We start from the raw sequence: 57,671 nt of genomic DNA, 5'->3' as shown, positions 1-57,671 counted from the left end.
TGCAGGAGAAAATGGCGGATGCCGCTGGAAATGAATTTGTTTATTCCAGATTTAGAAACCGTACCAATCCATATTGGGCAACCTATGAAAAGTTTGATAATGTAAGGAGGGACAGAATGTTCGGCAATATCACCGCCAGGTACAATATAGCTGATTGGTTGTTTATACAAGGTAGACTTGGCCAAGATTTTTACGCCAGGGACCAGGATTACAATTTCCCAACCGGGACTGCATCCCTGCCAAATGCCCCCGTCGGGTTTGTGAACGGAGATTATGTACAGGACAACCGGAGGTTTAGGGAAGTCAATACGGACTTTCTAATAGGCGCCAATAAAAAATTCGGGGATTTCGGAACGAGCCTCACTCTGGGAGGTAATCAGATGTATCGAAGAATGGACAGAAATAATGTGCTGGTAAATGACTTCGTCGTCCGGGATTTGTACACGGTCATGAACGGTAGGATTAAGGACCCCATCTATGAGATCTCTGAGCGACAGGTAAATTCCCTTTACGGGATGTTGGAGCTTTCGTACCGGGACTTTTTATTCCTGAACGGAACAGTAAGAAACGATTGGTTTTCCACGCTTTCTCCGGCCAACAGAAGTATTTTGTATCCGGCTGTGACGGGTAGTTTTGTGTTTTCGCAACCTTGGGAAAATTTTCCTGAATGGATTTCTTTTGGTAAAATACGTGCTGGTTATGCCGAAGTGGGAAGCGACACAGACGTAAGTCCTTATGCTGATAACTTGTTTTACAGGGTAGAAAATAACCAGTTCCCTAATCCAGCCGGTCAGTTACAGCCTGTTGGTGTAATAAATGCTTCTACCGTACCCAATGCCAATTTAAGACCCATGAGGGTATCGGAATGGGAAACTGGATTGGAAATGAAATTCTTTGACAACCGCATAGGATTGGATCTTACCTATTACAATAAAGTCACAAGTGACCAAATATTGGGAGCTCAGGTGTCTGATGCATCCGGCTACCTGACTCAATTGATAAACGTAGGAGAAAGCAGCAATCAAGGCGTAGAGGTGCTTTTGTCAGGGGTACCTATTCAAACAGAAAAATTCATGTGGGAAACCAGTATTAATGCCGCATGGAACCAAACAAGGACTTTGAAACTGGGATTGACAGAGGGCGATAGTGTCATTACAGTGGGAGCAGCTGTATATGGCGGAGAACTTAGGCAGGTTGTAGGTATGCCTATGGGACAAATTTACGGATTCGGATATCGGAGAGATCCACAGGGTAATATTGTATATGATGCCAATAACGGTAGACCTCTTCGGACAAATTTACAGATTCCTTTTGGGTCCGCCATACCTATTTGGGTAGGTGGGTTTATGAATACATTCCATTATAACAATCTGTCGTTTTCTACACTAATTGATTTCAAACTGGGTCACAAAATGTTGTCCGGAACGAATTTCAATGCGTGGCGACATGGGCTCCATAAAGGTACGCTAGAAGGAAGGGAGCAGGGGTTTGTCATCGGAGAAGGGGTCAAAAACATCGGCACCAATGAAAACCCCAATTATGTTCTCAATGATGTGCAAACCGAAGTGCAGACATTCTACGAAACGGTGAGATCTGCCAATATGGTGGAGGAGTTTGTATACAATGCCGGATTTTGGAATTTGAGACAAGTAACCATTGGATACAATTTCACTCCCCATTTGCCTGCTAATTTCTTCATAAAAGGATTGAGAGCCAATATAGTAGGTAATAATGTATTGGTAATTAAAAAATGGGTGCCCAATATCCATCCTGAGGAATTTGGATTCACTTCTGACAATTTAATGGGGTTGGAAGCGCACGGTTTACCCGTTACAAGAAGTATTGGTTTTAACCTAAACTTTAAATTTTAAAGAAAATGAAAAATTTAGGTAAAAAGTTATCGAATAAAAACCCAGAACCGATGAAAAGGATTTTCTTATATGTCTGCTTATGCTGTTCGTTGTTAGTTCCCATGACAAGCTGTGACGAAGGCTTTGATGAAATGAATATCAACCCCGTCCAGCCTACGGCGTTGGACCCCGTTTACCTGATGAATAGGGCGGCCTTATTTTCCACGATTTCAAGTACCACGCTGAATTATGAATCTGCTATTGTACAGCAAATTGTGTCTCCAAACGGCGGAGTACTCGCAGGTGGCAATTTCAATCAACTGAACAGGGCATTTTCTATAGGCACCTGGAACAAATATTACCGTGATGTACTCAAGCATACTACCGATGTAAAGCGGTTTACCCGGGACAATCCTGATAGGAATAATTTGTACCAAATGGCTCGGATTCTACATTCCATGGCGGCTATGATCCTGACAGATACCTTTGGGGATGTCCCTTATTTTGAGGCCAGTTTGGGTTATTTGGAGGGAAAGATTGATCCGGTATACGATCGGCAGGAGGATATTTATCTGGATATATTGAATGAGTTACAGCAGGCGACTGCGGCATTGAGTACTGCTGCAAGGGCAGAAAATGGTGACATATTTTATGGAGGGAATGTTGACAAATGGAAGAAATTAGGGTATTCATTAATGCTTCGGGCAGGAATGAGGCACAGCAAGGTGAATCCAACCCGAGCAAGAGAATGGGTTGAACGTGCGGTGGCCGGAGGAGTCATGACATCAAATGAGGACAACATGGCAATTCATCATGACTTTAATTACACCAATGAGATAGGAAACACCTTAAATGCCACCGAGGCAAACAATTATTATCTCGCAGCACCTTTCGAAGAGTTTCTAAAAAGCAATAATGATCCCAGATTAGGTTCAATAGCCGTTCGATTTATCGGAGCAGGAAGTGGACCGGATCAAAATAATGCCTTGGCAGGAAATCCTGCCGCAGGAGTAACCTTATCCAGAAACCCATCAGATCAAATGGGTTTCCCCATGGGTTTTGACAATCAGACCATTGGAGCGGTTGTTACTCAACGTGGACTTCGCAGTTTTTATGAGTTTTCCCAAGTCGACAGAACACGTATGACGGCAAGAGACGCACCCATTTTCCACGTGACTTTTGCCCAGACCTCTTTACTTCTGGCGGAAGCTGCCTTAAGGGGATGGACCACCGGAAATGCTGCCAACTTATATGCCCAGGGCATCCGTGCCCATATGGAACAGATGGAAGAGTATGGGCCCACTACTGCAATTTCGGAAAATGCGATAACAACCTATATCAATGCAAATCCACTGGATATGGGTAATGCTTTGGAGGAGATCGGAGAACAATATTGGGTGGCTTCTTTCCTGAATGCTTATGAAGGATTTGCCAATTTCCGTAGGACCGGCTACCCTGCACTGACACCAAACCCATACCCGGGTAAGGATATTAGCGGAGATTTTATTCGAAGATTATCCTATCCGGATGCTGAATTTTCAGTAAATAATGCCAATATTCAGGCTGCGGTTCAACGGCAGGGTCCCGACAACTTGGATACACCTGTTTGGTGGGATGCTGTTGGAAGTTCGACTGCATCGGCAAATTAATTCGTAAGTAGGGAAGTCTGGTTTTCAGATTTCCCTTATTTCAGTTTTTGTTAACCTTAAAATTATTGCTATGCAATTAAAATTATCAAGCCTATTTCTATTTTGCTTTTTGTTTTGTACAGCCTTTCAAAACGCATTTACCCAGCAGATTTCCCGGGAGGAGATGCTCTTTCTTACCCAGGAATGGGAAGGGGAAAGATTTGAGGATGGAAGACCTAAGGTCTCTGATGATCTGCTTAAAAGAATGGTGTTAGTCACCCATGATGAAGCCTGGGCCGTAATGAGAAATGCCGGATATCGGTATCAGTATGCTGATGGTTGGCAGATTATTAACCCTGACAGTATCTTGATTGGAAGGGCTGTTACCGCCACATTTATGCCGGGGCGACCGGACATTCACGATGCCATAGATGAGCGGGGAAAGAAAGAAGGCAAACGCGGACAGAACTCCTGGCCTGTGGATCTGTTGGTTCAGGGGGATGTGTATGTAGTGGATCAATTCGGGATTCATGTAGACGGACCGACTATCGGTGACAATGTCGCCAATGCCATCTTTGCCAAATCGGGAAATGGTATTATCTATGATGGAGCTATCAGGGACGTTACGGGCTTAAAGGAAATCGGTGGTTTTACTTCCTATTACACCAGCTATCATCCTTCCCACCATAACCAACAGGGAAACCTCAATACCATGTTGATTGGCATTAACAAGCCAACCAGAATCCGTCAAGCGACTGTGATGGCAGGTGATGTTGTCCTAGGACGGGATGGTGGAGTTTCATTTATACCGGCCCATCTTGCTGAAAAAGTGGTAATCACCTCCGAAGTTGTTCGATTAAGGGATATGTTTGGCCATGAAAGGTTGAGGTCAGGGGTGTATACAGCGGGTCAAATTGATACAAGATGGTCAGACGATATCGAAAGGGATTTTTCAGGTTGGCTCAATGAACATATTGACGAACTACCCATACAAAGGGAACAGATTCAGGAAATACTAAAAAACAGAACCTGGTAATTATCAATTACGAATTACAAATTAAAAATTACGAACCCAATAACCCAATAACTTAGTAACCCAATAACCAATAACCCAGTTATTAATTACGAATTACGAATTAAAAATTACGAAACGAGTTATCAATTACGAATTACGAATTAAAAATTACGTCCAAATAATCCATCAACCTATAGACCTATACACGTATCATCGTCAACCCATAACCCATAACTCATAACTCATAACCTATAAACTTATCAACCTATCAACCAATAAACCAAATCATGACACATAAAAAAGACAGCAGAAGAACATTTTTACAAAAAGGACTAGTAGCAGGACTAACTGGAGGAGCAGTTCTAAGTACATTTGGTCAGGGATTAAGTGCGGCAGTCGAAAGGCAATCCCCTTTTTCCAATCCTTCAGACCTGAAGATTACAGATATAAAATGCGGCTATGTGCGAGGGGCACTTTATGTTAAGATATATACCAATCAGGATGTATGGGGCTGTGGAGAGGCAGTAGACGCCATACATGGCACTTACCACCTTGTCCAGAGACTGGGTAACCAAATTAAAGGTCAAAGTCCTTTGAATCCAAACCGTCTAGCGGAGCAGATTAGAAAAGGAGCGTTTTTTGGAGGCGCTCAGTCAGGCGTTTTTGTGGCCGTTCTAACGGCTATTGAGACAGCCCTTTGGGATATTACCGGCAAGGTGTTTGGCGTTCCGGTTTATCAATTGTTGGGTGGAAAATTCAGGGATAAAATTAGGGTTTACTGTGATACTGCACTTTATACTTCCACCAACCCATCACCTGCGGATTATGCCGCAGCAGCCCGAGGTGCAGTAGGTAGGGGATACAATGCGGTAAAGTTTGATGTGGATGATGGCAGAGACCCCAACAAATACGACCGTTTCAACTGGACGGCGAACAATGCGGAAATTGATCGAATGTACAACGCAATCGCCGCTGTACGGGAGGAAGTTGGGCCAAATATAGATATCTGTGTGGACATGCATGGGAGATACGATGCGGTGACCGGATTGAAGATGGCTAGAATGTATGAAGATTTGAACCTAATGTGGTTGGAGGAACCGATTCCTGCCGACAATCCGGAGGTTTATAAGTCCATCACTTCGCAGACATCTACGCCTATTTGTACCGGAGAAAATGTTTATTTAGCTTATGGCTTTACCAGATTATTATCTGAAGCCGCTGTGGATATTATCATGCCTGATATCCAAAAAGCAGGCGGATTGGGTGAAGCCCAGCGAATTGCCAATTTGGCTAATCTGTATTATGTTCCGTTTTCACCGCATATGGTAGCCTCATTCTTGGGTGCCATGGCTGCTTGTCACGTTTGTGCCTCAGTACCCAACTTCCAGGTTATGGAATGGCAGATTTACATGGATACCGATCCGCTTTGGCAGGATATCGTCACCTACGATGGACCTAGAACGGAGAATAGCTTTATTACACTATCGGAAAAACCGGGTATCGGAGTTGAAATCAACGAAGAAGGCATGAAAAAATATGCCGTTCCGGGCGTTCCTTTTTTTGAATAAAATAATTAAAAACCCAAAAATAATCCACCGATGAAATCGAGCATGACGAAAATCGTCACACACTGGGATGATTATAATACATGCGAGATTCCATCTGACCTCTAAAAAACAATTATAATCAGATGAAACCTTATAATAACCCAAAATTCAACGAGCTTTTCAAACTCCCAAAAGAAAAGTTAACCAAAAATGATTCTCCAACAGAGGATCTGAAGTCCAAAACCCCTCCTAGGCGGGAGTTTTTGCAAAAAGCAACCTTGGGAGGTCTAAGTCTTGGAGCGTTTATGTTCCAGCCTATAGAGGAAACAATGGCTTACACTACTCAACATGTCAACAGAAACTCCAGCCCATCTGATCTGCGCATCACCGATATTCGGGTAGCGGAAGTTGCCGGAGCACCCATGCGTTGCCCCATTATTCGGATAGATACCAATCAGGGAATTTATGGACTTGGAGAAGTGAGAGACGGTGCCAGCCACAAATATGCCTTGGTTTTAAAAAGCCGTATACTTGGGGAAAATCCCTGTCAAATAGAGCGGATTTTCAAAAAAATAAAGTTGTTCGGCAATCATGCTAGACAGGCGGGAGGGGTTTGTGCTGTTGAAATGGCCCTATGGGATTTGGCTGGTAAGGCATATAATATTCCAGTCTACCAAATGCTGGGAGGGAAATACAGGGATTCTATTCGCTTATATTCCGATACGACTCAATCCAATGATCCGGAGGTTTTTGCCGACAGGCTAAAAGCTCGAATGGATTTGGGATATACCTTTCTGAAAATGGATTTTGGGGTGCAGATGATCAAGGACAATGAAGGTTCGGTAGTAAATTCCAGAGCTTTTGACAAAGGCAACAAATGGAGCTCAGAATACGGTAGCTATGGACGGACTGCCCATCCATTTACAGGGGTGCAAATGACGGATAAAGGTGTGAGTGAAATGGTGGAATACGTCGCCGCGGTCCGCTCAAAAGTAGGATACGATATTCCGTTGGCGGCAGACCATTTCGGACATTTTGATTATAAAGAATGTATCCGGCTGGGCGAGGCGTTGGAACCTTACCGACTTGCATGGTTGGAGGATATGGTTCCTTGGTTTTATACAGAAAAGTGGAAGCAAATCACAGATGCAATTAAAACCCCAACCTTGACGGGTGAGGATATCTTTCTAAAAGAAGAATTTATTAAATTGATTGATGCCCGTGCCATCGATATGATTCAGCCGGATTTGGCTTCCTCCGGCGGTATCCTCGAAACCAAAAAAATCGGAGACTATGCCGAGGAAAAAGGCATTCCCATGGCCATGCACTTTGCGGGAACTCCGGTATCCTTTATGGCCAATATACACTGTGCCGCTGCTACGGAAAATTTCATTTCACTCGAGCACCATTCTGTGGATATTCCTTGGTGGGAAGATATGGTAAAGAACATTCCGAAACCGCTGGTAATCGATGGTTTTGCCAAAGTACCGGAAGGACCGGGATTGGGCGTAGAACTTAATGACGAAGTAATCAAACAACACTTGGTCGAAGGAACAGAATACTTTGCTCCCACAGATGATTGGAACACAGACAGGTCCAATGACCGATGGTGGAGTTAAGTAAGAAAGAGCCTTAGACAACCCTTTGCCGTTCTTATAATTTTTACGGCAAAGGGTTGCTTTATCTTGTTCTTTTGATCAAATTGTTAGTTCATTCACGAAATAAATCTAATAATAATGAAAAAAATATCACTTGTTTATTTAACCCTGATGCTATCATGGGTAAATTTTACCTTTGCACAACAAATATCCCCGACTCCCGATCAAGTAAAAAAATTAACCTCCGAATGGACCGGTGAACGATTTCCAGACGGAAGGCCGAAGGTTTCTGATGAATTGTTGGAGCGCCTTAGAAATATATCGATGGAAGAGGCTTGGGGTTTACTTAGAAACAAAGGATATAACAACCAGTTTGAAAATGACTGGATCATACTTCGGGACGACCAAGTGATGACGGGTAGAGCGGTAACAGCCCAATATATGCCGATGAGACCAGACGTCAGCGATATGGTGAAAGAAATCGGGAAATCCGAAGGAAGAAGCCAGGCTGGAGGCACAAACTCATGGCCAATAGACGGCCTAACCGATGGTGATGTTTATGTGGCCGATAGCTATGGTAAAATTGTGGACGGAACCCTTATTGGAGATAATTTGGGCACGGCGATTTATACCAAATCCAAACGGGGAGTAATCTTTAACGGTTCAGTGAGGGACATGGCAGGATTACTTCGTGTGGAAGGTTTCAATGGCTGGGTAAAAGGGCACGATCCTTCTTACATCCAGGAAATGATGCTAACCACCGTCAATTACCCCATACGAATGGGCAGGGCTACAGTACTTCCCGGAGATGCGGTTTTGGCAAATAAGTGGGGAGTAGTTTTTATACCAGCGCATCTATTGGCCGACTTGGTGATCAATGCGGAGTTTATCATGCTCAGGGATCAATTTGGTATTGAGCGGCTTAAAGAGCAAAAGTATACTGCTGGGGAGATTGACAGCCGCTGGAGCGAAACCATTCAGAATGATTTTCTGGGTTGGATCAAAGAAAAGCAAGACCTGCCTATGAGCAGGGAAGAGTTAGATGCCTTTCTCAAGGACAGGAACTGGTAAGCCACTTAGAAGTTTGATCACTCGGAAAAACTATTTTCAGGTAGAAGTAATTAATGAATTTTCAGTTGACAGATGTTCGGTTTGGTCTATCATAAACCTATCAACTTATAAACTTATAAACCCATCAATATAATCATTCTCAATTAAACCTATAAACTCATAGACCCATATACCTATCGACCCATCAACCTATCAACCCAAAAACCAAATAAACCTATGAAACACCACCTAAAACAACTAATTGAAAACTGCAAACTCGCAGATCAACAGGCCGCAATCGAAAGGCAGGCGGAAATTGATCATGCGGAAACCAAAAACGAAAGAAGAAATTTCCTCAAAAAAACAATGCTTGGTGGACTCAGCTTAGGCGCTTTGATGGGTGCTTCCATCGAAGATACCATGGCCCATACCACATCCAAGGTCAACCGCTATTCTTCTCCGGCTGACCTTAAAATAACAGATATGCGGGTGGCGGTGTTGCGAAATGTTGGTCGGACACCCATTATCCGTATAGACACAAACCAAGGAATATACGGACTCGGTGAAGTCCGGGATGGCGGTGATGAACGCTATGCGCTGATGCTGAAAAGCAGAATCCTCGGTCTCAACCCCTGCAATGTGGAGCAGCTTTGGAAAATTATCAATCCTTTCGGTGGACATGGCCGATTGGGTGGGGGAGTTTGTGCGGTGGAAATGGCTCTTTGGGACCTATGTGGCAAAGCATACAACGTCCCTGCTTGGCAGCTTCTTGGTGGAAGATACCGGGACAAGGTCAGATTGTATGCTGATACCCCCGGCATGAACGACCCAGCGGAGTTTGCCAAGGTGATGAAGCAAAGAACAGTAGAACAAGGGTTCACTTGGCTAAAAATGGATTTGGGAATCCACGTGGTAGCCGAACAACCGGACACCTTAGTCAATTCCAACTTTTGGGATGGTGCCAAGGGACAATACGATACAAGAGACTATATGAGTTACGGAAGTACTAAACATCCGTTTACTCAGGTGCAGATTACCGACAAAGGTTTGGATGCGCTTGGGGCCTATGTGGAATCCATCCGGGATGCTGTCGGATATGAGATTCCTCTTTGTGCGGATCATTTTGGTCATTTTGATGTCAACAACTCCATCCGTTTTGCCCGGGCAATGGAAAAATACAGGCTTTCTTGGGTGGAAGATATGGTTCCCTGGTTTTATACTGACCAATGGAAAACCCTCTCAGACGCTATAGAAACTCCCACTTGTACAGGGGAGGATATTTACATGTTGAAAAATGGATTTAAACCCCTGATTGATGCGAAAGCGGTTGATATTGTTCACCCAGACCTGGGAACCTCAGGGGGCTTGTTGGAAACCAAAAAAATCGGGGATTACGCAGAGGATGCCGGTATAGCCATGGCCATGCATATGGCCGGATCACCGATATGCTTTATGGCAAATGTCCATTGTGCGGCGGCAACCCAGAATTTCATATCCCTTGAACACCATTCGGTAGATACGCCTTGGTGGGAAGGATTGGTGAAGATGACGGGTTCCCAACCTATGGTAACTAAAGGTTTTGCCAATGTGCCGTTAGATGCTCCTGGTCTTGGGGTTGAACTGAATGACGAAGTGATGAAAGAACACCTTTTCCCCAACACACCCGGATATTTTGAACCCACCCCAGAATGGGATCAGAAAAAATCATGGGATAGGACTTGGAGTTAAGCTGTTTCAAAAGGCAAAAGCAAAAAACCGGAAAAATCCAGCAATTATGCTGAAAACAAATTGGACTTGATTAATCGTTTAGAAAGCCTTAGGATGCTTTTTTTTGGCATGGATAAATCCCTACGTCCGAGTTTATTAAAAGCTTCGTTAAAAAAAGGGTGAATTTTATCGAAAAAGGGTGCTTTGTTTTTGACAGGGCACCTTTTTTCATGTCTTGGTCAAAGTGCCAACGGTGCGAAAATCCCGACCCCGGATAGGGGTCAAACTCCTCAATACCCATGGGTAAATCCCATGGAATTCGGAAGGAATACCTTGTTTTCGTTTTGGCCACAGGAACGGTTGAAGAAGCCAGCCTTTCCCGCCAAAACCCGAGTCAGTCAATTTTAACCTTTTAATCTTCGATATAGGTCGTAGTTCGATGGGTTTTTAAGTTAAATATGAGTTGAGAATTACAAATTGAGAATTGCGAACCAAGTCCTAAAGGGCTATTTATGTATTTGTTTTTTTCATTAGCAGCGCCAACGGTGCGGAAATCACTAGCCAGGGGTGCAGCGAAGCGAAGCCCCTGGTTTGAAACGAACGTCTCGATTGTGTTTTGGCAGCGGGGATGGTTTGAGAATGCAGCCTTTCCCGCCAAAACCCGGTTCTGTTTGGTACTGCCTAGTCTCGGATGACGGATTTCGAGAAATTGGTTGGTTCAGGCACGGATGGCAGCCCAAGCAGTAAGGTGTTTTGGCGGAAACTGGTGTGAGGTATTGACAGGGTGGCGGCCAAAACTTGCCTACGAGACGTTGTTTTCAAACCACGGGTTGAAACCCGTGGTTACTATATCAGTCATCCCTACGGGATTTATGATACGTACTCCGACAAATTCTTTCCAATTGGAATTTCAAATTCCGTTTATCTGTCCGTCACAATTGCAAATTACTACGATAGTGAATGGGACGCTGATTGTGCGGATTTTTTGGGTTGGATTTGACTAGTTGTGATGGAACTCAAGATTTAACCATTCAGGGAACCTAAAACAGTTATCAGGCGACTTCTTGTCGCACTTCTATTCTGTAAGAATCCTATTATGAGCCATTTGGAATGAGTCGAGCTACGCAATATCTGCTGTATTTTCTATTCCCAGTCTATTTTTCTTTTTTCAAAGTCAATATTCGTGGGCATATTTGGTTCTATGAAATTATCAAATGTTGTCTTTGATGATTTTCTAAGAAAGTGCTTTTTAACCTTTTCAACTACCATTTTATTCTGCGCTATTAAACGTGGTTCTAATGCTAAATTAAAGCCAGAACCATTTTCAACACTGGTATAAATTATTCCATCAATTGGATTTTCCCTTCTGACAGACTCTGCTAATAATGCATTACAAAATGCCGATGTCAACTGGTAGGTTTTTGAATCATTTTTTTTTCGGCAAAACGCTTAGATTTCATAATACGATCTAAAAAACATTAATACATACCCACTGACTATATCAAGGAGCCAGATACCCACCTCAGAAGTACTCCCACCCTTTTATCTTATATGAGGGTGAATTAAAAACTGACAAGCTTGCGCCAAAAAGGTAAAATGCAGCTCCTCTGAACTCCAACAATGCACCAAAAAGGCGAAATTTTCTACCAAATTTCCGTAATGTTCCACCAAAAAGACATTAATTTGTCAGTTTGTCGGAAAATTTTTCATGATTTTGCTAAAAACTTCGATTTTAGAGGCGGGGGGGTGCACCAAATTGGTCCGCATGTCAGGTTTTTTTATGCAACATTTCACCTTTTAGGTGAAAAATAAAATCTTTTTGGCAGATTTTTGAACCAAAAAGGCGCAGACTTGCGGCAAAAAGGCGGATGATTTGACCTATTTGGTGAAGCGTTTGAGTTTTTTTCCGGAATACTTGACTTCGGAGGCTTGGTGTACTGTCAAAAAGGGGGACGATTCCACTAAAAAAATAGGGTGCAGCCGGGTAAATATGGACTGTGCCCGTTAAATGTGGCTGCAAGAGGGGATAAGTAAACCTTAATAGCCACTACGATACTTTTTTAAGAAAATCATCAAAGTCGATCCGTTCTCCGTTATCCAATTGTTTCAGCCCGATTTCAATTTCTTTTTTCTCAATTTCGCTTAGCTCCTCCCAAAAATCTTGCGTTTCCCGTTTTAGGAATTCGCTAAGCCGAGCAATCAGCTTTGGATTCTCGATGTTGAGAATCAGCCGAACAAGCTCTATTTTAGATGATTGTATATCCATATTCTATTATAAGGAATTTTCAGGTTTCGTAGTTCCAATTGATGGTAGCTAACACTTGTATATACGCAACTCCCCTTTCAGCCTATTGCGTCTATATCTTCTTTGTCCACAGGTGGCTTGGGGGATTCCGGTACCAAATTAAGGATTTCGTCGATTGAATCTAGCGGACACCGGATCTTTTGTGGAAATCAGAGCGTAAGTCGGAGGTATTGCATCGCAACCGGAATTGCAAATTCCTTTTGATAGCAAGGTGTAGTGGCAAACTACCCCTAGCGGGGGAACACAAGGTTTGATCGTTTATGGAATGTCAAGCAGTTATCAAAGCGACTTCTTGTCGCACCTTGGTGGTCCCGATACTCGGGATAAATAGTGAGAGCCCCAACCTGAGCCATTTGGCTCAGGTCGGGCTACTCGAATGACAGCTGTACATTTTTATTTAAATTAAATCTGCTCTATTGATTTTCGGTACATTCGAAAAAACAGGAAAGGCAGAAATCCGAATGCAATTATTAATGTTCCTATAATAACTATTAAAGAACCGTATTGCATTCCGCTTGTCCTTAATATGGTGCCTAAACCAGCTACAATTGCACCACTGAAGCCTAGAATGATTTTAAGTTTTTCAGATAAAGCTTTACCCAAGGTCATTTTATATCTATTAATAGCTAGCATTGGTAAAAAGAGCAGTAAAAAGCAAATCATTCCATAAGTTAACATGTCACCTCCACCTTTCCAGTTTAAATACTTAAATAACCAACCAAGGGTCATGCTCATAGAGGCTAAAAGACCAATTAAATACATAATCTTTTTCATAGTAATTATCTTTTTAGAGTTTAACAAATAAATAGTTTCCTTTTGAATTTCATCAAATCCATCGGGGCATATGTGATTCAAGGCTTTTACATAAGCAGATTCAAATGAACTCCCTTTATTTAGTTCGTTTTCTATAAAGCAGCAAAAATGATCAAGCAAGTCATCTTTAAGTTCTGAAATAGAAATTTTACTTTTTTCAATTTCCCCTTTTATGAAAGAAACCTCTTTGTCCTCTAAATTCATTGAAAAGAAGCTTTTTGATGTGGAAATACAATATGCTGAATTGTCTTAAGAAACTCACTGAGCTCATTATATAAAGCGATCTTTCTTTCCTGTCCCTGTTTTGTTATAGAATAATATTTTCGAATCCGTTTTCCTACATTCACTGTCTCAACTTCCACAAGACCATCACTCAAAAGCTTGTGTAAGGCAGGGTACAAGGAACCCTCTTTAATTAATATTTTATTGTCTGATAGTTCCTTTACTTTTTGAGTTAGCTCATAGCCATACATTTTCCCATTTTCATCAAGTAATTTAAGCAGGATGGTTGTAAGAGTTCCTTTTATTAGTTCTGTTGAATTCATAAAGCAAATATACATAGAATTATGATACATCAAAAATCTATGTATATAAAATTTAAAAATAGTTCGCAGGGTATTGCCGTCCTAACGGTAGGTCCTAGTAGCTACTGGAAACAAGCTCTGAAATACAGGGAAGCCTTACAAGGTAGTGCAAGCCTGTCCCGAAGCGGTCGGGAGACTGAACATCAGGTGAAGTGAAAATTCAATAAGGAGCGATCGTGTAGCCTTATCCTAAAAGTAGCGGAAAGGGGTAGCCGGTGAAAAGAGCGGTTGTCCTATGCTTGCTGAACTGGACAGAGCGTTAAGAAATGATCCTAATGGATCATTTTAGCGATGGGCCGGCCTGTGAGGGAGGTACGATACCCGTACTGCTTGTCCCGAATATCGGGATACGGTGGTGAGAGGGGTGCTCCGCAGGCTTATGGCCTGCGGCCATCCACTCGATTGTAGTGCGTTTTTTATTCAGTCGTTAAGCCTTTAACTGTGCGAACTCCATCTTTAAATACCTCATTAGAAGCATCAAGATCAGCCACTAGTGGTTCGTCATCCAGCATTTCGACCATTCCCCCTTTCTGAATCTTGAAATTAGCATTGAAAATAGCGTTAGAGTATTTTATTGTACATTGTGTTTCCCAATAAGACTTGTCCTTTGTAAGTTTTAGGTTAGGATTCTTAATGTAGGCCTGAAAATCAATATCATGTTCAATATCATCTTTTTCCAATAATAGTCTTTTTGCTGAGTTTAGCACTCTGAAAGCACTTTCTTCGCCATGCACGGCAGCACAGAAAAAATCAAAGTATTGAAAGGCCTTTCTTTCATTATCAATATCTAATGGAACTTGCGAATTAAGGAAGTGAATTGAAGGGGATGTGCCATTAAGCACCACAATACCATCTGGATGTTTGATAATAACTAAGTGTCCGATTAGTTTATGATTTTTTGAAATTTCAAGCTCGAATAGGTCGGAGTTTTTGTAAAAAAGTAAAGGGAGTCTTCTAATTCTGTTAAAATAGATAGATGACGAAAGTAGATTGTTGTCAATTTTTGTTCTGATCGCTGCTATAACTTCTCTAGTCTCATTTTCATCTAGTTCACTCCAATCCCCGTCAATTATTGGGTCTAGCTGCCAGTCCGTAAGCTCAGGTTTAGATAGCATAGTCAGAGACTTTGCTATGAATTCATCTTCACTTAGAGTTTGAATATCTTGAAACTCACCCTGTTCAGTTCTTACAACCGTTTGCAAGCTGGAGGTTGAAATTTCATAACCATACTTTTCAAAAAGAGCAATGATCTTATTTTTTCTTAGCCTTATTACAAGATTGAACGGAGTTTCACCTTCCTCATTTTTGATTGTCTTATCTACTTTTGGGTCATTTAATAGTAGATTGGCAAAGTCTTCTCTATTTTTTTCAATGACCAAATGAAGAATATGCTTGTTTTCCGATCTGATATTTGGGTCAGTTTGATCATGATCGAGTATTGATTTAAACACTTCAAAGTCTTCATTAAAAGTACTTAAGTATAATGGGGTATATTTATTTTTAACAGTTTCATGATTTACCTCGATTCCTTTCTGGGTTAAGAATAATTTCGTTAGGTCTTTATTCCTATACCTTGCAACAAAATGCAGCGGTGTCCATCCATCTTCGGTTTGAATGTTAATACAAATGTTTTCCTTGTTCAGAAGTTCCTTTACGATTTCATCGCTGCCATATCTCAATGCAAAATGCAGCGGTGTCCATCCATCTTCGGTTTGATGGTTTATGTGAATTAGGTCTTTGTCAGAAATTGTTTTGAATAGTTCAAAGTCACCCCCCTGGGCTGCTCCATGAAGAGCCGTATATGATTTGTTTTTTGAAGGTGTTATGTTGATTTCCTTAAGGCTTAGCAAGTATTTAGCAGTTTCTACATGCTTTTCTAATAAAGCCCAGACGATTGCGGAACCACCATCGTCATTTTCCTGATTTATCACTTCAACAGTTGACCCAGATATATTTTTTATTAACCATTTAATGGTTTGTAATTGACCATTATAAGCTGCAAGATGTAGCGGAGTAGTACCTATCTCTGATTTTTCTTTTAGACTTGCTCCTAGCGATTTAAGTTCTTCCAAAACTTGAATATTTCCGCACAATGAGGCAAAATGAACAAGCTTTAAATTTTTACCAACGGTATAGTATAGACATTCTTTAGATAGTTTTTTATTAAACTCTTCGTCCAAAGAATGAGGTTTGTTACGAAGAAGATGGTTTTTCCTATTTGGGAATAGAACAGAATAAAAATCGAGGTGTTGTAGCGATTCTAAGTCTTCAGGATATATGTGATTTCCAGCATTTAGATGATTTTTAATGATTCTCATCTCTCCTTTCAAAATTGCGTCCACAAATGTTTTACTATTTTCAGCACTGGTTTTAGGAGTTTTTGTAATGTTATTACGTGCATCATCACTAATTGAAGATCCGTACTCTGACACTAAATGGACACGAAAATCATCCATGTCTTCAAACTCGCTCTCTATTCTTTGTTTGAAACGCTGAATTCTTGCCTCGTATTCAACAATATTAATACCCTCTAGATAATTCTTGTGCTTGTCAATCCAGTTTCTGAGACTATCCCATGCTTCAAATAAGATATCATGAATAAGGTGCACTACTCCACCTTCATTAAGAACGAGTCTCTGATTTTCTAGCACTTTTAGTGCAGGAATAAGTTCTTTATCAATATCTTCAATTCTAACCCGTTTTTGAGTAGCCCTTCCTTGAACATCTAGCTTTACTAAGAGTCCAAATATTTTGTCTATTTGGGTCTTCTTTGACTCTATACTTTTGTTAACATTCTGTATAAGTCGCTGAATAGCACCATCTCGTCCGTTAATTTGTTCATATTTATCGAGGCTAATGTGTCGCTTCTTTTCTTTATTGGAATCATCCTTCCATGCTCTATTAAGCTGAGTTAGAATAATTGATAGAATCGGCAACCATCCCGTTGAATTCCAACTTGACAAATCATGTCTGATTTTTTCAATTAGATTTTCATCTACAGTGAACCCTTTTAACTCTGCGGGTTTTACAATGATTGCGCTAAGATCTTTTTGCAAGTCCGGAGGAACCACCGTTTTAATCCGCCCTAATTTGTTCAATGTTTCGCCTAAATGCCCCCAATTTTTTTCAAACATTAAGTAAGACCAATCATGTCTGATAACTGTGATCAATCTATTCCTATGATCATGTTCAAGATATTTTCTTATGAACTCGGTAAATCTGATTCTAGTCTTGAGGGTCTTATCATTTTTGGAACTTGCTAAGACCTGCTCAAATTGATCAAGAATAATCAGACGATGGATATTTGGGTTATCTAAGGGAAGAGGGATGACTTCGTCAATTAATTTTTGAAACATATCATAATCACTTTCTATGTCTTCAATTGTTGAGTCAATTGAGAAATTGCAGGAGTCTTGACATGCTTTGAGAAATGCCTCAAAAGGGCTTTCCCCAGGTATAATTTCTAACGGTGGCTTGAATTCAATTTCACCATTCCAATTATTTAATCTAGGTAGGACACCTGCGTAGATTATTGATGACTTTCCAGACCCTGAAACACCTTCTATCTGCAACCATTGCTGATTTGATTTTTTTTTGAGGAATTCTAATATTTCATGTATTTTGTCATTCCTTCCAAAAAAGATATTCTGATCTTTTTTTTGAAATGGTCTTAGCTCAATGTACTCTGGTAGGTCTGTTTCATCCCATAGCTTATTTCTGGTTGATACAACCTCAAGTTCTTCAGGATCGGATTGAAATTTGGAGAATATTTCGTCATAGATTTCTTGAAAGTCTGAGTTCCGATGGAGAGATGGGTTTAGTAGATTCAAGTCATATAAGGTTTTAATAACAGGGCCATAGAATGTTAAAACCTTATAATTTAATTCCACATCATCCACTAGCAGAGATAATGCCTCTATTCCCAGCTCCTTAATTTCTAAATCGTATTCATTCCTTTTATCCTTCCAATATTTTAAATACTCTGATCTTTTTTTACGATTTGTAAGACTGTTATCAATTAAAATTGGAATGATAGGTTTGATGAATTCATCTGGATTATTTCCAGAATTTCTGTAAATCTCCATCAATTCAAACATACAGAATTCGGACTTGAAGTACTTATCGCTTAGAATCAAAAGAATAGCCTTACCTGAGCCAATTCTTTTCATGAAATCACTGATCCTTCCCTTATAACCTAGACTTTTCTTATCCCTTGTCACGTTAATTCCTCTAGAAATCAATTGATCCTCTAGTTCTTGTGCAAGATTTTCACTTTCACCGCCCCATGAGTACGATATAAATACTTCATTTTTATTCATAGTTACTAATTCATTTGTTGGTCATTTTCAGGTCGGGTCAAAATGCACTACAACGGTGGTGGTATGAAAAGTAGCGGTTTTCGAAGCGATTCCCTATAAAGATATACCGAACTTTAATAAGAGTTAAAACCTTAAAACCCGCACTGTCCCGGCAATTTTTTATACCACATGTTAGGCTTTCGTGCATTTTTATCATTGCTTATTAATACATCTTTATTATCGGTCAATTTACAAATTTATAGTTAATAGATTACTCTTATAACTTTAAAATCTGTTATAATCCGAGTTTGCTTTTTGTATAAGGCAATAAAAACATGTCTTCTTTTTTTGCCCATTCTATAATCCCACTTTTAGAGGATAGTTTTTCAATCAATTGTTTGAGTTCAGTGCGGAAAATCTCATTCAAGTCATTTTCACCCGTATCGTCGATTAGATTGTTTTCCAAGTCAAACAAATCTAAATGATTTGAATCAAAACTTAATAAAATTTCTGCAACATTATGTTTAATCCAATTTTTATCTATCTCTGGTTTTATATTTTCTGAGTCAGCTAGATTTATTTTAATCCGCAAATAGTAACTATTGCTATATACTGATTTTCTTAAAATCAATGCTATTGTAGTTTCATCGGATTCTTTAATCCAAGCATTCCATTTACTCAGAAATCCAATCTCTTGCGAATTTTTATCAATTTTTTTTCTAAAAGTCTTACTATCCATTTTTAATAATCTGTCGCAGGGCTGTTTTTTTTGCATGAAGCATAACACTTGTATATACGCAACTCCCCTTTCAATCTATTGCGTCTATATTTTCTTTGTCCACAGGTGGCTCGGGAGATTCCGTTACCAAATTAAGGATTTCGTCGATTGAATCTAGCGGACTTTCGATATTTTTGTTAGATATCGAAAGAATGTGTGTGTAAATCTCGGTAATCTTACTGCTTTCATGACCTAAAATTTTTTATACATACCGCAGGTTGGTTCCCATCGGAAGCAAATGCGTCGCAAAAGAGTGCCTAAGCGTATGCACCGTCGCCCAAGGGTTTGAATTGCTCTTTTCCACTGCTCTCATATTTCCCCTTAAAGATCCGCTGAAGTAATTCCCAGTTTTCGGTAGTGTTCATGACACTCCAGAGCATTTGCGTCGAATGATAGAAACTCGTGTTTATGCGCTTTATCTGTTCCCTTTCCTCCTTAAGGGAATAGGGTTTAAAGACCTTTCTCCGCCACCAAAAGAGCAAACGGAGGCATTTGATAAGTTGGACCGGATGCACCATCCGCCTTTCGCGCTAACAGTTCTCCTTCAACTTCCTGCCAATATAATAGAGGAGAGTAACCCCCCGGCAATTCTACCACTTGTACATTCTTCGTCCAATTGACCGCAATCAACTCACTTTTCTCATTATCCGAAAAAACCATACAGTCAACCACAAGAGGATCGCTGGAGCTTGATGGAATCAGTGAGGAAAAGGACTTAAATCGGCTCCATATTTCCAATATCGGAGAGCGTCCTATCCCGTTCGCCGTTTCCTTTACCCAACCGTTTTTCCCTTCCCATTCAAAATAGGTGATTGATGAAGCTCCTGCTTCTGTCAAATACTTCAAACTGAATAGAAACCAGCAGGCACCAAATAAACTGTATTGCCTCTCATCCGACCATCCGGTTGGCGTACGGAAATGTTTTCCCGGCTCGGTAGCATTGGGATTCCATCGCATATGGAAGGTAATCGGGCTGATTGCGATCTTTTTGCCTGGATAGAGGTTCTTTGCACTGTCTACGGTGTATCCCTGGGCAGGCAATGTCTCTACCAGAGATTGATCGTCAAACGCATGCACCTGCGGATTGATGGAATAACTCACCCCATCCAGGCTCTCCGCATCTACAGGTTCCCGGTTCAACTCTGTGAAAAAAGCATCTGTACCTCCAAAAATTTCAACCTGTGGAAGTAATTTTTTAAGATCTCCTACGCATTCCAATAATTTCTTTGGGGTGGTTTTACTTGTATCCCCAAACAGTAGAATTCGGGTAACGGACTGTATTTGAGGCAATATTTTTTTTAAAGCCTTTATTGGGTTCGAATGATCCGTAAAAAGCGCCAGTTCTACAGGGATGTTTTTTTGATTTGCATAGGTCAAGATCTCCAAATCTGAATCCGCAAGCCTATCTAAGGATACATCGACGCGCAGAAATTTTGGTTGAATAATATTCATTACCTTGTCCGCCAGTTCTTCCGGCAAATTAGTATTGGCTTGCGTTCCCCATTCAGGTATTTGAACAGGTTCTCCCGCTACTGAAAGGGTAATATGCGAAGTGCCTAAATCGATTTGGTTAAAATTGCCACCGGAATTGACCTTTAAAATTATTTGCTGGCTTATTTCATCCCCATTTTTCACAAGTACCGGAAAAGGAAGTTCAAGTGGCGTACAATAGGTCTTGTAGGAAGCATCCGTCCAGTTTCGCTGATCCTCTGTTTCAAATACATCCCCATCAAAATATATACTGGCCGAAATATCCAAACTGGGATTCCAATGCATTTCTTTAATATCCCTAAAAGGCTGATGGGGGCTAATAGCTTTGGGAAAGATCGAAAGGGTTTCGTTCCCTTTAACATGTACAATTCGAACTTCCTTTCCAGCACAAGAATCTATGGGATGCAATACCGTAAACCCAATACGGTTTCTTTTAAAATCTGAAAGAGCTTTTCCCTGATAGGTAAATTGAATACTGCCATCGCTAGAGCCTATAATTTGGCAAGTGAGGCGAAAGGAAATGTCATCTTTATCAAAGGCACCATCATAATTAACCTGAAAATCTTTTTCAGATTGCTGAAAGCGAGCATTAGTGATGACCATGGGAATCGTCCCCCAGTTCTGATCCCGGAGGGCGTGATTGATCATCCGGATAATTTCCACCCCACCGGAGGAAATGAAGCGGATAAAACCGTCTTGATAATGGACTGTTACTGCTCCAGCATGCAAAATCTTGTCCATCAGGTTATGGCTTTTATCTGTTCTTTGACGGATTCAGGTTCGAAGATATCTCGCCAGTTGTCTTTGAAGATTTTTTCTTTTCCGATGGCAATGGCCTTAATGGCCGCATCGGAGAATTTCCCACCAGGCAATTGCTCAAAAAGCAAGGCCAACTCAATATTGACATGACCCATTAGAAATTCAAATACGGCCTCTTTTGGAACACCCTTGGCGATGGCCGCATCTGCCCCTTCTTTCAAAACCGTTATCAAAGCCCCACAGAAGGTCTCGGAAAGTGCCGGTTCCAGTATGCCCATTTGCTCGATGGTTACTTCTATGGATTTTGTAACTGGACCATAAATTACTTTGGCTATTTTCTCCCCTACGCCGTAATGTTCTTTTGGTCCATGTATAAGTGCGCAAACGATGCTTTGCCGGGCAGCTATCCCCCCGAAATAATCATAGTGGGCTTTTTGATCCGGCTCCCAGTTAAATACAGAGGGATGACAGGGGTGGGATGCAAAATAGCTGATATCATCCCTTTGCGCCAGGTGACCCGCCAAAGGCGCTGCCGGATCCAAGAACATCCCAATGGAACCTGCTTTCATTTTGGGCACATAGCTGGCTGTTACCTTGCCAATGGCGATATCGGGAACCGCATAAATTACAATATCGGCATTGGGAATAGAATCTTCGGGATTACTTACTTGAATACCTATCGCTTTCATCCGCTCCAATCCCTCCGCACTCACTTCCAAATAACTGGTTTCATAATCGGGATGCTTATTCAGGTTATTGCTCAGGCGTACACCCATTTTGCCTCCCGCGCCTACTAAGGTAACCTTGGTTTTGTGTGTCATGGTCTATTTAAGGTTAGTTGTTATCGTTTTAATTCAAATCAATTTTTGTTTCAGGCAACCATACCGCCTAGCTGGGCAAATTCAAAATACCTCACCGTGCCGTTTTGCCCTCCTTTGATGGCAATTTCCATCCCGGCAGTTTTCGGATTCTTGCCATGCGCCAAACATAACGGAGCTCCCGGAGCAAGTACGTTGACAAATTCAAAGGCTTGTATATCCAAGGATTTCAAAATATATCCCGAGGTATCTCCTCCTGCGGTGGCTAATCGTTTTAGGGGGAATAAATCAATAATTTGCCGGGTAATTTCTGCCTGTGATGCGGCGATTTGGGTAGGTTGGGATCTGGCGACGGAAGAAGAAAGTATGAATTTTACCTGATCATCTTCCGGTCCCAACGCCGAATAGATAACTGTATTCAAATTTAAGTTTAACGCCTCTAACCCCAGTCTTACAACCCTATTGATTTCGTTAACCCGGCTTTCCTCACTGAATAATTCGCCAACTTGAATCCGAATCAGCGTAAATCCGAGTTTTTCCGCATGAAGGATCTGATCGGCGGTGGATTGGGCACAACTTCCGGCAACTACGAGGGTAGGGGTGACGGGTACAGTGGGTCGGCTTAGTGCTTTTTCTGCCCCATAGATTTTTCCCAATGCATATTCCATTGCTGATGATCCCAAAAGCAATTGATGCCGTTTTCTGCTGTGTGTGTCTAACCATTTCCCAATCGGTAATAAGTGGGAGTTGTCTGTGGTGTCAAAAAGAATTAAAGGAGATTCTATTTCCTGTTTATCATTCGCCTTTGGGCAAATTTGCTCAGGGGAGAGGCTTGGCAATTCCCCTATCTGAAGTAAATCGACTAACTCCATCCGTCTGTCCATTTGCTTTGCAAGATGAAGGCGCACGTCGGATTCATTCATTGGGGTGGTTGGGTGGCGGGACATTACAGGATGCCTGTCCAAGCGATAAGTAGTGGTGCCGATTTTGGCAAATAGATGTCCGAAAGCTACAAACCTGTTCAAATAAGGAAAACCTAAAACCAAGGGGATAAATCTACCGGGAAAATATTTTTCCGCAACTTTCATCGCCACGCCAATATTGCCAATTTCTGGAGAACTGTCCAGTGTGGAGCAAATTTTGTAGTGGATATAACGTGAGGGGATCTCACTCATTTGTTTGAAAACAGGATTCAATTCAGCCGCCATTGAGGTCGGATCCAAGCTTCTGGCTACGCCTGCGATTCCGTAGGCGATATAGTCTGATTGACTCGAATCAAAATATTTAAAGTTGAAATTTGCTACTTCTGTTTTCGTTGGTGCTTTTAAAAATAGGATGGTGGGAATGCCCATTAGGCTTAGCACCTCCATCACATCGGATGATCCGGTGAAATCATCTCCGTAAAAGCCCAATATTATCTCTTTGTCCTCCTTCATCCGAAAAAATTAAAAGCTTGGTCTACTGAGGAGAATTTTTCCCGGGCCTGCGTGGCATCCATTCCCTCTAAGGCCGCTTGCCAAGCCTCCCGAATACTGGCCACCCCGGCTGCTATTCCGGAAGGATGCCCCATAATTCCACCCCCACAGAGATACATCAAATTGGTGCTCTGAATTTCCTTGTAGGTATCAAAGGCCTGTCCGGCCCACTGACCTGAGGAGAGAACGGGCATGGCACGATCAGAATCTTTCCAAATGGGGGAGAGACAATCCTTGATAGATGATAAAACGGATGCATCCGGTTCGCAGAATTTATTGCGGATGCCGTTAGTATGTAAATGGTCTACTCCCGCCAACCTCCAGATTTTGGAAAGGGCAGGGTATTCCATTCCAAGCATGGGGTGACGTGAAAATATCCCCCAGCCGTTTCGATGGCCGTGAATAGGAAGTTGGCTGTGTTGGGCCATGTATTGGATACCGCTGATTCCCACCCATAGTAAGTTGATCATTATACAGGTGCCACCCCGTTGCAAAACATAATCATGCCGCTTCCTCATTTCGTCGATGGTTCCGCTAATGTTAAAGGCATACATGGGCTTTTTACCGGATTTATCGGCATAGGTATTGATTACTTCCATGCAGGCATCCACACGGTCTTCAAACTGATTATAACCCGGATCTCCCATCAATTCATCATCCTTGATAAAATCCAACCCTGCCTCGATAAGTGTTTTTACCTGGGCAGCAGTCTGAACGGCATCCAATCCCACACTGGGTTTTATGATAGTGCCTATCACGGGCCTGTTATCAAACCCCAACTTTTCATAAGTCCCCGCAATCCCGAATTTCGGTCCAATGAAATGGTTGGCAAAACTATCCGGAAAGGAAATATCCAGCAGTTTTAGTCCCGAAAATGGCGACAGTTCAAACAAATTGCCCGCTACCGTAGCCATAAGATTGGGAAGGTTGGGACCTATATTCTCTTCCGGCCAGCTTACCCGTACTTTTGCCTGATGGATCGGCCCCTGACCTTTTTTGGCAAATGGAAGGGAAGGGGTGGAAATTGCCGATATCTCCGAAATTTGATCAATCCGGGCGGCATAGCTGCCCATCAATTCGGTACTCTCGCCCGGAATTTTTACAAAAGTTCCAGTAGATTGCTCTCCAGCCATAGTCTTTAAGGCTTTTTCCATGTCCATACTGGTTTCCACCCAATAGTCTGCGGTCAGTCTGTTGTTCATCTTGTTTTCAATACGGTATTGGATGCTGCGGACTCATAGGAAAGGAATACCAGCTCCATGGTTTTCAGATTGTCTTCTCCGGTAGTTTCGGCCTGTCTCTTACCCGATAAGTCATTTAGAATATTTTCGATACAGGTGACGAGAGACGAATGAACCAGGGCATAATCCGGGTCAGCCCATGGGTATTCGGATGGCCTAGCTACCCAGCTTTCACTGCCATTACCCTTCTGCGTTAAGGTAATCTTATGATTGTAATCAAGCCTGATGGATCCCTGATCTCCTTCTAAGAGCATTAGCGTCTGCGGAAATGTCTCCTGTTCGAGTTGGGACGCATAGGAAACTTCCACAAAGCAATTTACTCCACATTTCATGGTTAGCAGCGTGTTGGCAACATCTTCCCCCTTTATCTTTGGGTTTATTTTTTGGGTTTGACAATAAATATGGGCTACATCCCCAAACAAGTATCTCGCCATATCCAGCACATGGACTCCCAGGTCGGAAATGATAAACCGTTCAAGTTCGGCCAATGCAGGCTGGTTGTCGAATACGGGAAATCCTGAACAAAATGTTAACCTAGCTTTAAAGGGTGTTCCGATTTTCCCTTCATCAATTAGGGTCTTGCAAGCACGAATGGGAGTTTGAAAGCGGAAGTTTTCATGGATGAAAAATTTTACCCCTGCCTCTTTGCAGGTATCGACCATTCCTTTGCAGGTGTTAAAATCCTCCGCCATTGGCTTTTGGCAAATTACATGAAAGCCCGCCTTGGCCGCCAGATGAACAAGGGGTGCATGGGAAGGAATGCTGCTGATGATATCCACAAAATCCAGCGATTCTGTACGGAATAAATCTTCCGCATTGGTGTACACCTTGGGAATATTGTGTTTGCGGGCGAGGTGGTTTGCTTTATCCTCATCCGGATCACAAATGGCTACCAAGCTGACCTGATCAAATTCTTTCCAAGCACTTATCTGGTAATTGGCCCAGAATCCGGCACCGAAAACTGCAAATTTCAAAGGTTTATTCATGGTTGGTTTGGGTTCTATCTAATATTGTGAATTTACCTGTATTTTTCAAGTAATGAAGGCTTTGGTCGGCCCACGCTTGTTCCTTAGCTATGGTAGATTCCAAATCAGCTTCCGGAGGAGTCCAAAGTTCTATTCCAAACGCCCAAGTATAGGTGTATGTGCTTAAACCTAATTTCATTCCTTACTCCTTATATTCAAAGGTTTTGTTATACCAGTTTGGATACAACGATCAAAACCAACCCGATTAAGTAGAACGAGAACATTCCTGCCAATAGCTGATTGGTTTTTTTATCCGAACCTGCAAATTCTTTCCATATAAACACCCCCCAAATAGCTGCCACGACCGGAGCTGCATTGCTAAGTGCATACGAAATAGCCGGACTTCCTGCGCCCACCGCCATAAAACTCAACACCATTCCACTCATCCATATTATCCCGCCAATCCATCCGGCGGCGTGTTCATTCCAACTGGCAGCTTTATATCCGCTCATGGACACAGGTGCTCCGCTTACTGGATATTTCATAAATATTGGATTGGCAATCAATGTACAAATGAGGGTGCCTATGGCAAAGAAAAAAACAGCCGTAAAAGGGGTTAGCGAACCAGTACCTCCAGCTACGTATTCATTGTCCATGGATTGAACGACAAAGCCGTAAAAAAACGCAATCAATATTCCAGCTATTGCCGAAACGACAATTCCTTTCGTAGACCTTTTGGATCCCTCTCCCTCCAGTTTTTTGTAGGATTTTCCTGAAAAATAGATAGCGATGATTATAAACATTACACCAACCATTAAAACCCAAGGGGAGCCCTCTGTTGTCCCTTTATCCTGATATTCCAATATAAAATTATATCCAATCCCTAGTACCCAAGCTATTCCTCCCCCTATGGGAAATGCTACCGCGAGACCCGTTAGAGAAATGCCTGCTACCAAGAGTAAGTTTCCCAAATTCCAAACGATTCCTCCCAATATCGCCATTAGGATACTGGTCCTTGTTGCCTGGGACAGATCTTCCCAAAATGTCCTACCTTCTTCGCCTAAAGAACCCAACGTAATTGCTGCAATAAATGCCGTAAATAGGATGCCAAGGATGAGGTCCCAATAGTAAAGTTCAAATCGGAAGTTACTTGCCATCTTTTGCGTATTCGCCCAAGATCCCCAACAAATCATGCAGACGATAAAGGCGATAATGGCCAACGTGTAGTTTTGGACGAGTATCATTAATGGTGGGTTTATTATTAATCATTTAAAAGGTAAATAATTTTTTACAAAAACAAAATAAAATAGTATCGCATAATACAATTTCTGCCGAATTTTCTTTTTAATCCACTTCTTTTTTTCTAATATGGTAGAATCATCCGACCCAAATACCACCTATAATGAAGATAGATCCGAACCATGTAAATGGCCCTAATCCGCTTTTTTCACCGGGAGAATTCCCGAATGCGAACCAGGAAAATTCAAAATTGGCAGATAGGGACTTGTGGGAGCACTTTAAACAGGGAGATGAAAGTGCGTTTATTTGCATCTATAAAGCATATGCAAATCCCTTGTTTCACTTTGGGTGTCAGTTTTGTGGCGATAGAGAAGCTGTGAAGGACTGCTTGCAGGATTTTTTTATTTATTTGAGGAAAAACCGGGCAGGTTTTGGAGCCACGGATTCCATTCGGTTTTACTTGCTAAAATCCTTCAAACGGAGAATGCTTGAAACAATTAAAACGCAATCAAAAACTACTGAAAAAAAACTCCGGTTTACCATGGAGCAGTTTCCGGTAGAACTTTCCTCCGAAGCAAAATTTATCCAACAGCAAATGGAGGTAGATCTGCTCGCCGATCTAAATAGGGCTTTGGAGTCACTCGATAACAGGGAGCGTGAGGCTATTTATTATTTCTATTATCAGGGCTTGAGTTATGAACAGATTGCCGACATTTTTGATTTTTCATATATATCATCCGCTAGGCGATTGATCTATAAGGCATTGGCTAATCTTAGAAAAACAATGTTAATTTCAGGAATTACATACTTTACTGTAAATCAGTTACATTAAAGATCTATTGGTTGAAATATAAAGCGTTTTTTATTTTATTCCTTTTTCCAATCATCCTAATTTCTGACTTCTTTATAAAAAAATATTTGAATTCCGGCTGATTGATTTTAAAATTTAAAAATTTTCATTTAAATTTCAGTAATATTAAAAAATTTTATCAACTAATTATTTCAATAGTCCCTACATATTGGTTGATAAAGTAACAAAAACAAATTCGAAGTTAAATATGGATTGTAAATTGAGGTTTAATTCGTTAAAAAGATTTTTTACCTTATTTAAATAATGTTTTAGTCAATAAATCATTAAGAAATAGATAGAAAATATGATTACCAATAATTATTTATTCACCAAATAACCAATTAAATATGAAAAAAACGTTACTACGCCTTTCATGTAAGGGCAGAAAGCTTCTCGGCATCAGTTCGATAGCTTTGGTATCACTAACAGCATTTAGCCCGGAAGGTAGGGCTATAACCAGGAGTGAAATGACAGTTAGAATTGGAACGACTGAGGACTTTGCGGCACCCATTCATGCTGAAGATTATTTCCGTAAAGACGTTTCCGGAACGGTAGTAGATCAAAACGGCGACCCTTTGCCTGGGGTAAGTATATTGGTACAGGGGTCCACTACGGGTACGGTTACTGATTTGGACGGAAAATTCACCATCACAGTACCTGATGGGGCAACGCTTGTTTTTTCCTTTATCGGCTATGAAAACCAGCTCGTGTCGGTTGGAGATCAGACGGTGCTCACTGTCACCATGAGCGAAGACGCTACCTCCTTGGATGAGGTGGTTGTTATTGGGTATGGTACTATCAGAAAATCGGACTTAACAGGATCTGTGGGATCGGTAAGAGGTGATAAATTAATCGACCGTTCCCAACCAAACGCTGTAAAAGCCTTGCAGGGCCGGATTGCCGGAGTGGAAGTACTAAACAACCAGAATTCACCCGGTGCGTCTTCCCGGATAAGAATTAGGGGAGTAAACTCTATTAATTCCGGTGTAAATCCATTATTTGTGATCGATGGAATCATCGGAGCTGATCTGAATATGATCAACCCCTCGGATATCGAGTCAGTAGAGGTGTTGAAAGATGCTTCTTCTGCCGCCATTTATGGCGCACGTGGTGCCAATGGGGTGATTCTGGTCACTACCAAACGTGGTGAAAAGAATATGAATCAGGTACTTTATGATAATTTTGTTTCTGTTTCGAACAGGGCATCTACAGTTCCCCGCTTAAACGCCCAGCAATTTATGGACGTTTATAACACCGCTTATGACAATGCTGAAAAGTACGACCCCTCAGGATTTGCCCAGGGCAGGTACGTACGGGCCAACCCGGCAGATTATCCGGACCTTTTTGATTCCAACGGAAGGCCCATATATGATACTGACTGGGAAGATGAAGTATATGGAACAGCCTGGGCGCAAAACCATAACTTGGCTTTCCGCGGCGGAAGCAATACTACTTCATACAATGTATCTCTAGGTTACACCAATGAAGACGGAATCATGATGAATTCCGGATTTGAGCGATTTACTGGTAAGATTGCATTGGATTCAGAAATCAAACCTTGGTTAACGGTAGGAGGAAGCATATTAGGTACCCGAAGCAGTAGAAGAGTAGTGGATGATGCGAACGGTGCATTGAATGTGGCTCGGATGGTTGCGGAAGCGTTGCCGTTTTTACCTGTGCAGTATCCCGACGGAAGGTGGGGTGCAAATGCGGACTGGCCGGGAACGGAAGGTGCTGAAAACCCGGTCAGAATCGCGCAGAATAGGTATACGGATGTAAATCTAAACCAGATGTATGCTGATTTTTATATGAATTTTAAAATCACCAAAGACTTGGAATTTAGGTCTACCTTTAGTTCCATCTTCGACAGCCAGAAAAACAACTTTTACTCTTCCAGAACCCTTCGGTTGCTTTCTGCCGACCAGAGAGGTATTGCTACCGTATCTACCAATCAGCGGATTTACTGGCAAAATGAAAACTTTGTAAATTGGAACAAATCCATTGGCGAAAGGCACCGTATTACCGGGATGCTCGGATTCAGCTGGTTAAAGGATAGTTTCGAAAATCTTAGTGTAAGAAGTGAAGGCTTTATCGATGATTTCTTTGAGTGGAGAAATATTCGTGCCGGAAATATAATCCCGATATCGGGAATCAACGGCAATGTGGGAGCTTATGCACTGAACTCCTATTTTACCCGTTGGAACTACAGCCTAGATGACAAATATTTATTGACAGTTACTGGCAGATATGACGGATCGTCCAGATTCGGTGGAAACAACAAATTTGCTTTTTTCCCCTCTGTGGGTATTGCTTGGAGGGCATCTGAGGAAGGCTTTATGCAAGGTGTAGACGCCATCAATAACCTCAAAATCAGAGCAAGTGCCGGATCTACTGGAAATCAGGAAATTGGTAATTTCAATTCGCTCCAATTTTTGGGAACGTTTAACGTCCTCAAAGCGGCAGGCAATGAAATCGGCGTATCCCAGACTTCATTCGGAAACCCTGATCTAAAATGGGAATCCACGGACCAAGTTGATTTTGGGGTAGAAATGGGCTTTTTCAACAGCAGACTGATGCTGGAAGCCGATTTGTATTATAAACGAACTAAAAATCTTCTTCTTGCTGCGCCACTTCCTTGGTCGACTGGATTCGGATCGGTACTGCAAAATATTGGATCGGTAGAAAATATGGGGGTTGAATTGACCTTGAATTCAGTCAACATTGAAAAGGGAGATTTCACTTGGAATACCGACCTGAACTGGTCTTCCAACAGAAATAAGATCTTGCAGTTAGGAGCAAATGATGGCGATATTTTTCCGGGTCCCTGGTTTTTGGGTCAAACCAACATCCTACGGGTTGGAGAACCTATTGGTTCCATTTGGGGAAGAGTAAGAACCGGCACTTGGAATTTGGATCAGGCGGATGAAGCAGCACAGTTTAACTTGCGCCCCGGTGATATCCGTTGGGAAGACTTGGACAACAACGGGGTAATCAATGCAAATGATTCCAAAATCATTGGGAGGATGTATCCCAAGTGGGTTGGAAACATTACCAACACCTTTACCTATAAGAATTTTGACTTTTCATTCGAGTTTCGGGTTGTATATGGGCAGGATGTAATCAACGCTACAAAGCACTCCGTGGAAGACCGACAAACACTAGCCAACAGTTATGCAACTGTTTTAGATGCCTGGACACCACAAAATCAAAATTCAATGATAGCTGAGGTACGGGCATGGGGCACACCCTATCTGACCAACATGGATACACATTGGGTGGAAGACGGTTCTTTTGTCCGTTTGCAAAACCTGATGTTGGGATACAACTTGCCAGCACCAATCCTAAGCAAATACAAAGTGGCAAGAGCAAGATTATTCTTCAGTGGTCAAAACTTGTTGGTGTTCTCTCCTTATACTGGGTATGATCCAGAGGTAAATACATTTGAAGGAGCTGGCCAACTGCCTCAAGGATTGGATTTCTTTCCGTTTGCAAGACCAAGAACCTTCAGCGCCGGAATTAACCTTGCCTTTTAAACCCATAACGTAAGAAATTTTATGAAAAAGCATATTATATATATCGTACTATTCCTGTTTGCTACGGGATTGATTTCCTGTGAGGGGTTTTTGGATGAAGATCCCGCGACATTGACTACTCAATCAGAGCTGTCCAGCCCCGAGGCTGCAAGAGCTTTGGTGACCAGTATTTACGCCAATGTTAACGTAGTCGTCACCGGATCCGGAGGATGGGGAGGTACCACTCTGTCATTATTGGAATTTATGACCGGAAAAGCAGATGGTGTCGCCCAGACAGAAGGTTTCAGATTCAACCAATTGACCTATGACTCACAGTCATTTTATATCGATACCTATTGGAGCCAACTATACCAAGGCATATTAAGATGTAATGTGGCATTGGAGCAACTTCCACGCTATACTGCGGTAAGCCAGCAACAACTTGCTGATTATTTGGCTGAAGCGCGGGCGATGCGGGCCTTCTATTACTTTTATTTGGTTAGGATGTATGGGGATGTACCCAAAATCAGTGAACCAGTCAAGACCTTGGCAGGGGTCAATACTCCAAGATCGCCGGTAAAGGAAATCTATGATGATCTTATCATCCCAGATCTTCTGGCAGCGGAAACATCCAACCTCGCTTGGAGGAGACCAAACGGAGAGGTGTCCAAAGGGTTTATCAAATCACTACTTGCAGATGTCTATTTGACCTATGCGGGTCACCCGGTAAATGCAGGTCAGACAGCTTATGTAGAATCCGCCAAGAGGTCCAAGGAAATCGTAGACCTTAGAGGCAGTACCTTTGACCTTTTTGACGAGTATACGGATATGATCCTTCCCGCAAACAAGAACAGTGGAGAATTTATTTTCCAAGTGCAGTTCGACAAGATCAACCGGAATAACCCGCTTACTGCGGTAGCCTTACCCACTTTTGCCGGTATCTCTGCTTATTCCAACGAGTTTGGTGGGCTGGTCCCCAGATTTGAATTTGTGGAGAGCTTTGATGCAGGGGACAAACGGGCGCAGGAAAAGCAGTTCTTTATATCCGAATATAATGGGGTACAATTGGGAGGCGATTATCTCTATAAATGGTGGGACAAGACGGCCATTGATTCGGACGCACGATCCGAGTTGAACTTCACAATTTACAGACTTGCGGATGTTATGTTGATGTATGCGGAAGCTTCCAACCGTGCAGAGGGAGGACCAAATGCCTTGGCGATTCAAAGTGTGAATGATATCCGGGAGCGGGCCGAATTGGCTCCAATCAGCGCTATGAGTATTGATGCTTTCGAGGAGGAAGTTTGGAATCAGCGGTATTTTGAACTCTGCTATGAAGGCAAACTATGGTTCGATATGTTACGTACACGTAAAGTTAGAAATGACATTACTAAGGCATATGATAATTTTGTAGGTCATCGAAATGTATTTAATGCAACTTTTGAAGAGAGGCAGTTAAGGTTTCCAATTCCTTTAAGGGAGATGGATGTCAATGCAGAATTGACACAAAACGCTGGGTTTTAGAATCTACTGGTATTTTTCTGTCAATATTTGAATTATTATCTAAAACCGCTCACATGATTGTGAGCGGTTTTATTTTTGTTTAAAGGGAATGAAAATGAATAAAATCATTTTTTTTCTAATATTTTTATTTATATTTCCATCGAAATTACTTAGAAAGTACAATCACCTAAACCTTTTAAAATTTTAGTAGATATCTGATAATGCAAATATTATTTGCTTTAGCGTATTTATATGATATCCGCACTGATTAATTTATAAATCAAAATCATACTTACCAAAAAAATTGCCTATGATTATAATAAATCATCCAATAGTACAATTTACCCAACGGGCTAAAAATCAATAACTGTTCAATTAATCAAAAAAACCCTTTATGAAAACAAGTTTACTTAACCATTTCATTTCGAGAACTGTCTCGGCATGTATGCTGGTTGGCGTATTCTTCGGGACTCCCGAAGTTTTTGCCCAAAAAAACCTGTCTCTGGATGATAATCTGGGGAAAATCAATGCAAATAGGTCTTTAATGGCCAGCGAAAAGAAAGTCAGTGAGACCCTTAAAGTGAGGGATTTTGACGTTACCGTCACTGGAGTAGTAAGAGATGAAAATGGTCAACCCATTCCCGGAGCTACCGTTTCCGTACCCGGCACAAACCTTGGAACTGCTACGGATATGGATGGAAGATATTCCATTACAGTTCCTGAAGGTGCCAATCTAGTTTTTTCCTTTATCGGCTTTGACAGCCAAACCATCACCTTGGGCAATCAGCAAGTGCTGGACATCACCTTGGTGGAAAGTGTTTCTTCCTTACAGGAAGTAGTAGTGGTAGGTTATGGTACGCAGCAGAAAGTAAACCTTACCGGTGCGGTAGGGGTAGCTACTTCTGAACGTCTGCAAAACAGGCCTATTGCCAACGTGGGTGAGGGTCTTCAGGGAGTTATTCCTAACCTGAACATCGCACCACGAAATGGTGACCCGTCCGCAAGTCCTGCGTTTAATGTGAGGGGATTCCAGTCTATCAATGGAGGTTCACCGCTCGTTTTGGTTGATAACGTTCCTATGGATATCAATCGGATTAACCCGAATGACATTGAAAGTGTTTCAGTGTTGAAAGACGCCGCTGCCGCGGCTGTGTATGGTGCCCGTGCGGCATTTGGGGTAATTTTGGTAACCACGAAAAGTGGAAAGGCCGGCAAAGTGTCCGTGTCATTAAACAGTCAGTTTTCCTTGGCAAAGCCCATTTTCAATATGGATCCCATCAATGATCCCCATGAATTTGTCAACGCCCGAAATATTGCAAATGAAAGAACGAATGGAAGACCTGCGTTTGACCCGGACATGGTTGAGGGCACACGCAGATGGTCCGAAAATCCCATCCCCGAAAACGAATGGGGCGTGGTAAACGGGTCTTTGCGATTCTATGGCTTCAATAATTACCAAAATGAAATCATGACGGATTTCGCACCCACGCAACAGCATGATTTAAGTATTTCGGGTGGATCTGATAACTCCAATTATTTTGTTTCCTTTGGGCACCTAAATAAGGACGGATACTTGTCCACCAATAATGAGAACTTCAAGCGGTATAATGTCTTGATGAAGGCGGAATTTAAGGTAACCAAATGGTTGACCCTGGAAGAGAAATTGGTTATCAACACGCAACGCAGTGATAAGCCATTTTTTTACAACTGGGATGTAAATATCAACTCGTTGGCTAGGGTGAACCCAATACAGCCCATTCAGTTTCCTGATCTTCCTCATTATCTAGAACCAGGTGACAGGGAGATTTATGAGCCATTTATTGGGACCTATTTTGGCGGCACAAACTTCTGGCCCTATCTTAAAGACGGGGGCCGGTCTACTTGGACAAACAATGACATCTGGATGACACAGGGTGCCATTCTGACCCCTGCCAAAGGATTGAAAATTCAGGGTAATTTTTCCTATAATTTTGAAAACAGGTCCGAACAAAACGTAGCCAGTAAAATTGAAATTGTAGAAGCAAATCTCACAAATCCAGCTGGTATGATTTCTAATGGATTTAGTGGAAATGATTTTATTGATGAAAGAAGTCGATTTAACCAATATTATGTAATCAATGCCTTTGCTGATTATGAATTCAGCCTGCCGGAAAAACACAATCTTTCTACGATGATTGGTTTTAACCAGGAATGGGGCCAAAATAAGTATATCAGAGCTCAAAATAATACGCTGATTACTCCCTTGATTCAGGATCTAAACGCAACAATTGGTTTGCAACAGACTTTTGGATCCCAAGACCACAATGCATTGAGAGGAGCCTTTTATCGTGTAAACTATATTTATGATGATAGATATCTGATCGAAACCAATGCCCGGTATGACGGCACCTCGCGTTTCCCGAAGGACAGCCGATTTGGATTTTTCCCCTCTGTGTCTGCAGGATGGAGAATATCTAACGAAGGCTTTATGGCAGGAACTAGCAGTTGGTTGGACGAATTGAAATTAAGGGCATCGTATGGTGAGTTGGGAAATCAATTGTTAGTTGACAATAATAATAATCCAATATGGTTTCCCTATATTCCAACCATGGGCATAGGCCAGTCGAGCTTTATGATGAATGGAGCAAATAGAACTCCATTTGTTTCTCCGGCTGGATTGGTCAGCCCCACCCTAACGTGGGAAACTGTTGTATCCAGAAATATCGGATTGGATTTTACGATGTTAGGGGGTAAACTGGATGCTTCCGTAGATGTGTTTCAACGCGACACAAAAAACATGTTGATGAGATCTACTTATCCTTCTATTTTGGGAACAGCAGCACCACAGGCTAACGCTGCGGATTCCAGAACTACAGGCTGGGAAATGGCCGTGACATGGAAGGACCGATTGAAAAGTGATTTGAGGTATGATGTTACCTTGGCACTTTCAGACTGGACTGCTGAAATTACCAAATTTGAAAATCCGAATGGCGCCATTCCTTCCGGCATTACCGCTTCCGGTGGGAATGCGCAGTACTACGTAGGTCAAAAGCTGGGAGAGATCTGGGGTTATGAGACTGTAGGTATATTTCAAACCGCGGATGAAGTGGCAAATGCACCTAATCAGAATGCATTGGGAGCCAATTGGAGAGCCGGAGATATTCAGTATGCCGATTTGGATGGTGACGGAAGGATAACTCCAGGAAACAACACATTGGCAAATCCAGGGGATAGAAGAGTAATCGGAAACAATACTCCTCGGTTAAGCTTTGGGGTAAACAATAACGTGGCTTGGAAAAACTTCACCTTAAATGCCTTCTTCCAGGGTATTTGGAGAAGAGACCACTGGCCCTCAGATGGAAACTGGAATTGGTTCTTTCCATACAATGCGGGTCACGTAGAGCGGTATTATATTACCGATTCTTGGTCAGAGGAAAATCGGGATGCCTATTTTGCCCACCCGCACATTGCTACCAATGATAAGAAGAATATCCGTCCTCAAACTCGATTTTTACAGAATGCAGGGTATGTCCGTCTAAAAAACGTTTCTCTGGGATATGACTTGCCGTATAATTTGGTCAATTCGATTGGCTTCCAAAATGCAAATGTTTATTTTGCTGGTATGAATTTATGGGAATATTCACCCATCAGAAAGCCGCTGGATCCGGAAACTATCTATTCGGGTGCTATTGAGTATCCGATGCAGCGAATCTATACTTTGGGCGTACGGGTAACTTTCTAATATTAAATGAACGCAATAATGAAAAAATACATATATAAGTTTGAGGTTCTTCTAGTAACAGTTTTTATGCTGGGAGCCTGTAATGATGATTTTCTAGAAAGGTTTCCGTTGGATGAAGTCAGTAATGATACATTTTGGAATACCGCTAACGATTTGGCCACGTATAATAACTTTTTTTACCATATGGTTTCCAATGATACGGATATACCAATTATGCTTGGTCATGATAATGGATTTAATAGCTTAATGGTCAGTTATTTACATGTAGATGGATTTGCGGATAATTTGGCTCCCGATCACGAGCGGCATAGGCCTTATCAGCAGGTTCGTGCAGGTAAGCATATAGTCCCGACACAATCGTCTGGAATTAATGATCAGTGGTATGGCTTTAGGGGTTGGAATTTTGTCCGGGCGATTAATGTTGGTTTGGAAAATTACGGAAAAGCAAATATTCCTGAGAACATTAGAAACCGATATATAGGCGAAGCCAGATTATTCCGTGGATGGTTTTACCATCACATGGTAAAAATGTTTGGGGATGCACCTTATGTGGATCGGGAATTGAATATCGATTCAGATGAATTATTCGCATCGAGGACACCCCGGGTAGAGGTGATGAATAAAGTGTTGGAAGATTTGAATTTTGCAGTAGCCAGTATTCCCAACGACTGGGGGGATGGCAATAATCCGGGAAGGTTAAACCGATGGGCTGCCTTAGCGATCAAATCCCGAGTCTGCTTGTTTGAAGGTACTTGGAGGAAATATCATGGTTTGCCTGATGCAGACATGTGGTTGACAGAAGCCGCAAATGCTGCAAAGGATATTATGGACAATGGACCACATTCCATATATTCTACCGGAAACCCCTCACTTGATTATAATTCTTTTCATAGAGGTCTCGCTGATCTTACCGGTAACCCAGAAGTTATAATTTGGAGAAGGTATCGGTTGGGAATTTTGAATAATCATGTTCAAAGTTATTATAGCTATACGGGTGGTGCTACACGGAACGTAGTGGAGGATTTTTTGTGTACCGACGGTTTGCCCATAACTTTATCCAATTCTTATCAGGGGGATGATGTTTTCGAAAATATTTTCGTGAATAGGGATCCACGATTGAGACAAACCGTTCTTCATCCGGATGATGCCGCCTTTTATAAATACCACAATGCCGACGGACTTGATTATCCTAGAATTGCAGGTATGCCAGGCGGAAGAACTTCTTCTACTGGATACCATGTTATAAAGCACTATAATGCGGATGACCAGATAGGCAAGGCTTTTAATACCGGTGAGTTCCCAGCTCTTATTATGAGATACGCTGAGGTCTTATTGAACTATGCTGAGGCTAAAGCAGAATTGGGAGAGATCACGCAAGCTGACTTGGACATGAGTATTAACCTGCTTCGGGAGCGGGTAGCCATGCCTGCTATGGGACTTAATCCTCCGATGGACCCAAGATATGCGGATGATGGTATTTCCTCTTTACTCGTAGAAATTCGCAGAGAAAGAAGAATAGAACTATTTGGAGAAGGATTTCGCTATGATGATTTGAGAAGGTGGAAGCAGGGAAAGAAATTGCTGAAAAAGGATATGGGCATCCAATGGAATGCTGCTCACCAAGATAGGTTTGAAAACGCGATTATTAAAACCAGCGTGGATCCTGACAACGGTAAGACATATATCGACGTTTACAAGGATACCGATTGGGACAATCCTGTTTTTGATGAAAGCAAGGATTATTTGTGGCCAATACCTTTGAATGATTTGGCACAAAACCCTGCATTAGGACAAAATCCGGGCTGGAATTAATAGGATGCTTAGTTATTAAGTAGATAAATTAATAGTTCAAAAATTTAATTCCCCCGATGCAATATGTTTCGGGGGAATTTTTTTGATATTTCCGTTGGTGGAATATTTGATTTGCAATGATGCGTTTTTGGAGAATATCCTTTACCTTTTACAGCGAAATTTTCTATTTTTATAATTGAGAGTTTAATCATTTATGAAACCCAAAATATCTTTTAGTTTAATCCTTGGATTGCTTTTCTTAGTGTGCTTGAACACAAGCACGGTTGCAAGTAATGGAATGCATCCGGAAGATCAAATTCTATTTGTCAAGACGCAAGTTGAGCTTAAAAAGGAACCATATTATCAAGCATATTTGCAGTTGTTGGCCTATGCCGATACGGCTTTGACGCAAAATCACCATGCACTGACAGATTTTGCTGTACCCGGGTTTTATGTAGATCCAGACGGACACCGGAACAATTCCCGAAGTTTACAATCAGATTCATTTCAGGCCTATTCGTGTGCACTTGCCTATAGGCTAAGCGGGAAGAAGAAATACGGTAAAAGGGCCATTTATTTTTTGAATGCCTGGGCGGATAAAAACATAGGATATAGTGAGGCGGACGGACCTTTGGTAATGGCTTATTCAGGACCCGGCTTGTTGATAGCAGCCGATCTGATGAAAAATCAGAAAATATGGAAGGACCGCCAGCAAAAAAGATTTGAAAATTGGGTTACCACAGTCTATCGCAAAGCAAGCAATGAAATACGAAACAGAAAAAATAATTGGGCGGATTGGGGAAGGTATGGATCTGTACTGAGTGCGGTTTATTTGGAGGATGCGGAGGAAATGGCCGAAAATATCCGCTTGATCAAATCAGACCTTTTTGAGAAAATAGCAGCAGACGGCCATATGCCGGAAGAAGTTCGCAGACAGGACAGGGGATTGTGGTATACCTATTTCTCGCTGGCACCCATCACGGCCGCCTGTTGGGTAATCCTGCAAGCTGAGGGAACCGACTTGTTGCACTGGAAGGAAGATGACCGGTCGATCAAGTTAGGACTGGACTACTTGCTCCAATTTGTAAAAGATCCGGAAGCCTGGCCTTGGCATGAAAATCAGCGTCCCGGTTCACCTGAAAGTTGGCCGGGGAACTTATTTGAGGCCATGGAGGGGATATATGAAGATCCGGAGTATGGCGAGTATGCTAAACCCGCACATCCTGTAAGTTACCCCGTTCATCATTTTGCGTGGACATTCCCCACATTAATGAAACCCATGTTAGTTTATTAACCCAATCATCAATTCCAATTCTTGCGGACCGTCAATAGATTATTTAATCGATAATATCATGCCTCATTTCTGAAAGCAAAAAAATACCCACCAAATGAAAAACTTCAATAAACCCACATCCATCCTTTTATTCTTTCTGATCATTGGCCTAAGTGCCTATACCGGTGAGAAAATTTCATCAGAACCCATGAAATCCTCTGAGAATTTGGAGGATAAAGCTATCCAAAGCAGTGTTATAAACGACCCGCACAAACTGGATAACCCCATTTCGGTTTCCTATCTTCGACAAAATCTAAGGAAGTCCAGTCCGAAACTGGTGTTGACTCCTGCCTTGGAAAGGAAAGTAAAAAGCCAGATAAAGAAGGATCCCATGGTAGCCAATTACTATGAGGGCGTTAAATTAAACGCCTACCAAGTGTTGGATGAGCCTGTTTTGGAGCGGGATATGATCGGAAGAAGGCTCCTCAGCACCTCTCGGGAGATGCTGTATCGGGTAAACGTACTTGGAATGACCTATCGCTTGGAAAAGGATAAGAAGCTGCTTGACAAAATCAACGAGGAAGTAATCGCCGTGTCCAATTTCACCGATTGGAACCCCTCACACTATCTGGATGTGGCAGAAATGGCAACTGCTGTAGCCCTCGCCATTGATTGGGTAGGTAAAGATTTGCCAAAATCAACTGTAACCTTAGCCAAAAAGGCCCTTATTGAAAAAGGTATAAACCCAAGCTGGGAAGGAAACCGGGGATGGGTGAACGGAACAAACAACTGGAACCAGGTATGTAATGGGGGCATGATTGCCGCAGCCATCATGATTGCGGATATTGATCCGGAGCTGGCGTCTAAGACAATCAGTAGATCACTGGACGGTATGCCCTATGCGTTGGAGGAATATGGGCCGGATGGCGTTTATCCGGAAGGATCTACTTACTGGGGATATGGAACAAGCTTTTCGGTGTTGACGTCTGCTATGTTGGAGTCCGCCTTCGGAACTGATTTTGGAATTGCCGAATATCCAGCTTTTAAGGCTAGTGCAGATTTCAGGTATTTAAGTGTTGCCCCTTCCGGATGGTATTATAACTATGCTGACTGTGGAGACAAACACGGAACAGCCGGAGACATTACCTTGGCTTGGTTTGGCACCAAGACAGGCAACCCTCTATATGTGGAGAAAGAAAAATTCATGCAGCCGGCTGCCCAAATGGGGAAGCTGAACCGAATTGGGGGTGCGGGGCTGGTTTGGTTAGCCCAGTTTGAACCTACGCAGGAGGCAAGCCTACCCTTAGCTTGGAAAGGGGACGGTTCCAATCCCATCGTTATCATGAGAGGTGAATTTGAGGGTCCTGAAGCCTTTTATTTCGGAGGTAAGGGAGGAAGGGCTACCATCAGCCATGGAAATATGGATGCCGGATCCTTCATTTGGGAACTGAATGGAGTCCGTTGGGTTATCGATCCCGGAAATCAACCTTATAATGAGCTCGAAATTACCGGATTCAACCTGTGGGGCAACTGCCAGGAGTGCGAAAGATGGACACTTTTAACCAAAAACAATTATGGCCACAGTACCTTGACTGTCAACGACGCCTTGCACGTAAACGATGGGTTTGCAGCTTTAGCAGACTTTCAGCCTGATGGAAAATCACAGGCTACTTTTGATCTCACCCCGGTTTTTGGTGAAAACATCAAAAAAGCCCATCGCAAATTTATAAAGCCCGATGACAACTCCATAGTAGTTGAAGACCACTTGGAAATCAATGAAAACACCAAATCAATCACCTGGCAACTTCTCACACAGGCGGCAGTAGAGATCACACCAGGCGGGGCGATCTTGAGACAGGACGGAAAGGAGGTGATTCTAGAAAATGTTTCCCATCCCCATTTGCTGATGTCTGTCGTATCCCTAGATCCTGCCCCGCTGGAGCTGGACCGGCAAATGCCAGGTCTCAAGCGGTTGGAAATACGAATTCCGGCATGGACCATCAAAGACGGAAAGGATATAATTCGGGTGCATTTAGCCGGAAACTGAGTCTAAAAGGCGACATATATTGGAGTTCTTCCGAATACAACATTGGTTTTGAATGGGGACAGAATTTCAAAGGACATGGGGGCCAATACCCCTTAAATAAAGGAAGTGGGTACGCTATCAGGTGTGTCGGGAAATTCTAAAAACTAGAGATCTACCAGTTGGTGTTTAATAAGGCCTGATCCCATTCATAAAAATTGCGGTTCAATTCACGACAAATACGATATATAATTCACCGATTGTAGTAGTTTTACTTAAATTAAACCAAAAATAAGATACCAGTTATGAAAAAAGTCAGCATTTATTTATTGAGCCTTACAGCACTCGTGTTTTTGTTCGCCACAGGGCAAAGTCAAGCCCAAATGTTTTCACCTGCCCCCAGCCCGGCTGCCCATGTTTCCCAAGTGGTGGGTTTTACCAAAATCAGTATGGATTATTCTTCACCTGCAGTGAAAGGCAGGAAAGTCTTTGGAGAGTTGGAAAAGTTTGGAGTGACCTGGAGAGCGGGAGCCAATGCACCGACAACCATTGAATTCAGCACTCCCGTGCGCATTGGTGATAAGAATATCCCCGCCGGCAAATATACGCTTTTCATTACCCCTCAAGCTTCCGGAGAGTGGACGATTCACATAAACAGCAAGGGAAATGCAGTGTATGCATATACCAAAGATGGAAAAGTGGACGAAACTGCCCTGTCAAACGACGATATCGTTTCGGTGAAGGCTACTCCAACGACTGGCAACGACGTACAGGAACGACTAACCTATAGCATCTCTGCGGAGAACAACAAAGTGGCAAAAGTCACTATGGCATGGGAAAAAACGAAACTTTCATTTATGGTCGATACCCAGGTTGATCAAAAGATGGAAGGCTTTAAAACTGCCTTCTAAGGGTTTCTGTGATCAATTCAAAAGGTGGAGAATTATCTTCACCTTTTGTAACTAAAAAAAGTTAATTTTACTTCTCTAATAACCAATTGTTTAGTAATTTGCCTTCGTGAATTTGGCCTGTTTTTAACAGCGATAGGCTGATTTTTCCAATATGATTTTTATACGTTTAAAGAGTATATAACAGCATATGAAAAATATTTCTATTGATCTGCCGATCATGAGTGACTCTGCATTTAACATGGGTTTGTTTTTCGATCTATCTCCCGATATGCTTTGCATTGCTGGATATGATGGGTATTTTAGGAAGGTAAATCCGGCTTTTTTTAAACTGATGGGATATTCGAAAGAAGAATTATACAGCAGGCCCATCAGTTCTTTTGTCTTCAGGGAAGATTTTGATAAAACCAATAAAAGTCGAGAAAATGTTATCACAGGAAGTCCCCTTTTGAATTTTGAAAATAGATATTTAAGTAAAAAAGGCGAGGTTTACTGGCTTTCCTGGACTTCTATACTTGCAAAGGAAGAAGGGCATATCTATGCCATTGCAAAAAACATTACTGCCAAAAAACGACTGGAAGATGATAGAAATGCCCTTCTTGCTTCTCTAACAAAAGCAAATAAGGAACTCAAAGATCTTACTATCACTACGTCTCACGATCTCCGAGCTCCGGTGAACAACCTATTGGCACTATTTGAGATATTGGATCTCTCTTCCCTGCAAGACCCCGAGACTTTGGAGCTAATTAGCATGTTGAAGCTATCCACCGATGGAATGAAGGCAACGCTGGATGCATATGTAGATGTATTGGGGCAAAAAGAGCTTGTACAAACCAAGGTTGACCTGTTGGATTTGGAGCACGTGTTTAATAAAGTTAAGTTGTCTCTCAGTTCACTTATTGAATATTCCAAAGCCGATATCAAAACAGATTTCTCTGAGTTAACTTCAGTCAGGTTTAATGGACCATTTCTGGAAAGTATTTTTCTCAATTTACTCACCAATTCAATAAAATATGCCAAAACAAACGATTATGCTAGAATTAGCATAACCTCACGACATGAAAACGGTATTAATCAATTGATATTTGCTGATGAGGGACAGGGGTTCGATATGGAAAAAGTTGGTGACAAAATATTTGGCTTTCAGCAAAAATTCCATGACCATGCTGACAGTAAAGGCATAGGCTTGTATTTGATCCACAACCACATCACTTCGTTGGGAGGGAAAATTGCTGTCGAGAGTAAGCTGGGTCATGGAGTGAAATTCACGATTTCGTTTAATGCTTTTTCTTAGATAAACTGAAATAGGGTATAAGCGTGTTTATTAATAGATTTTGAGGGGAGCAGGAAGATTTTGACTCCAGTAAACCCAGCTTGTATCGACTAGTGCAATTCTATTTCCAAAAAGCTAAAAGAGAAACAAAAGACTCTTTCAGCTTTTGGCAATTCGTAAGACCCAAATTGATACTATGTTATTTTAGGTCCGGCTTCAGCAATTTCAGGGCTGACTTTGCTTTCGAATTGTTTGAAATTATCGATAAAGAGTTTTACCAATTTTGATTTAATGGTCTTGAACTTTTCTTTATCTTCCCAAGTATTTTCAGGAATCAATATTTCTGAGGGCACATTAGGACAGGTCAATGGAATTTCAAGCCCAAAGTTTTCCTCTTTTTGAAAGGCCACACCTTCGAAACTGCCTTGATGTATAGCGTCGATTATTGCTCGGGTAAACTTCAGTTTAATTCGTGACCCAACCCCATAATCCCCACCACTCCAACCGGTATTCACTAGCCAGGCAGTAGTACCATGTTCTTTCATCTTTTTTTCAAGCAGTGTAGCATATTTGTTGGGGTGCCACATCATAAATGCGGCACCGAAACACGCACTAAAAGTGGCTGATGGCTCTTTAACCCCCATTTCAGTTCCTGCAACTTTTGCCGTGTAGCCTGCAATAAAATGATAGCTTGCCTGCTCTGGAGTAAGTTTGCTTACAGGAGGAAGAACGCCAAACGCGTCGCAGGTCAATAGGATGATGTTCTTGGGATGGCCAGCCATGCAGGGTATTTGGGTGTTGTCAATAAACTCTATTGGATAGGATGCCCTGGTGTTTTGAGTGATTCGGGTATCAGAATAATCAACTATGCGGGTTTTAGGATCATAAACGACATTTTCCAAAACGGTACCAAAACGAATTGCTCGAAAGATGTCCGGCTCGTGCTCCTCGCTCAGATCGATAGCTTTTGCATAGCAGCCCCCCTCTATATTAAAGACTCCCTCTCCATTCCAGCAATGTTCATCGTCTCCTATTAGTTTACGGTTTGGGTCTGCACTGAGAGTGGTTTTTCCTGTTCCGGAAAGTCCGAATAAAACGGTGACATCACCAGACTCACCCACATTAGCCGAGCAGTGCATGGGCAAGACGTTCTCCAAGGGCATAAGATAGTTCATTACAGAAAAAATTCCCTTTTTCATTTCACCTGCATATTCAGTTCCGAGGATAACCATTTCTTTGCGTTCCAAGCTAAGGCCGATGCTTGTTTTAGAGGTCATGGTCGTCGTAAATGAATTAGCCGGAAACGCACCTCCGTTGAATATTACATAATCAGGTTCCCCAAAATCCGCCAATTCTTCCTCTGTGGGCATAATTAGCATGTTTTGCATGAAAAGGGCATGGTAGGCTCTAGTGCAAATGATTCGTATCTTGAGCCTATAGTTAGGGTCCCATCCAGCAAATGCGTCTACCACATATAAAACCTCACGGGTATTAAAATAATCAATTGCCCGTTCACGATTTACCATAAAGGTATGCTCGTCCATTTCTTGATTTACAGCACCCCAATCAATGTTCTGTTCTGAATTTTCTTGCCTAACTACCCGCTTATCCTTTGGACTTCTACCAGTACGTTTGCCCGAATACACCAGCAAGGCTCCGGTGCTGGAAATTGCAGACCCTTTTTCAAGTTTTAGGGCAGATTCGTATAGCACAGCAGTTTGGGAATTGCGCAATATCGTAGAAACATCGATGCCGTAATCTTTAAGAGAAAAATCCATAACAAGTTAATTTGATAGGTTAAACTCAAAGTTACGTATTCAAATTTGAAAAATCCTTGCTAAAAATCTATTAAAAATATGACAGATGTCATAAGGAACTTACAAAAAGCATAATCCACCCTGCTTTTCTCGAGTGGATTATTTTCTTGTGTATCATTTATTTGGTAAGGTTGGAGAGTTCCAACTACATCTTTCCGCGTAGCATTTTGTTCCAATATAAATAAGGGAGTCCGTATTTTTTGAGCAACCAAAGGGCATACTGTTCTTTACTGGTATCCATCAGTTTGCTTAAAATAGGGTCACTGTCCCGTACATTATTATATTTAAATTCTGCTAAGACCATTTTACCATATCCGGTAACCAATGGACAGGAAGAATATCCCTCATAGCTTAATGAAGAAAGTGATCCTTCTTTAATCATATGGAGAAGATTTGCCACGACCACCGGGGCCTGTTTCCTGATAGCAGCTCCAGTTTTTGCTGTAGGAAGGGCTGCTACATCGCCTAGTGCAAATATATTCGGAAAATCCTCGTGTTGTAAAGAGTGGATATCTGTTTTTACCCATCCTTTTGAAGGTCCCTCTTGATGAACAATGGGTGAGTTTCGAATGAAATCCGGAGCTTTTTGGGGAGGTGCCAAGTGAAGCATGTCATAGGGCATAATGATTTCCGTTTCCCCGGAAATAGTCTCGTTTATCTTGCTGTCTTCTGTCCCTATACAACTATTTACACCGGCTTGAGAATAAGTAAAGTGTACTTTCTTATTGATAGGATCAATTTTCGTTGGATTGTAAAAAGGTTTGAAAAATATATCCCGCTCTTGTATGATTTTGTTGAGCGTTTTGGCAAAATCAGGCACCCCAAATATCACCGATCCAGGAGTAGCAAATATTACATTTGTCTTTTCTCGAAGCCCTTGCTTTCTAAAAAAATCTTCTGCCAGATACATGATTTTTTGTGGTGCACCCCCACATTTTATTGGCGTATTTGGCTGGGTAAAGACAGCATTCCCCCCCTTAAAATTTTGAAGCACCTCCCAAGTATATTCTGGATCTGTATAGTTTGAACATACACCATCTTTACCAAGGCTATCCCTTAAGCCAGGGATTCCATCCAAGTCCATGACCAATCCTGGGGCTACCACCAAATATTCATAGGAAATGTCACCTGAATGGCTGGTACCAACAGTGTTGGATGTTGGATCGATTTTAGTAGCGGCATCTTGGATCCACGTCACCCCTTTCGGGATAAATTGTCCCTCTTTGCGGACGGTTTTTTTCATGTCGTAGGTACCGGCTCCTACTAGCGTCCATGCTGGCTGATAATAGTGTTCGGAAGATGGTTCTATAACCGCTATTTTTAGGGCAGTATCGGCCCGTTTCAATTGGGCAGCAACCATTATTCCTCCTGTCCCACCACCGATAATTACGATTTGATAATGTGTCATGGTATATATTGGGTTGAATTTACTTTATATATTTTCGAATTTAGGAGTATCTTTCCATCCAAGATGTAATAATTATCACATAAAGGAAATTTGCTTGCGATGATTACATTCTGGGCGGGTTGATAGCCTTGGAATTTTATTTTTACTTACTTTTGAAATTGCGAAACTTTGAAGCTTATGGTTCCTGAAAACAAAAATGTAAATTGGATAACAGAGCGGTTTGCAACCTTTCTTTACTTCATCAAAGATCGATTTGATCTCCATGAGGGCAAAGAGGATGAAATGGAGACCATCGAATATGTAAGGAAAAACGTGGAATTCCGGGGGGCCAATCTCTGGATCTTGATATTTGCCATTCTGGTCGCCTCGGTGGGACTAAATGTTAATTCCACAGCAGTCATTATTGGAGCCATGTTAATATCTCCACTTATGGGCCCAATCATGGGAATTGGCATGGCGGCCGGGATTAACGATTTCGAACTGCTCCAAAAATCGCTAAAGAACCTGGGGATAGCGGTGGTTATCAGTATCATGACATCAACGCTTTATTTTTCTTTTACCCCACTCAGCGATGCCGAATCGGAATTATTGGCACGTACGGAGCCTACTATTTGGGATGTATTGATCGCACTTTTCGGGGGATTGGCTGGAATTATAGCCGGTTCTAGAAAGGAGAAAAGCAATGCCATACCCGGAGTAGCCATTGCAACTGCACTTATGCCTCCTTTATGTACGGCAGGATATGGAATCGCCACTTGGAATTTATATTATTTTCTGGGAGCCTTTTATTTGTTTTTTATCAATTCCGTTTTTATAAGCCTCTCAACCTACTTAATCGTTCGGTTTATGAGTTTTCCCAAAAAGGAGTTTATGGACTCCAAACGGGAGAAAACAGTTCGGAATTACATTACACTTTTTACTCTCTTGACGGTAGTGCCGAGTATTTACCTAGCATATAATATTGTAAAGCGAACGATTTGGGAAAAATCTGCTTCTAGCTTCGTAAGCACTGAGTTTGAATTTCCTAGAACCCAGATAATTAGTTCAAAGTTTATCTATGAGCCCGATAGTAGCATCATTGAAATAGCCATGGTGGGGGAGCGGATCAGCGATGAGGAACTGGCAATATTGCAAAAAAGAACAGGTGCTTTTAGCCTTAGCAATACCTATTTGTCAATCAAACAAAGTGGGGACAATGGTATGGACATAAATATGCTCAGGTCGGACGTCCTCAAGGATTTGTATGAACGAAACGAAACTTTAATTCAAAATAAAGATGAAAAAATCTTTTTTTTGGAAAGAGAAATATCCCAATATGTAGAAACCAACAAGATGACGGTGGATTTGGCAAATGAGGCAAAAATCAACCACAATTTGTTGGAATCCTTTTCTGTAAGTAGATCGTTGATTGCTAATTTGAAGGAAGACAGGCGCGATACGGTATTGATAGCTTTTGCAACTTTCACCAGAGTTCCCTCCAAAAGTGAAACAGATCGCCTTAGGAATTGGTTGAAAGTTAGAACTAAAGCGGATTCGGTTGCATTGATGATTGACTAATTCCTTTCCACGCTTAAAAAAGACTTCTTAATCTTATTGTAAAGTAAATTTAAATTACGTTTGGCGGTATGTTTTTACTGCTCAAAAAATCAAATGAACAACTTAATTACAGACATTCAATCCATTCGGCACCTGCAGATATGCAACGGTGTTCCTCAAGTGCTTTTTTGTTACTGGTCTGAGGGCAGTATGCCTGAGGCCCGCAAGTTGAGTCTCGATTATTTGCTTACTTATGCGGGAGTTCCTGTCGTTTTGGTAAATAAGAAAAGTTTTTTAACCCTGTCCACAGAAGAGAGTCCGATACATCCAGCTTTTGAATACCTAAGTGCCGTCCATCAATCAGACTATGTCCGGACCTATCTTTGGCATTATTGGGGTGGCGGTTGGCATGATATCAAGGCCTCTCAGGTAGACCTCTCCAGTGCCTGGAAGGAATTTTCGGACCCTCAGGTGTTTTTTGTGGGAAAGCCGGAGCATCCCAAGGGACCTGCCAGGGTTTATGACAAAGATAGGAGGTGGATACCTGATTATTGGCAGGAACTGGTTTCCGTCATTGCATGGGTTGGTAGGCCCAAAACTAAGTTCTCAGAAGCCACGTTATCGGAAATGCACACGTATCTGGATGGAAATTTGGCGGACCTAAGAAGTCACCCGGGAAAGCATCCCCGAGAGAAAAAAATCCAGAGCAGGACCCATATAGGGTACGCCGCAAAAAACATTTACCAATTGCTGTTGGGAAGGGATGTTTATTATCCGATTCCCTGGACACTTTTTGGCAATCTTTTTCATCCACTTAATTTGCTTTTTAAAGATCACGTAAGTAGAAAATTACCTCAAGATTCCATAAAAAATGCGGGAATATACCACCGCAAGAAGTAAGGCAGGGCGGGGAGGTCTGGCTAAATGCCGTTAATATTCAGGAGTTTAATCACTAAGCGTTTAGTGGACAAAATATAAATCCGTATTCCACTCTTAAAATCAATAATTTTACCTAATTTTGGGCCCCATAAGAATACAAACAAAATTTCATTTAACCCTTCTTATGGGCTCTTCAACCAAACATATTTTTATTACCGGCGGTGTAACTTCTTCATTGGGAAAGGGTATAATCGCGGCTTCTTTGGCAAAATTATTACAGTCGCGAGGAATATCTGTTACTATTCAGAAATTTGATCCCTACCTAAATATTGACCCCGGCACTTTGAATCCGTATGAACACGGAGAATGCTATGTCACAGAAGACGGTGCAGAGACGGATTTGGACTTGGGGCACTATGAGCGTTTTTTGAATACATCGACGTCCCAGGACAACAATGTAACTACGGGTAGAATTTACAACAATGTAATAACTAAAGAGAGAAAAGGGGAATATCTAGGAAAAACCGTACAGGTAGTCCCCCATATAACCGATGAAATAAAACGAAATTTCTACAAACTTGGAAATGAAGATAAATATGAGGTAATCATCACTGAAATTGGGGGCTGTGTAGGCGATATAGAATCCTTGCCTTTTATTGAAGCTGTCAGACAGACTAAGTGGGATTTAGGCCCCAATAATTTCCTGGTGATCCACCTTACACTAATTCCTTATTTAGCGGCGGCCAAAGAACTGAAAACCAAGCCAACCCAGCATTCTGTTAAGCAATTGCTGGAAGCGGGAGTACAGCCCGATATCTTGGTATGCCGTACAGAGCATCACCTTCCTCAGGATGTAAAGAAGAAAATCGCCCTATTCTGTAACGTACAGCTCAATTGCGTAATAGAGGCCATGGATGCGGACACCATTTATGATGTGCCTTTGTTAATGAAAAAGGAGAAATTGGACGAAAGGGTGATGAGCAAACTAAAACTCACCTCCAAGACCAACACAGAACTTGAGCAATGGAAAGAATTCCTGGGAAGACTTAAAAACCCAACGCAGGAAGTAGAAATAGGCTTGATTGGCAAATATATTTCCCTACCTGATGCCTATAAATCCATTATTGAATCGTTTATTCATGCGGGGGCATCGCTTGAATGTAAGGTTCATTTAAGGCTTATTTCGTCGGAAGAGATCAATCCCGAAAACGTGGAAAAGAAACTCGGTGAATTGAATGGAATATTAGTTGCCCCCGGTTTTGGTGAGCGGGGGTTGGTTGGTAAGATAGAAGCCGTTAAATTTGCCCGACAAAAAAAGATCCCGTTTTTCGGAATCTGTTTGGGAATGCAGATTGCAGTAATTGAATTTGCTCAAAACGTAATTGGATTGGACGATGCGAGTTCCACAGAAATGAACCCGGATACTAAAAATCCCGTAATTTTCCTGATGGAACAGCAAAAGGGAATCACCCAACTCGGGGGAACAATGCGGTTGGGCTCATATATCTGTGAATTGGAAAAGGGAACCAAGTCCAGTACCGCGTACGGTAAATCCAAAATTCATGAACGTCACCGTCACCGGTATGAATTCAATAATGAATACTTGGAGAAATTTGAATCCTATGGGATGATTGCGGCAGGCAAAAATCCGGAAAGTGGATTGGTAGAAATCATTGAATTAGCAGACCACCCTTGGTTCGTCGGCACCCAGTTTCACCCGGAATATAAAAGTACGGTCCTGGCACCGCACCCGTTGTTTATCCGGTTTGTAAAAGCCGCAATTGAGAACAAACATCAAAATTAACGCATTAGAATTACTATTAATCATTCACGGCCTTTTCGACATGATTGGGCAAAATTGACATTATGGATAAAAATCAAGCGACGGGTCTATTGCTTTTCGCAGCAGTAATCCTGGTATACTCGCTCTTCTTTGCGAGTAGTCCGGAACCCCTTCCCGAACAAGCTCCTCCCGTACAGACGGAGGCTGTTCAGACAATTCCTGAGACCGAATCAATCGATTCAACTGAATCTGAACCAGACAGCGTGCAGAACGAGCAACTTCGACAGAAATTCGGAGTTTTTGCCGATGCTGCAGAAGGTTCTGCTCAGGAAGTGACGTTGGAAAATCAAGATATTCAGGTTGTTTTCTCCACCAAAGGTGGAGAATTGAAAACCGTGGAATTAAAAGAATATAAAACGTGGGCAATGGAGCCGCTAAGGCTTCTTGAGGAGGAATTTTCCACCATTTCTTATCAAATACCCGTACAGAATGGACTGATCGATATCAACGAATTATATTTTGAAGTTTCCCAAAAGGAACTTACTGTCGACGAAGTACCTGCAAAACAGGTTGTCTTTACCGCTCAGTTAGGTTCAGGAGCCGTCATACGGACTTATACGCTTCAAGAGTCGGGATACCTGCTTGATCATCAAATTCAATTTCAAAACCTTTCTAACCAGTTGAGCAACCAACAGGTAAGTATTCTTTGGGAAGGAGATTTAAGAAGGCTGGAGGAAGATCTTAAAGAGTCTAGGTTAAAGACCTATATGAATTATTATACCGCCGACGGCGACTATGATTACCTGACTACGGGTAACTCAGAAGATGAAGTTCAGGTTAGTACCCCTCTTCATTGGGTGGCATTCAAGCAGCGGTTTTTTACATCAAGCATTATTTCAGATCAGTTTTTTCCAACAGCGTCGCTTTCCCAATCCACAGATGAAACCAGCGACAGCATTGAAAAAAGCATGTCTGCTTCCTTGGTACTCGGGCTAGCGGGCGATTCCGGCTCTGTGCAATATTATTTCGGGCCCAACAATTACAATATCCTAAGAAAGATTGCTCCGGATTTTGATAAAAATGTGGACATGGGGTACTTTTTTGTGAGCTGGGTGAATAAGTATATAATTGTAAATCTCTTCCATTTCTTGGAGGATTATTTCAGCAATTATGGGGTCATAATCATCCTGATCGTATTCATCATCAAGCTTTTTCTTTTGCCGCTTACCTATAAGTCCTACATAGGCATGGCTAAAATGAGGGTAATAAAGCCGGAAATAGATGAATTGAAGGAGAAATACGGGGATGATGCTACCAAAATGCAGCAGGAACAGATGAAATTATTTGGTCAGCTGGGGGTTAGTCCGATTTCGGGTTGTTTGCCAATGGTGTTGCAGATGCCATTTTTGCTAGCCATGTTCTTCTTTTTCCCGAACTCTATTGAGCTGCGACAGGAATCATTCCTGTGGGCACATGACTTGTCCACCTATGACACTTTTTTCAAGCTGCCGTTTACCATTCCTTTTTATGGATCACATGTGAGTATGTTCACCTTGTTGATGACCGTATCCCAAATCGCTTATACCCACTTCAACAACCAACTGACTACAGCGCAGGGACCCATGAAAAATATCGGATATATCATGCCGGTGGTCTTTATGTTTGTGTTGAACTCATTTCCTGCGGCACTTAGTTTCTATTACTTTGTGTCCAATATGGTGACCTTCGGTCAGCAATACCTTATCAAGCAGTTTGTCGATGATGAAAAAATCAGGGCAAAAGTAGAAGAGACGAAGCTCAAAAATGTCAATAAAAAGAAATCTAAATTTCAGGTTAAATTGGAAGAAGCCATGAAAAGTGCGGATTCCAAAAAGAAGAAAAAACAATGATTTGATGAGACGGAAAGAGGCATTGGTAACAATGCCTCTTTCTTTTGAATCGGTTGGATTGGAATAATCTAAGTAAAGTTTGTGGGCTGGCGTTGGTTTTTATAGGACTCCCATTGGTTGTTTTCCACATCTCAGTGTGGAAAACTATATACATATGGTTCGGTTTTTAATGATATATTTGTATTTCGTTGAAAAAAATAAAAATAAAGACATGATTAAAATTACCTATTTTGGGCATTCCACGTTTTTATTTACGATCAAAGACAAAACAGTTCTCGTCGACCCTTTTATCCAGCCCAATGAACTGGCTGATCAAATTGATGTAACGTCGATTAATCCGGATTATATCTTGGTATCCCATGGTCACGAAGACCATGTAGCAGATGTAGAAACTATTGCCAAGCAAAGTAATGCAATGCTGGTTTCTAATTTTGAAATTATAAGTTGGTTCGAAAAAAAAGGAATTGAAAAAGTCCACCCAATGAATCATGGGGGATCGAAGTCCTTTGATTTTGGAACTATAAAATATGTGAACGCGGTGCATAGTAGTACGCTGCCGGACGGATCGTCGGGAGGAAATCCTGGTGGTTTTGTTGTTCAGAGTGAAGAGGGGACTTTTTATTTTGCCGGTGACACGGCCCTGACTTATGACATGAAGCTCATAGGGGAGGAGTTTGACATAGATTTTGCCGTATTGCCGATTGGCGATAACTTTACCATGGGAATCAGGGATGCACTTAAAGCGGCTGACTTTGTGGGGACGGAAAAGATTATTGGCATGCATTATGACACCTTTCCCTACATTCAAATAGATAAAGAATCAGCTCTTGCAGCAGCAAGTTCCGCCGGGAAAGAGTTGCTGTTGCTTACAATTGGAAAAAGTATTACCCTTGGAAAAAAATAATGGGAAAAGTAATTGCGATCGCTAATCAAAAGGGTGGGGTAGGTAAAACAACCACTGCCATGAATCTTGCTGCAAGTTTGGCCGTGTTGGAGTTTAAAACACTGGTCATAGATGCAGATCCTCAGGCGAATACAACGTCTGGGCTTGGATTTGATCCCAAAAGCATCAGCACCAGCATCTATGAGTGTATGGTAGATGAAATAGATGTTCAGGAAATTATCATAGAAACTGAGTTTGACAACCTTCACCTTGTACCATCCCATATTGACTTGGTCGGTGCCGAGGTAGAAATGGTCAACTTGGAAAATAGGGAAGAAAAAATGCGTGAAGTCATCGCTGTTGTAAAACAAAACTATGATTTTATAATCATTGACTGTTCTCCTTCTTTGGGTCTTATCACGATCAATGCGCTTACCGCTGCGGATTCGGTCATTATTCCTGTGCAGTGTGAATATTTCGCTTTGGAGGGACTCGGTAAGCTGCTGAATACGATTAAGATCATTCAGACCAGATTAAATCAACATCTGGAGATAGAGGGTATTTTACTGACGATGTATGATGTGCGGCTTAGGTTGTCCAATCAGGTCGTAGAGGAAGTACGAATGCACTTCAAAAACATGACGTTTGAGACCATCATTCCCCGAAACATCAAATTAAGTGAATCTCCGAGTTTTGGTCTGCCCGTAGTAGCGTTTGACGCTACCGGAAAAGGTGCCGTTGCCTATTTAAACTTAGCTAATGAAATAGCAGCCAAGAACGGAATGGCAAAGGTGAATTGAACACAATAATATGGCTGATAATAAAACCACAAAGAAAAGAGGCGCGTTAGGTAGGGGGCTTGGGGCACTATTGCAGGATTCTCCCGCAACCAACCGACCTGAACGGGAGGCTGTGGTTCACCCCGTTGCAGGAATATTTGAGATAGAGTTAAGCGAAATTCAAGTCAATCCCTATCAACCAAGGGTACACTTTGATAAGGATTCCCTAAACGAATTGGCTGAATCCATCCGGGTTCAGGGAATTATCCAGCCCGTTACGGTAAGAAAACTTGCAGATAAGGAGTTTCAACTTATATCTGGCGAGCGTAGGTTTCAGGCCTCCAAAATAGCTGGGCTTGACCGTATTCCTGCTTATGTCCGTACGGCGAATGACCAACAAATGTTGGAAATGGCTCTTATCGAAAACATTCAAAGGGAGAACCTAAATGCATTAGAAATTGCCCATTCCTATCAACGTCTACTCAGTGAGTGTGACCTGAAGCAGGAACAATTGGGAGATAGGGTAGGAAAAAACCGTACTACTGTCAATAATTATTTAAGACTTTTGAAATTACCACCGGATATTCAGGCGGGTATACGGGATCAAAAAATCAGTATGGGGCATGCCAGAGCCCTGGTTAATATCGAGGATGTTGACAAACAACTTGCAATCTTCAACAAGACCATTGAGGAGGAGCTAAGTGTACGGAAAGTTGAATCACTCGTAAAAATATTAAACTCACCGAAGGAGGAAGAAGATCAAGATGTAAAACAGCGTCTAGATCCTGTCAAGAAATACGAAATAAACAAAATTCAGCAAAAACTTGCTTCCCATTTCGGAACAAAGGTAGCCCTTAAGGCTGACGCCAAGGACAAGGGTGAAATCAAGATTCCATTTCACTCCACAAGTGATCTTAACCGCATACTTGAAATCCTGGAATTGATATAGGAGTTTCCCAACTCCAACTTTTTCTATGAAAAAGATAGCCTATCAGCCTTTGGCATATTTCAGTAAGACATGTACAACCATACTTGTTTTATGGCTTACCTGCGGTTGTATTTATGCGCAGGAGGGTGATACTGTCCGAGTGGATAGATCAATAGACGAAACTGAGGATGCGCTTTCAGACGAAGAAAAGATTCCGGGGTATAAGGATCCCAACAAAGCAATCTTGATGGCCTTGGCTTTTCCCGGAGGGGGACAAATATATAACGAGAAGGTATGGAAAGTACCGTTGATTTATGGGGGTATTCTTACCAGTATTTATTTTTTTGAATTCAACAACCGTAGATATAAACAGTTTTTGGTAGCTTTGGACATTATTAGAACGCCGGGGTCAACTGAGCCCAACCCTTTTCCAAACTTAAATCAAGATGGGATTATTCGCAACGTTAACTTTTGGCGAAGAAACAGGGACTCAATGTTCCTGGTTTTTGCAGGGATTTATGCCCTGGGAGCGGTGGATGCTTTTGTGGATGCCCATCTTTCCGGATTTGATATCAGTGACGACTTGACTTTCAGGATAGAACCGTCAGTGGAACCTTTACTTGCCTCTAATGCAGCACTTGGAGTATCATTAAAAATTAAATTTTAGCCGATGAATATATTGATATTAGGGTATGGGAAAATGGGTAAAATCATCAGTGAAATCGCTGAAGCCCGTGGACATCATATAGCCGCGAAAATAAACATAGAAAACGTAAGCGATCTCGAAAGATTGGATGCTTCGTCCATCGACGTTGCTATAGAATTTAGTCAACCGGAAGCTGCATGGGAAAACATCATGTGGGCACTAAAGCGAAAGATTCCGGTTGTCAGTGGAACCACAGGTTGGCTGGAACGAAAAGCTGAGGTAGAGGCTGCCTGCCAGGCCTTGGACGGGACTTTTTTTTATGCTTCCAATTATAGCGTTGGCGTAAACATTTTTTTTAGAGTGAATAAGTTTCTCAGTAAGCTGATGAAGGATCAATATTCCTACGAGATCAGTTTGGAAGAGATTCACCATACTGAAAAGAAAGATGCGCCTAGCGGCACTGTCATAACGTTGGCAGAAGGTATTCTGGAAAATGTGGAAAGACTGGAAGGATGGGAATTGAAATCAGATGCCGCCACAGGGGCAGGAATGTTACCCATCACCTCTAAGCGAATTGACCCCGCACCTGGCACACATATTGTCAAATACGAATCGAAAATCGACGACATAGAAATCCGCCATACCGCACACAGTAGAAAAGGGTTCGCACAGGGGGCTGTTTTGGTAGCCGAATGGATAAAAGATAAAAAAGGTATATATTCGATGGATGATTTTTTGTCCCTCTAACCAACACGTAGAAAATGAGTAAAACACCCAAGAAGAAGTCAGCAATTAGAGAATGGGCAGATGCCTTGTTGTTTGCCGTAATTGCGGCCAGTTTGATCCGTTGGTTATTACTGGAGCCCTTTACCATACCCACCGCATCCATGGAGAAGTCTCTGCTTGTGGGGGATTTTCTATTTGTCAGTAAAATGCATTATGGAACCAGAATCCCCCGTACGATCATTCAGATGCCCTTGACCCACCAAAAAATATGGGGTACAGATATTCCTTCCTATTCCGATGCCGTTCAGTTGCCTTACTATCGCCTCCCTGGCTTTACCAGCATCAAACGTAACGACATTGTGGTATTCAATTATCCGGACGA

Annotated in this window: 42 protein-coding genes (2 of these 42 only partly in view); 27 read left to right on the top strand and 15 right to left on the bottom strand. The window is 41.9% G+C overall.

Annotated features, from left to right (window positions below):
* The 7 genes from FQ608_RS04600 to FQ608_RS04570 form a co-directional block, all read left to right on the top strand.
* A protein-coding gene (locus FQ608_RS04600) for a SusC/RagA family TonB-linked outer membrane protein (RefSeq protein ID WP_234364068.1) crosses the window boundary here: on the top strand, positions 1–1,871 show its 3' portion. Its footprint begins 1,579 nt before the window's first position; 1,871 of the gene's 3,450 nt are visible here — the last part of the coding sequence; its start codon lies beyond the left edge, outside the window; the stop codon is at positions 1,869–1,871.
* Positions 1,872–1,921: 50 nt separating this feature from the next.
* Positions 1,922–3,499: a SusD/RagB family nutrient-binding outer membrane lipoprotein gene (locus tag FQ608_RS04595; protein WP_158856612.1), complete on the top strand. Its 1,578-nt coding sequence runs from the start codon at positions 1,922–1,924 to the stop codon at positions 3,497–3,499.
* Between the two features lie 70 nt (positions 3,500–3,569).
* Positions 3,570–4,514: an RraA family protein gene (locus FQ608_RS04590; RefSeq protein WP_158856611.1), complete on the top strand. Its 945-nt coding sequence runs from the start codon at positions 3,570–3,572 to the stop codon at positions 4,512–4,514.
* 266 nt (positions 4,515–4,780) lie between these two features.
* Positions 4,781–6,061: a mandelate racemase/muconate lactonizing enzyme family protein gene (locus FQ608_RS04585; protein ID WP_158856610.1), complete on the top strand. Its 1,281-nt coding sequence runs from the start codon at positions 4,781–4,783 to the stop codon at positions 6,059–6,061.
* 122 nt (positions 6,062–6,183) lie between these two features.
* Positions 6,184–7,659, top strand: a complete 1,476-nt coding sequence (locus tag FQ608_RS04580; RefSeq protein WP_158856609.1) for a mandelate racemase/muconate lactonizing enzyme family protein — start codon at positions 6,184–6,186, stop codon at positions 7,657–7,659.
* A gap of 117 nt (positions 7,660–7,776) precedes the next feature.
* Positions 7,777–8,709: an RraA family protein gene (locus FQ608_RS04575; protein ID WP_158856608.1), complete on the top strand. Its 933-nt coding sequence runs from the start codon at positions 7,777–7,779 to the stop codon at positions 8,707–8,709.
* Between the two features lie 216 nt (positions 8,710–8,925).
* Positions 8,926–10,416 (top strand): mandelate racemase/muconate lactonizing enzyme family protein, encoded by a 1,491-nt coding sequence (locus FQ608_RS04570; RefSeq protein ID WP_158856607.1) that lies wholly within the window; start codon positions 8,926–8,928, stop codon positions 10,414–10,416.
* Between the two features lie 1,122 nt (positions 10,417–11,538).
* On the opposite strand, the gene FQ608_RS04565 is transcribed toward FQ608_RS04570, so the two are convergent.
* The 4 genes from FQ608_RS04565 to FQ608_RS04550 all read right to left on the bottom strand — a co-directional run bounded on the left by FQ608_RS04565 (position 11,539) and on the right by FQ608_RS04550 (position 14,058).
* Positions 11,539–11,805, bottom strand: a complete 267-nt coding sequence (locus tag FQ608_RS04565; protein ID WP_158856606.1) for a hypothetical protein — start codon at positions 11,803–11,805, stop codon at positions 11,539–11,541.
* A 637-nt stretch (positions 11,806–12,442) separates the two neighbouring features.
* Positions 12,443–12,661, bottom strand: a complete 219-nt coding sequence (locus tag FQ608_RS04560; protein ID WP_158856605.1) for a hypothetical protein — start codon at positions 12,659–12,661, stop codon at positions 12,443–12,445.
* Positions 12,662–13,102: 441 nt separating this feature from the next.
* Positions 13,103–13,717: a hypothetical protein gene (locus FQ608_RS04555; protein ID WP_158856604.1), complete on the bottom strand. Its 615-nt coding sequence runs from the start codon at positions 13,715–13,717 to the stop codon at positions 13,103–13,105.
* A complete protein-coding gene (locus FQ608_RS04550) occupies positions 13,714–14,058 on the bottom strand; it encodes a PadR family transcriptional regulator (protein ID WP_158856603.1) in 345 nt (114 codons plus the stop codon). The genes FQ608_RS04555 and FQ608_RS04550 overlap by 4 nt, the downstream gene beginning before the upstream one ends.
* Positions 14,059–14,097: 39 nt before the next feature.
* Here FQ608_RS04550 and FQ608_RS04545 point away from each other — a divergent pair, with 39 nt between their 5' ends.
* Complete coding sequence (locus tag FQ608_RS04545) at positions 14,098–14,253, top strand: hypothetical protein (protein ID WP_158856602.1); 156 nt, start codon at positions 14,098–14,100, stop codon at positions 14,251–14,253.
* A gap of 260 nt (positions 14,254–14,513) precedes the next feature.
* Here FQ608_RS04545 and FQ608_RS04540 read toward each other — a convergent pair whose 3' ends face one another.
* The 9 genes from FQ608_RS04540 to FQ608_RS04495 all read right to left on the bottom strand — a co-directional run bounded on the left by FQ608_RS04540 (position 14,514) and on the right by FQ608_RS04495 (position 27,166).
* Positions 14,514–18,416, bottom strand: coding sequence for an nSTAND1 domain-containing NTPase (locus tag FQ608_RS04540; RefSeq protein WP_158856601.1), 3,903 nt, complete (start codon positions 18,414–18,416; stop codon positions 14,514–14,516).
* A gap of 274 nt (positions 18,417–18,690) precedes the next feature.
* Complete coding sequence (locus tag FQ608_RS04535; protein ID WP_158856600.1) at positions 18,691–19,170, bottom strand: hypothetical protein; 480 nt, start codon at positions 19,168–19,170, stop codon at positions 18,691–18,693.
* 453 nt (positions 19,171–19,623) lie between these two features.
* A complete protein-coding gene (locus FQ608_RS04525; protein WP_158856599.1) occupies positions 19,624–21,405 on the bottom strand; it encodes a hypothetical protein in 1,782 nt (593 codons plus the stop codon).
* On the bottom strand, positions 21,405–22,244 hold the full coding sequence (locus tag FQ608_RS04520) for a phosphogluconate dehydrogenase C-terminal domain-containing protein (RefSeq protein ID WP_158856598.1): 840 nt from the start codon (positions 22,242–22,244) through the stop codon (positions 21,405–21,407). The genes FQ608_RS04525 and FQ608_RS04520 overlap by 1 nt, the downstream gene beginning before the upstream one ends.
* A gap of 50 nt (positions 22,245–22,294) precedes the next feature.
* On the bottom strand, positions 22,295–23,677 hold the full coding sequence (locus FQ608_RS04515; RefSeq protein WP_158856597.1) for a four-carbon acid sugar kinase family protein: 1,383 nt from the start codon (positions 23,675–23,677) through the stop codon (positions 22,295–22,297).
* Positions 23,674–24,918: a ribulose-bisphosphate carboxylase large subunit family protein gene (locus tag FQ608_RS04510; protein WP_158856596.1), complete on the bottom strand. Its 1,245-nt coding sequence runs from the start codon at positions 24,916–24,918 to the stop codon at positions 23,674–23,676. The genes FQ608_RS04515 and FQ608_RS04510 overlap by 4 nt, the downstream gene beginning before the upstream one ends.
* Entirely contained in the window at positions 24,915–25,943 is a 1,029-nt protein-coding gene (locus FQ608_RS04505) for a Gfo/Idh/MocA family protein (protein ID WP_158856595.1), read from the bottom strand. Before FQ608_RS04505 ends, FQ608_RS04510 begins: the two co-directional genes overlap by 4 nt.
* Positions 25,936–26,121, bottom strand: a complete 186-nt coding sequence (locus tag FQ608_RS04500) for a hypothetical protein (RefSeq protein WP_158856594.1) — start codon at positions 26,119–26,121, stop codon at positions 25,936–25,938. Before FQ608_RS04500 ends, FQ608_RS04505 begins: the two co-directional genes overlap by 8 nt.
* A gap of 28 nt (positions 26,122–26,149) precedes the next feature.
* Positions 26,150–27,166 carry a GRP family sugar transporter gene (locus FQ608_RS04495; protein WP_158856593.1) on the bottom strand — a complete coding sequence of 339 codons (1,017 nt, stop codon included), beginning with the start codon at positions 27,164–27,166 and terminating at the stop codon, positions 26,150–26,152.
* Positions 27,167–27,324: 158 nt separating this feature from the next.
* On the opposite strand from FQ608_RS04495, the gene FQ608_RS04490 reads away from it, so the two are divergent.
* The 9 genes from FQ608_RS04490 (at position 27,325) to FQ608_RS04450 (ending at position 44,036) form a co-directional block, all read left to right on the top strand.
* The gene (locus FQ608_RS04490) at positions 27,325–27,993 is read left to right on the top strand and encodes an RNA polymerase sigma factor (protein WP_158856592.1); all 669 of its coding nucleotides are present in this window, start codon (positions 27,325–27,327) and stop codon (positions 27,991–27,993) included.
* Between the two features lie 365 nt (positions 27,994–28,358).
* Complete coding sequence (locus FQ608_RS04485) at positions 28,359–31,544, top strand: SusC/RagA family TonB-linked outer membrane protein (RefSeq protein WP_234364067.1); 3,186 nt, start codon at positions 28,359–28,361, stop codon at positions 31,542–31,544.
* A 21-nt stretch (positions 31,545–31,565) separates the two neighbouring features.
* On the top strand, positions 31,566–33,047 hold the full coding sequence (locus FQ608_RS04480; RefSeq protein WP_158856591.1) for a RagB/SusD family nutrient uptake outer membrane protein: 1,482 nt from the start codon (positions 31,566–31,568) through the stop codon (positions 33,045–33,047).
* A 373-nt stretch (positions 33,048–33,420) separates the two neighbouring features.
* Positions 33,421–36,747 carry a SusC/RagA family TonB-linked outer membrane protein gene (locus FQ608_RS04475; protein ID WP_158856590.1) on the top strand — a complete coding sequence of 1,109 codons (3,327 nt, stop codon included), beginning with the start codon at positions 33,421–33,423 and terminating at the stop codon, positions 36,745–36,747.
* 18 nt (positions 36,748–36,765) lie between these two features.
* A complete protein-coding gene (locus tag FQ608_RS04470; RefSeq protein WP_158856589.1) occupies positions 36,766–38,559 on the top strand; it encodes a RagB/SusD family nutrient uptake outer membrane protein in 1,794 nt (597 codons plus the stop codon).
* 193 nt (positions 38,560–38,752) lie between these two features.
* Positions 38,753–39,832: an alginate lyase family protein gene (locus FQ608_RS04465; RefSeq protein ID WP_234364066.1), complete on the top strand. Its 1,080-nt coding sequence runs from the start codon at positions 38,753–38,755 to the stop codon at positions 39,830–39,832.
* A gap of 94 nt (positions 39,833–39,926) precedes the next feature.
* Positions 39,927–41,858 carry a heparinase II/III domain-containing protein gene (locus FQ608_RS04460; protein ID WP_234364065.1) on the top strand — a complete coding sequence of 644 codons (1,932 nt, stop codon included), beginning with the start codon at positions 39,927–39,929 and terminating at the stop codon, positions 41,856–41,858.
* A 281-nt stretch (positions 41,859–42,139) separates the two neighbouring features.
* Positions 42,140–42,745, top strand: a complete 606-nt coding sequence (locus FQ608_RS04455; protein ID WP_158856588.1) for a DUF2911 domain-containing protein — start codon at positions 42,140–42,142, stop codon at positions 42,743–42,745.
* 187 nt (positions 42,746–42,932) lie between these two features.
* Positions 42,933–44,036, top strand: a complete 1,104-nt coding sequence (locus FQ608_RS04450) for a PAS domain-containing sensor histidine kinase (RefSeq protein WP_234364064.1) — start codon at positions 42,933–42,935, stop codon at positions 44,034–44,036.
* A 173-nt stretch (positions 44,037–44,209) separates the two neighbouring features.
* Here the strand turns inward: FQ608_RS04450 and pckA are convergent, their stop codons facing one another.
* The gene (pckA, locus tag FQ608_RS04445) at positions 44,210–45,793 is read right to left on the bottom strand and encodes a phosphoenolpyruvate carboxykinase (ATP) (RefSeq protein ID WP_158856587.1); all 1,584 of its coding nucleotides are present in this window, start codon (positions 45,791–45,793) and stop codon (positions 44,210–44,212) included.
* 184 nt (positions 45,794–45,977) lie between these two features.
* Positions 45,978–47,240: an NAD(P)/FAD-dependent oxidoreductase gene (locus tag FQ608_RS04440; RefSeq protein WP_158856586.1), complete on the bottom strand. Its 1,263-nt coding sequence runs from the start codon at positions 47,238–47,240 to the stop codon at positions 45,978–45,980.
* A 177-nt stretch (positions 47,241–47,417) separates the two neighbouring features.
* On the opposite strand from FQ608_RS04440, the gene FQ608_RS04435 reads away from it, so the two are divergent.
* The 10 genes from FQ608_RS04435 to lepB all read left to right on the top strand — a co-directional run.
* On the top strand, positions 47,418–48,797 hold the full coding sequence (locus FQ608_RS04435; RefSeq protein ID WP_158856585.1) for a TIGR00341 family protein: 1,380 nt from the start codon (positions 47,418–47,420) through the stop codon (positions 48,795–48,797).
* A gap of 93 nt (positions 48,798–48,890) precedes the next feature.
* The gene (locus tag FQ608_RS04430; protein ID WP_158856584.1) at positions 48,891–49,676 is read left to right on the top strand and encodes a hypothetical protein; all 786 of its coding nucleotides are present in this window, start codon (positions 48,891–48,893) and stop codon (positions 49,674–49,676) included.
* A 163-nt stretch (positions 49,677–49,839) separates the two neighbouring features.
* Positions 49,840–51,459, top strand: a complete 1,620-nt coding sequence (locus tag FQ608_RS04425) for a CTP synthase (protein ID WP_158856583.1) — start codon at positions 49,840–49,842, stop codon at positions 51,457–51,459.
* Positions 51,460–51,521: 62 nt separating this feature from the next.
* Complete coding sequence (gene yidC, locus FQ608_RS04420; RefSeq protein WP_158856582.1) at positions 51,522–53,327, top strand: membrane protein insertase YidC; 1,806 nt, start codon at positions 51,522–51,524, stop codon at positions 53,325–53,327.
* 211 nt (positions 53,328–53,538) lie between these two features.
* Positions 53,539–54,231 (top strand): metal-dependent hydrolase, encoded by a 693-nt coding sequence (locus FQ608_RS04415; protein WP_158856581.1) that lies wholly within the window; start codon positions 53,539–53,541, stop codon positions 54,229–54,231.
* Positions 54,231–55,010, top strand: a complete 780-nt coding sequence (locus FQ608_RS04410; RefSeq protein WP_158856580.1) for a ParA family protein — start codon at positions 54,231–54,233, stop codon at positions 55,008–55,010. Before FQ608_RS04415 ends, FQ608_RS04410 begins: the two co-directional genes overlap by 1 nt.
* Before the next feature lie 10 nt (positions 55,011–55,020).
* A complete protein-coding gene (locus FQ608_RS04405; RefSeq protein WP_158856579.1) occupies positions 55,021–55,938 on the top strand; it encodes a ParB/RepB/Spo0J family partition protein in 918 nt (305 codons plus the stop codon).
* Between the two features lie 25 nt (positions 55,939–55,963).
* A complete protein-coding gene (locus FQ608_RS04400; protein ID WP_234364063.1) occupies positions 55,964–56,584 on the top strand; it encodes a DUF5683 domain-containing protein in 621 nt (206 codons plus the stop codon).
* A gap of 3 nt (positions 56,585–56,587) precedes the next feature.
* Entirely contained in the window at positions 56,588–57,310 is a 723-nt protein-coding gene (dapB, locus tag FQ608_RS04395; protein ID WP_158856578.1) for a 4-hydroxy-tetrahydrodipicolinate reductase, read from the top strand.
* A gap of 14 nt (positions 57,311–57,324) precedes the next feature.
* A protein-coding gene (gene lepB / locus FQ608_RS04390) for a signal peptidase I (protein WP_158856577.1) crosses the window boundary here: on the top strand, positions 57,325–57,671 show its beginning. It continues 730 nt past the right edge of the window; the window shows 347 of its 1,077 coding nt (coding positions 1–347); its start codon is at positions 57,325–57,327; the stop codon falls past the right edge of the window.

The sequence above is a fragment of the Lunatibacter salilacus genome, assembly GCF_009797935.1.
Classification (GTDB): domain Bacteria; phylum Bacteroidota; class Bacteroidia; order Cytophagales; family Cyclobacteriaceae; genus Lunatibacter; species Lunatibacter salilacus.
This window is presented reverse-complemented; position numbering and strand designations above follow the sequence as displayed.

What these genes read in the sequence shown, in the direction of transcription:
- FQ608_RS04595 (WP_158856612.1), top strand. Translation starts at nt 1,922, where the DNA reads ATGAAAAGGATTTTCTTATATGTCTGCTTATGCTGTTCGTTGTTAGTT.
- FQ608_RS04590 (WP_158856611.1), top strand. Translation starts at nt 3,570, where the DNA reads ATGCAATTAAAATTATCAAGCCTATTTCTATTTTGCTTTTTGTTTTGT.
- FQ608_RS04585 (WP_158856610.1), top strand. Translation starts at nt 4,781, where the DNA reads ATGACACATAAAAAAGACAGCAGAAGAACATTTTTACAAAAAGGACTA.
- FQ608_RS04580 (WP_158856609.1), top strand. Translation starts at nt 6,184, where the DNA reads ATGAAACCTTATAATAACCCAAAATTCAACGAGCTTTTCAAACTCCCA.
- FQ608_RS04575 (WP_158856608.1), top strand. Translation starts at nt 7,777, where the DNA reads ATGAAAAAAATATCACTTGTTTATTTAACCCTGATGCTATCATGGGTA.
- FQ608_RS04570 (WP_158856607.1), top strand. Translation starts at nt 8,926, where the DNA reads ATGAAACACCACCTAAAACAACTAATTGAAAACTGCAAACTCGCAGAT.
- FQ608_RS04560 (WP_158856605.1), bottom strand. Translation starts at nt 12,661, where the DNA reads ATGGATATACAATCATCTAAAATAGAGCTTGTTCGGCTGATTCTCAAC.
- FQ608_RS04555 (WP_158856604.1), bottom strand. Translation starts at nt 13,717, where the DNA reads ATGAATTTAGAGGACAAAGAGGTTTCTTTCATAAAAGGGGAAATTGAA.
- FQ608_RS04550 (WP_158856603.1), bottom strand. Translation starts at nt 14,058, where the DNA reads ATGAATTCAACAGAACTAATAAAAGGAACTCTTACAACCATCCTGCTT.
- FQ608_RS04545 (WP_158856602.1), top strand. Translation starts at nt 14,098, where the DNA reads ATGTATATAAAATTTAAAAATAGTTCGCAGGGTATTGCCGTCCTAACG.
- FQ608_RS04540 (WP_158856601.1), bottom strand. Translation starts at nt 18,416, where the DNA reads ATGAATAAAAATGAAGTATTTATATCGTACTCATGGGGCGGTGAAAGT.
- FQ608_RS04535 (WP_158856600.1), bottom strand. Translation starts at nt 19,170, where the DNA reads ATGCAAAAAAAACAGCCCTGCGACAGATTATTAAAAATGGATAGTAAG.
- FQ608_RS04525 (WP_158856599.1), bottom strand. Translation starts at nt 21,405, where the DNA reads ATGGACAAGATTTTGCATGCTGGAGCAGTAACAGTCCATTATCAAGAC.
- FQ608_RS04520 (WP_158856598.1), bottom strand. Translation starts at nt 22,244, where the DNA reads ATGACACACAAAACCAAGGTTACCTTAGTAGGCGCGGGAGGCAAAATG.
- FQ608_RS04515 (WP_158856597.1), bottom strand. Translation starts at nt 23,677, where the DNA reads ATGAAGGAGGACAAAGAGATAATATTGGGCTTTTACGGAGATGATTTC.
- FQ608_RS04510 (WP_158856596.1), bottom strand. Translation starts at nt 24,918, where the DNA reads ATGAACAACAGACTGACCGCAGACTATTGGGTGGAAACCAGTATGGAC.
- FQ608_RS04505 (WP_158856595.1), bottom strand. Translation starts at nt 25,943, where the DNA reads ATGAATAAACCTTTGAAATTTGCAGTTTTCGGTGCCGGATTCTGGGCC.
- FQ608_RS04500 (WP_158856594.1), bottom strand. Translation starts at nt 26,121, where the DNA reads ATGAAATTAGGTTTAAGCACATACACCTATACTTGGGCGTTTGGAATA.
- FQ608_RS04495 (WP_158856593.1), bottom strand. Translation starts at nt 27,166, where the DNA reads ATGATACTCGTCCAAAACTACACGTTGGCCATTATCGCCTTTATCGTC.
- FQ608_RS04490 (WP_158856592.1), top strand. Translation starts at nt 27,325, where the DNA reads ATGAAGATAGATCCGAACCATGTAAATGGCCCTAATCCGCTTTTTTCA.
- FQ608_RS04485 (WP_234364067.1), top strand. Translation starts at nt 28,359, where the DNA reads ATGAAAAAAACGTTACTACGCCTTTCATGTAAGGGCAGAAAGCTTCTC.
- FQ608_RS04480 (WP_158856591.1), top strand. Translation starts at nt 31,566, where the DNA reads ATGAAAAAGCATATTATATATATCGTACTATTCCTGTTTGCTACGGGA.
- FQ608_RS04475 (WP_158856590.1), top strand. Translation starts at nt 33,421, where the DNA reads ATGAAAACAAGTTTACTTAACCATTTCATTTCGAGAACTGTCTCGGCA.
- FQ608_RS04470 (WP_158856589.1), top strand. Translation starts at nt 36,766, where the DNA reads ATGAAAAAATACATATATAAGTTTGAGGTTCTTCTAGTAACAGTTTTT.
- FQ608_RS04465 (WP_234364066.1), top strand. Translation starts at nt 38,753, where the DNA reads ATGAAACCCAAAATATCTTTTAGTTTAATCCTTGGATTGCTTTTCTTA.
- FQ608_RS04460 (WP_234364065.1), top strand. Translation starts at nt 39,927, where the DNA reads ATGAAAAACTTCAATAAACCCACATCCATCCTTTTATTCTTTCTGATC.
- FQ608_RS04455 (WP_158856588.1), top strand. Translation starts at nt 42,140, where the DNA reads ATGAAAAAAGTCAGCATTTATTTATTGAGCCTTACAGCACTCGTGTTT.
- FQ608_RS04450 (WP_234364064.1), top strand. Translation starts at nt 42,933, where the DNA reads ATGAAAAATATTTCTATTGATCTGCCGATCATGAGTGACTCTGCATTT.
- pckA (WP_158856587.1), bottom strand. Translation starts at nt 45,793, where the DNA reads ATGGATTTTTCTCTTAAAGATTACGGCATCGATGTTTCTACGATATTG.
- FQ608_RS04440 (WP_158856586.1), bottom strand. Translation starts at nt 47,240, where the DNA reads ATGACACATTATCAAATCGTAATTATCGGTGGTGGGACAGGAGGAATA.
- FQ608_RS04435 (WP_158856585.1), top strand. Translation starts at nt 47,418, where the DNA reads ATGGTTCCTGAAAACAAAAATGTAAATTGGATAACAGAGCGGTTTGCA.
- FQ608_RS04430 (WP_158856584.1), top strand. Translation starts at nt 48,891, where the DNA reads ATGAACAACTTAATTACAGACATTCAATCCATTCGGCACCTGCAGATA.
- FQ608_RS04425 (WP_158856583.1), top strand. Translation starts at nt 49,840, where the DNA reads ATGGGCTCTTCAACCAAACATATTTTTATTACCGGCGGTGTAACTTCT.
- yidC (WP_158856582.1), top strand. Translation starts at nt 51,522, where the DNA reads ATGGATAAAAATCAAGCGACGGGTCTATTGCTTTTCGCAGCAGTAATC.
- FQ608_RS04415 (WP_158856581.1), top strand. Translation starts at nt 53,539, where the DNA reads ATGATTAAAATTACCTATTTTGGGCATTCCACGTTTTTATTTACGATC.
- FQ608_RS04410 (WP_158856580.1), top strand. Translation starts at nt 54,231, where the DNA reads ATGGGAAAAGTAATTGCGATCGCTAATCAAAAGGGTGGGGTAGGTAAA.
- FQ608_RS04405 (WP_158856579.1), top strand. Translation starts at nt 55,021, where the DNA reads ATGGCTGATAATAAAACCACAAAGAAAAGAGGCGCGTTAGGTAGGGGG.
- FQ608_RS04400 (WP_234364063.1), top strand. Translation starts at nt 55,964, where the DNA reads ATGAAAAAGATAGCCTATCAGCCTTTGGCATATTTCAGTAAGACATGT.
- dapB (WP_158856578.1), top strand. Translation starts at nt 56,588, where the DNA reads ATGAATATATTGATATTAGGGTATGGGAAAATGGGTAAAATCATCAGT.